This is a genomic window from Bradyrhizobium xenonodulans (assembly GCF_027594865.1).
GTDB classification, from domain to species: Bacteria; Pseudomonadota; Alphaproteobacteria; order Rhizobiales; family Xanthobacteraceae; genus Bradyrhizobium; species Bradyrhizobium xenonodulans.
In genome coordinates, this window is sequence record NZ_CP089391.1 from 7,569,571 (window position 1) to 7,626,197 (window position 56,627).

Genomic DNA, 56,627 nt, shown 5'->3' on the forward strand with positions numbered 1-56,627 from the left:
TGGTGATCGCGGCGATATCGTAGCGCTCGCGCATGGTCTTGCAGAGCAGGTCCATCAGCGCGGTCTTGCCCGATCCGACCGGGCCGCCGACGCCGACACGCAGGGGACCGTGAGATTTCGACATGTAACCCACTCTCTCTTGATCAGTTGAAGGCCGCATCGCTCACGAGCGAAACAGCCGCGTATATTGCGTCTCGTGCCGCAGGCTGGCGAGATCGGCGCGGAAGGTCGCGCTGCCGAGATCGTCCAGCGTCGCGTGCAGCGCACGATTGGCGGTCGTGGCAACGGCAGCTTCCAGTCTCACCAGCACGCGCTGGCTATCGGTCTGGCCGAGCGGAACGAGGCGGCTCGCCGCAGAAATCCAGTTCGAGACCAATGCATGCAGGAAGGCGTGCAGCGTCGGCGCCAGCGGCACGCCGTGCATCGCGGCGACGACACCGACGGCAACCGGATAAACCAGTGGCGTGCGGCATGCCGCGACCATGGCATCCAGCCCGTCGGCATCCCACGCGGCGCGGGCGATCTCGACGAAGGCGCGCCCTTGCGAGGTCGTCTCGAGCTGCCGCTCGCGCGACGGCACGAAGGCGGCGGCGAGTTCCGCGATATCGTTCAAGGTCGCCTCATCGCCGGCCTCAGCCACGCGATAGGCGTGGACCAGGAACGTCGCATCGCAGAAGCCGGAGCCATCGCCAAGCATCGCGTCGAGCCAATCGGCGAGCGTTGCGGTGTCGGTGATGTCGCCGGCCTCGACTGCCCATTCGAGGCCACTGGAATAAGAGAAGCCGCCGACCGGAAAGGCCGGCGACAGCCAGGTCATCAGCCGGTACAGCGCCGCCGCCTCGCGCTCGGCGAGGTCACAGGCCGCGACCGGCTCATTTGTGGTCGTGAGCATGCTTGTGGCCGTGGTGATGGTCGGGGTGGTCGCAATGCTCGTCGTGGTGATGATGATCGTGGCTATGATCATGCGCGGCGTGGTCATGATGATGGTGGTCATGGCCGTGATGATCGTGGTGGTCCTGACCATGATCATGGTGATGATGACCGTGATCGTGACGCGCATGATCATCGTGGTCGTGCGCGTGACCGGCATCGGCGTAGGCCCCGCCTTCGGGATCGAACGGTGCGTCGATCTCGATCACGCGCGCACCGAGCCCCTTCACCATCGCCTCGATGACGTGGTCGCGGCGGATGCGCAAGGACTTGGCCATGATCTGGGTCGGCAGATGGCGGTTGCCGAGGTGCCAGCCGACGCGGATGAGGTGGTGCGGATCGCGGCCGCGGATCTCGAGCAACGGCTCGGGCGCCGCCACCACCTCGACCAGCCGGCCGTCCTCCAGCACCAGCGCGTCACCGCCACGCAGCGCGACGGCGTTCTCCAGGTCGAGCAGGAATTCGAGCCCCCGCGTCCCCGTCATGGCCATGCGGCGGCGGTGCCGATCGTCGAAATCGAGCACGACCGTATCCGCTGCGGCTTCCGTGAAGCGGTGTTGTCCCCTGACCTGCGTCGCCCGGATCATGCGCTTTATCCTGTTACCGTGTCTCGACCTTCTCGGGCGTGATCACCTCGATCTTCGGCGGCGCCGTGAAACACTTCACCGCGACGCGGCCGAACGTCTTCATGTGCTCCATGCCTCGATGCGGCACCAGCGCCTCGGCGTTCTCCCACTGCTCGACGAACACCATCTTGCTGGGATCGGTCACGCTCTCATGCAGATCATAGGCGATATTGCCGGGCTCCTTCCGCGTCTCCTTGATGCAGGCGGTGGCCGCTGCAATGAATTCGGCGCGCGTCTCGGGCTTGATGGTCAAGGTGGCAACGACGTAGATCACGAGAAATCCTCCCGGCTTTTCTTCTGGTTCAAGATACCGGGCGGGACATTAGACCAGGCGGGATCGAACGCAACACCGTAAATCCGCTCCCCCGGAGGCGCACTCGGGATTCTTTTGGGACCTGCGTCGAGGCGCTATTTCAGTACATGAAATATCGCTGCGCCATCGGCAGCACCTCGGCCGGCGCGCAGGTGAGAAGCTCGCCGTCCGCGCGAACCTCATAGGTCTCCGGATCGACCTCGATATTGGGCGTCGCGTCGTTGTGGATCATGCTCTTCTTCGAGATCTTGCTGCGGGTGTTCTGGACCGCATAAAGCTTCTTCTCGATGCCGAGTCTTCGCGCAAGACCTCCGGTGATCGCGGCCTTCGAGGTGAACACGACCGAGGATGCCGTGCGTGCCCTGCCGAACGCGCCGAACATCGGCTGATAGTGCACCGGCTGCGGTGTCGGGATCGAGGCGTTGGGATCGCCCATCGGAGCGGCGACGATCATGCCGCCCTTGACGATGCAGTCCGGCTTGACGCCGAAGAAGGCCGGCGACCACAGCACGAGGTCGGCCATCTTGCCCTTCTCCACCGAGCCGATCAGCTTCGACACGCCGTGCGCGATCGCCGGGTTGATGGTGTATTTGGCGATGTAGCGCTTGACGCGGAAATTGTCGTTGTCCTTGCCCTTGTCCTGCGGCAGCGACCCGCGCTGCTTCTTCATCTTGTCGGCGGTCTGCCAGGTCCGGATGATGACCTCGCCGAGGCGGCCCATGGCCTGCGAGTCCGAGGACATCATCGAGAGCGCGCCGAGGTCGTGCAGGATGTCTTCGGCGGCAATGGTCTCCTTGCGGATGCGGCTCTCGGCAAACGCCAGGTCTTCCGCGATCGAGGGATCGAGGTGGTGGCACACCATCAGCATGTCGAGATGCTCGTCGATGGTGTTGCGCGTGAAGGGGCGCGTCGGGTTGGTCGAGGACGGCAGCACGTTCTTCAGCCCGGCGACCTTGATGATGTCGGGGGCGTGACCACCGCCGGCGCCTTCAGTGTGGAAGGCATGGATGGTGCGGCCCTTGAACGCCTTGATCGTGTCCTCGACAAAGCCGGATTCGTTCAGCGTGTCTGAATGCAGCATGACCTGAACGTCGTAATCGTCGGCGACCGAGAGGCAATTGTCGATCGCGGCTGGCGTCGTGCCCCAGTCCTCGTGCAGCTTCAGCGCGCAGGCGCCGCCCTTGATCATCTCGACCAGGGCGCCGGGCCGCGAGGCGTTGCCCTTGCCAGAAATGCCGAGATTGACCGGGAAGGCATCGAACGACTGAATCATCCGCCCCATGTGCCAGGGGCCAGGCGTGCAGGTGGTGGCGAACGTGCCGTGCGAGGGACCGGTGCCGCCGCCGAGCATCGAGGTGACGCCAGACATCAGCGCGTGCTCGATCTGCTGCGGGCAGATGAAATGGATGTGGCTGTCGAAGCCGCCGGCCGTCAGGATCTTGCCTTCACCCGCGATCACGTCGGTGCCGGGACCGATGATGATGGTGACGCCCGGCTGGATGTCGGGATTGCCGGCCTTGCCGATTGCCGAAATCATGCCGTCCTTGATGGCGACGTCGGCCTTCACGATGCCCCAGTGATCGACGATCAGCGCATTGGTGATGACGGTGTCGGCCGCGCCCTGCTTGTTGGTGACCTGCGACTGGCCCATGCCGTCGCGGATCACCTTGCCGCCGCCGAACTTCACCTCCTCGCCGTAGGTGGTGAAATCCTTCTCGACCTCGATGATGAGATCGGTATCGGCCAGCCGCACCTTGTCGCCGGTGGTCGGGCCGAACATGTCGGCATAGACGGAACGCTTGATCTTCGTGCTCACAGTGAACTCCTTGCAAGCTTGACGGTGTCGTCAAACATCTGGTCGAGCGTTGCGTTGCCGCCACGACAACCTGCGACAACTTTCTCGGCCCATTCGACGTAATCGATGAGGTCTTCGCGCTCTTCACCGCTTGGATCGGAATGAATGCGCGCGCGGGTGTTACTGATCTTGTCGGCAATCTTGATCAGCTTGGCGCCCGGCGATTTGTGCGGAGCGCCCTCGATCTGTTTCTGCCGCCGCTTGGTTTTCGGCCGATTCATGTCGTCGGTGCATTCGGCGACGAGCGAAGCGACACGCTCGGAGAATGTTTGCGCGAGCTCCTCGCGCGTCGTCTCAGTGTCTTCGACCGTATCGTGCAGCCAGCCGGCCGCAACCAGCTCGGCGTCGGCACCATCGGTCACGATCGCAAGCAGGTTCGCGACCTCGGCGAGATGATTGATATAGGGCTCCCTGCCGCGGCCCTTGCGCGCCATTCCGCTATGGCGGCGCGCAGCGAGCTCGGCGGCCTCGGAGACAAGGCGGATCGGTGAGAGCATGGCGGTATCCTCCGTTTCGCTCTCAACCGTGCCGTGCCATGCTCGTTCCTGTGCGGCTCACAGCTTCCCCATCACGTCGCCACGAAAACCGTAGATGGTCTTCTTCCCGGCCATGGCGACGAGCTGGACGTCGCGGGTCTGGCCCGGCTCGAAACGCACGGCAGTGCCGGCGGCGATGTCGAGACGCATGCCGCGGGACTTCCGGCGGTCGAACTTCAGCGCGGGATTGGTCTCGAAGAAATGGTAGTGCGAGCCGACCTGGATCGGGCGGTCGCCGGTGTTGGCCACCGTCAGCGTCACGGTCTTGCGGCCGGCATTGAGCTCGATCTCGCCGTCCTGGATGAAGAGTTCGCCGGGGATCATATTGCGCTCCTACCTGATCGGCTCATGCACGGTGACGAGCTTGGTGCCATCCGGGAACGTCGCCTCGACCTGGATGTCGTGGATCATCTCGGGGATACCAGGCATCACCTGCTCGCGGGTGAGGACCTGCGCGCCGGATTGCATCAGCTCGGCGACCGTGCGGCCGTCGCGCGCGCCTTCGAGAATGAAATCGGAAATGATCGCGATCGCCTCGGGATGGTTGAGCTTGACGCCGCGATCCAGCCGGCGGCGGGCCACGATGGCCGCCATCGAGATCAGAAGCTTGTCCTTTTCGCGGGGAGACAGGTTCATGAAGAATCTCTTCCGTTCAACACATCAATTCAGCCGGTCAATTCAGCCAGAGTCGCGGCAGCGCGGCCCCGGTGCGCGCCAGCACGGCCATCATGTCGGCACGCAAACGTGCCGCATCTTGGGCACAGAACCGCGCCATTGCAAAGCCATTCCAGGCCGAGATTCCGACCTCGCCTGAGAATGAGTCCGACGCCTCGCGGAGGCGCTCGACCAGGGCCTCGTCGCCGGGCACGATCAGCGCCGTGCCGATCGCGGCGCCATCCTTGGCAACGGCAGGTCGCCCAAGCTTGGCGCCGACATGGCCGTCGAGCCTGACGGTCTCGGCGAACACCAGCCGGCCACCGCGACGCAGCCGCCAGCGATCGACGAACTCGCCCTGCTCCATCCGCTCGCCCATGGCGGTGCGGCCGAACACGACGATCTCGCAAAGCAGGAGCGAGGCAGCGCCATCGAGTTCGATGTCGAAACGGCGATGGACCCGGGCGCGATCAAACAGGATCGTCTCCTGGGGCAGCCAGGACAGATGCGCACCCGCGGCAACCCTCAGCGAGATATTGAGCTGCGCTGCCGCGCCCGGCGCGCGATAGACCTTTTCGGCCGCCGCCGTCGTCAGCGTGAGGCGCGCGCCCTCGCCCGCCGCGATGTCGATATCGAAATTGTCCCCACCGGCAACGCCGCCGGCCGTGTTGACGAAGACGCCGGAGAGCCCCTCACCTTCCGGCGAGGGAAAACGTACGCGCAGGGAGCCGGACTCATGCAAGACGCCGCGCCGCGTTACGCCGTCACGCGCATGGACGTCGAAGCGCACCGCGCCACGGGCGCGGTTGGCTTCGAAAACCTCTGATGTAACTGAAACGTCGCTGCGCATCCGCCTCCCCAGCCGGCCGCGGCAGAAATTCGGGACTACAGCGCCATCTGGCGGCTGATTTCGGCCGGGTCGAGATTGGAGCGGTCGCAGGTGAACTTCACCGCGCCGCGATCCATCACCGCAAAACTGTCGCCGAGTTCGCAGGCAAAGTCGAGATATTGTTCGACCAGCACGATGGCGATGTTGCCGAGATTGCGCAGATACGAGATGGCGCGGCCGATGTCCTTGATGATCGAGGGCTGAATGCCCTCGGTCGGCTCGTCGAGCAGGAGGAGCTTCGGCCGCATCACCAGCGCGCGGCCGATCGCGAGCTGCTGCTGCTGGCCGCCGGAGAGGTCGCCGCCGCGCCGGCCGAGCATGGATTGCAGCACCGGGAAGAGCGAGAACACGTCGTCCGGAATATGCTTGTCCTCGCGCTTGAGCGGGCCGAATCCGGTCTTGAGATTCTCCTCCACCGTCAGCAGCGGAAAAATCTCGCGGCCCTGCGGCACGAAGCCGATGCCCTTGCGCGCCCGCTCATAGGGCTTCAGGCCCGTGATGTCGCTGCCGTCGAGCACGATCGCGCCTGAGGAGATCGGATATTGTCCGACCATGGCGCGGAGCAGCGAGGTCTTGCCGACGCCGTTGCGCCCGAGCACGCATGTGACCTTGCCGGGTTCGGCCGCGATCGAGACGCCTCGCAGCGCCTGCGCGGCGCCGTAGAACAGGTTGATGTCCTTGACTTCAAGCATTGCTCAGCGTCCCAGATACACTTCGATGACCCGCTCGTTGGACGAGACCTGGTCGATGGTCCCTTCCGCGAGCACCGTGCCTTCATGCAGGCAGGTGACCTTGACGCCGAGCTCGCGCACGAACGTCATGTCGTGCTCGACCACCATCACGGTATGGGTCTTGTTGATCTCTTTCAGCAGCTCGGCGGTCAGATGCGTCTCGACGTCGGTCATTCCTGCGACGGGCTCGTCGACCAGCAGGAGTTTGGGATCCTGCGCGAGCAGCATGCCGATCTCGAGCCATTGCTTCTGGCCGTGGCTGAGGCTGCCGGCGAGACGGTTGCGCGCGTCGGTGAGGCGGATCGTCTCCAGTACCTTGTCGATGCGCTCGGACTCCGCCCTGCTGCCGCGCCAGAACAGCGTGCCGCGGACCGAGTGATCGACATTGAGCGCGAGCAGGAGATTGTCCTGCACGGTCTGGCTCTCGAACACGGTCGGCTTCTGGAATTTGCGGCCGATGCCGAGCTCGGCGATGCGGGTCTCGTCAAGGCGCGTCAGGTCGGTGACGCCGTCGAACAGCACGGTGCCCTCGTCGGGCTTGGTCTTGCCGGTGATGATGTCCATCATCGTGGTCTTGCCGGCGCCGTTCGGGCCGATGATGGCGCGCATCTCGCCGGGCTCGAGCGTCAGCGACAGATTGTTGATGGCGTGGAAACCATCGAACGAGACGTGCACGCCGTCGAGATAGAGCATGGCGGAGGTCGCGCGGGTATCCATGACGTTCATCGCGCTTACTCCGCCATCTTGGGTTCGCTGACGCCGTCTTCGGCCGCAGCGCTCGCGGTGGCCGCGGCGGTGCGCTTCTCCTTCGACTGGTCCCACCAGGCGTTGAAGGTGCCGACGATGCCCTTGGGCAGCAGCAGCGTCACCAGGATGAACAGCGCGCCCAGCATGAACAGCCAGTACGGCGCCAGCATGCCTGAGGTGAAGAAGGTTTTTGCATAATTGACCACGACGGCGCCGAGCGCTGCGCCCACCAGCGTGCCGCGGCCGCCGACGGCAACCCAGATCACCGCCTCGATCGAATTGCCGGGGGCGAACTCACTGGGATTGATGATGCCGACCTGCGGCACATAGAGCGCGCCGGCGACGCCGGCCATGCAGGCCGACAACGTGAACACGAACAGCTTGTAGGATTCGACGCGGTAACCGAGGAAGCGGCTGCGCGATTCCGCATCGCGGATTGCGATCAGGACCTTGCCGAGCTTGGAGGACACCACAGAGCGGCAGATCAGGAAGCTCGCGATCAGCGCCAGGCAGCTCAGCGCAAACAGCGCGGCGCGCGTGCCCTCGGCCTGCACGTTGAAGCCGAGAATGTCCTTGAAGTCGGTCAGGCCGTTGTTGCCGCCGAAGCCGAAATCGTTGCGGAAGAAGGCGAGCAGCAGCGCATAGGTCATCGCCTGCGTGATGATCGACAGGTACACACCGGTGACGCGGGAGCGGAAGGCGAGCCAGCCGAAGCAGAAAGCGAGCAGGCCCGGCACGACCAGCACCATCAGCGCCGCGAACCAGAACATGTCGAAGCCATACCAGTACCAGGGCAGCTTCGAATAGTTCAGGAAGACCATGAAGTCGGGCAGGATCGGGTTGCCATAGACGCCGCGGGTGCCGATCTGCCGCATCAGATACATGCCCATCGCGTAGCCGCCGAGCGCGAAGAAGGCGCCGTGGCCGAGCGAGAGGATGCCGCAATAGCCCCAGATCAAATCGATCGAGAGCGCGAGGATGGCGTAGCAGACATATTTGCCCCAGAGCGCGACCAGATAGGTCGGCACCTGGAGAAACGAGCCCGCAGGCAGCAGCAGGTTGGAGAGCGGGATGAGGATGCCGCAGGCCGCGACGACGGCAAGGAAGATCGTCGCGCCGCGGTCCAGCGATCGCGTCAGCATGTGGGGGGTCATGCTTCCACCGCACGGCCCTTGAGCGCGAACAGGCCGCGCGGGCGTTTTTGAATGAACAGGATGATGAGAACGAGGATCGCGATCTTGCCGAGCACGGCGCCGGCGACCGGCTCCAGGAACTTGTTGGCGATGCCGAGCGTGAAGGCGCCCACGAGGGTCCCCCATAGATTACCCACACCGCCGAACACCACGACCATGAAACTGTCGATGATGTAGCTCTGGCCGAGATTGGGGCTGACATTGTCGATCTGCGACAGCGCCACGCCGGCGATGCCGGCAATGCCGGAGCCGAGGCCGAAGGTGAGCGCATCGACGCGCGATGTGGCGATGCCCATCGAGGCCGCCATGCGGCGGTTCTGTGTCACCGCACGCATCTCGAGTCCGAGCGCCGTATAGCGCAGCATCGCCAGCAGGATCGCGAACACGGCGAGCGTGAAGCAGAGGATCCACAGCCGGTTATAGGTGATGGTGATCTGGCCGAGCTCGAATGCGCCGCTCATCCAGGAGGGATTGCCGACTTCGCGGTTGGTCGGGCCGAACATGGTGCGCACCGCCTGCTGGAGCACCAAGGACAGGCCCCAGGTCGCGAGCAGCGTCTCCAGCGGACGGCCGTAGAGGAAGCGGATGATGCTGCGCTCGATCAAGACGCCGATGGCGCCGGCGACGAGGAAGGCGAGCGGCACGGCGATCAGCAGCGAATAATCGAACAGGCCGGGATAGCGGGTGCGGATCACCTCCTGCACCACGAAGGTGGTGTAGGCCCCGATCATCACCATCTCGCCATGCGCCATGTTGATGACGCCCATCACGCCGAAGGTGATGGCGAGCCCGATCGCGGCGAGCAGCAGCACCGAGCCGAGCGAGAGGCCGTACCAGGCATTCTGCACCGTGGACCAGATCGCGAGCGAAGACTGGATCGAGCCGATCGCGCTCGCGGCCGCCTTGGTCACCGAGGCCGGCTGGTCGCCCATGCCGGTGAGCAGCGCCATCGCCTCCTGGTCGCCGCGCGCCTTGAGGGTCGCGACCGCCTCGAGCTTCTCGACCTCGCTGGCGTCCGATTTGAACAGCAGGATCGCCGCGCGGGCGTCGCCGAGCGCGGCCTTGACCGACCTGCTGGTTTCCTTGGCAAGCGCGGCATCGACCGCCTCGAGCGCGGTTTCCTCGTGCGACTTGAAGACGGATTGCGCGGCTTGCAAGCGCGTTCCGACATCCGGCGACTGCAGCGTCAGGCTGCCGATCGCAGCATCGACGCTGCGGCGCAGGCGATTGTTGAGACGCACCGCGCTCGCACTGTCGGGAACGCTGGCGACGGGCTCGCCGGTCGCCGCATCGATCGACTTGCCGTCGACGCCGGTGACGTAAACCTTCTTGCTGTCAGGGTCGGCCATGAGGCGGCCGTCCTGGAGCGCGCTGATGATGGGGAAAGCCAGCTTGTTGCCGCTGCTCGCGACAGCGCCGATCGCCTCATCGGTGTCGGAAAAATCGTCATTGGCGAATTTGGCGATCGCATCCTCGAACGGACCGGCGAAGGCCGGCAGTGCGAACGCGATCAGGAACAACGAGAGGACAAAGGTACAGAAACGGGCGGACAAATTGGTTGGCACAGTGAATCACCCCGGCAGAAGTGGGGAGAAGGCGGCGGAATAGCCGCCTCCTCCCATCGTGCAGTCAAGCGTCAGATCCGGATCAGGAGCCGGAGCCGAGGCACTTGTTGGTCTTGGTGTTGAAGTTGCCGCACTTCTTGCCGACCCAGTCGCCGATCAGATCCTTGGAGCCGTCGAGCTCCTTCGACCAGGCGTCGCCCGCGACAAGACCGGGGGTCTTCCACACCACGTCGAACTGGCCGTTGGCTTTGATTTCGCCAATGAACACCGGCTTGGTGATGTGATGGTTCGGAAGCATCTTGGAGGTGCCGCCGGTCAGGTTCTTGGCTTCGATGCCGGGCAGCGCGTCGATCACCTTGTCCGGATCGGTCGACTTCACCTTCTCGACTGCCTTGACCCACATGTCGAAACCGATCACGTGCGCTTCCATCGGATCGTTGGTCACGCGCTTCGGATTCTTGGTGTAGGTCTGCCAGGCCTTGATGAACTTCTCGTTCTCGGGCGACTTGATCGACTGGAAGTAGTTCCAGGCGGCGAGATGGCCGAGCAGCGGCTTGGTGTCGATGCCGGCGAGTTCTTCCTCACCCACCGAGAACGCGACCACCGGGATGTCCTTCGCCTTGATGCCCTGGTTGCCGAGCTCCTTGTAGAAGGGAACGTTGGCGTCGCCGTTGATGGTCGAGACCACCGCGGTCTTCTTGCCGGCCGAGCCGAACTTCTTGATGTCGGCCACGATCGTCTGCCAGTCGGAATGACCGAACGGCGTGTAGTTGATCATGATGTCTTCCTGGGCGACACCCTTCGACTTCAGATAGGCTTCCAGGATCTTGTTGGTGGTGCGCGGATAGACGTAGTCGGTGCCCGCGAGCACCCAGCGCTTCACCTTCTCGTCCTTCATCAGATAGTCGACGGCGGGGATCGCCTGCTGGTTCGGCGCAGCACCGGTGTAGAACACGTTGCGCTCCGACTCCTCGCCCTCGTACTGCACGGGGTAGAACAGGATGTTGTTCAGCTCCTTGAACACCGGCAGCACCGACTTGCGCGACACCGAGGTCCAGCAGCCGAACACGACCGAGACCTTGTCCTTGGTGATCAGCTCGCGGGCCTTTTCGGCGAACAGCGGCCAGTTCGAGGCGGGATCGACGACGACGGCTTCGAGCTTCTTGCCGAGCACGCCGCCCTTCTTGTTCTGCTCGTCGATCAGGAAGAGGATGGTGTCCTTCAGCGTGGTTTCGCTGATGGCCATGGTGCCGGAGAGAGAGTGAAGCACGCCGACCTTGATGGTGTCGTCAGCGGCCTTCGCGCCAGAAATGGAAGCCAGACCGAGCACCAGTCCGGCGGTCGCGGCGAGCACGCCGCGGCGACTAAATGACGCCGCTATATCGTGAACGGATTTGTTAAGCATGAGTGTATCATCTCCCTGACGCAGACGTGAAAAAGACGCTGCGAAACGGCCCCACGGCCGCCTGCGATTAACGGAATCGCAAGAACCATGCCATGGGCTGGGCACATGCCAACCTATTGGTCAGATTAGATAATTTTGCCGCAATCCAACTTTTGGCGCAGTCTGATTGCTCAAAACTTGGGCGAGTAAAATGTATGCTAATGCGGCAGACAGGCCATTTATTGAGCAAAATGACGCCTCTGTCTAAATTTCCGGCATAACTATTTCTGCACCGCAACCGCCGTTTGAGGCTGCCTTGCCTTGAAAGCGCCCCCTGAATGTTCCATATGAACGTCCGAGACCTCTTGCGAATCAAGGGGTCGTAGCGAGCCGCGTGTTCTTAAGCCCTTACGGGCCTCTGGCTTGCCCCATCCCATCAAGCCATCCGACACCCCAAACACGCAGGTGTCTTCACGACACCCTCTTGCGTGCGCCGCGCCGAATGCGCCGGGCGACCGCTTTTGACATGGAAAGAACCCATCTTTTGACTTCGTTTCAGGACTTCGGCCTCGCCGAACCGATCGCACGTGCTCTTCGTGAAGAGAACTACGTCACCCCCACCCCCATTCAGGCCCAGACCATCCCCACGGCACTCACCGGCCGCGACGTCGTCGGCATCGCCCAGACCGGCACGGGCAAGACGGCATCCTTTGCGCTGCCGATCCTGCACCGCCTGCTGGAGAACCGCATCAAGCCTCAGCCCAAGACCTGCCGGGTGCTGGTGCTCTCGCCCACCCGCGAGCTGTCCGGCCAGATCCTCGACAGCTTCAACGCCTATGGCCGCCACATCCGCCTGTCCTCGACGCTCGCCATCGGCGGCGTGCCGATGGGCCGCCAGGTCCGCGCGCTGATGCAAGGCGTCGACGTGCTGGTCGCCACGCCCGGCCGTCTGCTCGATCTCGTGCAGAGCAACGGGCTGAAGCTCTCCAGCGTCGAATTCCTCGTTCTCGACGAGGCCGACCGCATGCTCGACATGGGCTTCATCAACGACATCCGCAAAATCGTCGCGAAACTCCCGATCAAGCGGCAGACGCTGTTCTTCTCGGCCACCATGCCGAAGGACATCGCCGAGCTCGCGGACTCGATGCTGCGTGATCCCGCCCGCGTCGCCGTGACGCCGGTATCCTCGACCGTGGAGCGCATCCAGCAGCGCATTATCCAGGTCGACTTCACGGCCAAGCCGGCGTTCCTTGCCAAGCTGTTGAAACAAGAGCCGGTCAACCGCGCATTGGTTTTCACCCGCACCAAGCACGGCGCCGACAAGGTCGTGAAGACGCTTGAGAAGGCCGGCATTCCCGCCAGCGCCATCCATGGCAACAAGTCGCAGAACCATCGCGAGCGGACGCTCGCCCAATTCCGCACTGGCGAGATCCGCACCTTGGTTGCCACCGACATCGCCGCCCGCGGCATCGACGTCGACGGCATCACCCACGTGATCAATTTCGACCTTCCCAACGTGCCCGAGACCTATGTTCACCGCATCGGCCGCACTGCGCGGGCGGGCGCTGAGGGTACCGCGATCTCGCTGGTCGCCGGCGGCGAGGAACTCAGCTATCTCCGCGACATCGAGCGGCTGATCAAAGTGGCGCTGCCGCGCGAAGACCTCCGCACGGATGCGGGGCGCAGCGATGCGGGCCCGCCCCCGTCGCAGCAACGGCAAGGGCGACCGGGCCGCCCAGGCCAGCGCCCGCAAGGCGCAAGGCATGGTGGTGATGGACGGCGCGCCGACGACAGGCGTGCCGACAACCGGCATAGCGCCAGCAAGCAGGCCGACGGACGGCCCGGCGAAGGCCGGCACGGTGACGGACGGCATGCCGATGCAAGGCATGTTGACGGAAGGCCCGGGAATGGCCCGAACGGCTCGAAGGGGTCTCGCGGCCGCCGCGGTTCCGGTGGTAAGGTGAACTCCTCACCAGCCAATCGGTCGGAACAGCGTCCCGCGCATAGCGCTGGCAAGCCTGATGGAATACAAGGCGTTGCCTTTTTGCGTCGCGAGAGTCGTCCCACCGGCCGACCGAACCGCAATCCTCATTCGCACTAGCCGTTTACGACTGGAGACAATTACATGGCCAAGGAAGAGCTGATCCAGTTCGAAGGACTGGTCACCGAAATCCTCCCCGACGCCCGCTACCGCGTGCAACTCGATGCCGGACACGAGATCGTCGCCTACACCGCCGGCAAGATGAAGAAGAACCGCATCAAGACGCTGGCGGGAGACCGCGTGACGGTGGAGATGTCGCCCTATGACCTCGAGAAGGGCCGGCTGATTTTCCGCCACAAGGACGAACGTCCCAGCGGGATGGGCGGACCTCCGCGCCCCGGACAGCGCGGTGGCCAGTTCCGCCGGCGCTAGGCGCGCGAGCGGCTGCGCACGCGGAATTAAAATTCTGACCTGTATTCTGATCCGCCGTGGACGCCACGGCGGATCAAAAAATCGTGCGCGTCAGGATTGTTTTGGGGCCTTATTTCCAATAAAATCAGCTTATCGATTTTCGGCCGGACGACTTTAGCATCCACCGGTACAGCCGGTTCAGACACGCTGACGACCCTTCCAGAAACTCGATCTAACCGCCTGCGAAAGTGGGCTTCGACACTACTTATCTGAGAAGGAACTACCCCCGTGAGCATGGGAACCGTGAAGTGGTTTAACGCGACCAAGGGCTTCGGCTTCATCCAGCCCGACGATGGCGGCCAGGACGTCTTCGTACACATCAGCGCCGTCGAGCGCGCCGGCCTCGGCACGCTGCGCGAAGGCCAGAAGATCTCCTACGAGATCGTCGCCGACCGCCGTTCCGGCAAGTCGGCAGCGGACAACCTCCGCTCCGCCGGTTGAGCTGTCGGGCCTTCGGCCCAGACAAGACCAAAGGAAAAGGCCGCGCAATGCGCGGCCTTTTTTATGTCCAGGTGTGAGCGCGCTCAGTAGGTCGTGCAGGTCGTATCCAGGCTGTAATAGACGCGGAGAAAAGAACGTCTCTCGCGCGCACACGAGCGGGGCCGGGCAGACGATTCTGCCGAACCCAATCCGCCGATCGGTCCCGTTAGCTGGACGTGCTAGTTGGACTTGCTAGTTCGACTTGGCTGCCGCGCCGCTGCCGCTGGCTGTGCCGCTCAGCGAACCGGCCTGGCTCATCGTGTTGTTGAAATAGGCGTCGCTGTCGCCGAGCGTCACGCGACGCTGGCAAAGCGGCATGCAGCTGTAGGACTCGCGCTCGATCCCACGGTAGACGGTGACGAGCCGATCGCTCGGACCTTCGACCTGGATCTGGCGATCGACCAGGATCTCGCCGCCCCGGTCCAGCGCGATGAAATTGGTGGCACCGTAGCCCTTCCCGGTCACGATGATCATGCCGCCGGGCTGCAGCGTGACGTCGGCAATCAGGGGATTGCCGACCACGATGGTCGCCACCTTGTTGGGCAGCCGGACCAGCTTGGCCTGGTCGACATTGACCGCGATGGTGTCGGCGGTGGGCTCGGCAAGGCCGACAGCCGGCAAGGCCAGCGCCGCAGCCGCAACCAGAAGACAGACGCGCGCATGACGGCGCAGGAACTCTTTACGCATACTCTTACCCCGGGACGTCACAAACCGGCAGAATCGTTCAGGAAGCGGAGCCGGCGCCCGACCCGGTTAACCTGCCTGTAATTCGTGAACGTTCCGCAAATTCGGCAAGTATTGTTTGAACGGACCGGCGTTTTGTCGCCCACCGCGCCGGAGGCAGTCCTAGCGGCGGAACGGATAGGCGAGCTGGCCGACGATCTCGTTCGGCATGGTCGCTTCGTCCTTGCCGTAATCCTGCGGCAGCTCGCCCTTCGGCATGCGGAAGGTCCCGAACAGCACGTCCCAGATCGGGAACGTCCCGGCGAAATTGGTGTCGCCGCCCTCTTCGAGCGCGGTGTGGTGCCAGCGGTGGAACACCGGCGTCGCCAGCACATATCTGAACGGCCCGAAGGTCCAGTTCAGGTTGGCGTGCACGAAGGCCGAATGGAAGGTCGTGAACGGGCCGACCCAGATCATCACGTTCGGCGAAATGCCGGCCATCAGCAGCACGACGTCGACGCCGATGGTGCCGAGCATCAGATTGACCGGATGGAAGCGGGCCGCCGAGATCCAGCTGATCTCCTCGGAGGAGTGATGGATCGCATGGTATTTCCAGAACCCGCCGTCGTGGAAGAGCCGGTGCAGCCAGTACAGCATGAAGTCGGCCAGGACCAGGAACAGCACGCCCTGCACCCAGAGTGGCAGCTGCGACAGCGGCCCGTGGCCGTTGTCGTAAAACGCGATCAGCTCGTCGGCGTCGTGGATGTTGAAGACGACGCCGGCGGTGAAGATCAGGAGGCCGATCCGCATGGTGCGGGCGAACACCGGGACGAAGAACCAGTAGCAGATGTCGGTCACGATCTCGCGCTTGCGCCACCACGACGGACCTGGATTGCAGGCCCAGAAGTGCTCGAGCACGGTGAAGACCACCGCGAGCATGAGAGTGACGGGGATCACCTTTTCGATGGTCTCGCCGAGCATCAGGGCGATTTGCATGGGTAGGCTCGACATCGTCGCCTCGCTTGCGAACTTCTGATCTCTCCTACGCCTACTCCGCGAAATTTAAGGGACGGTGAAGCATGGGGCGAGCCTGCAATGCATTTGGAACTGAAAGAATTGCAACCGCGCCTTAAGGCGAAATTCACTCTGGGCAAAAGCACAGCGCAGGAAGCGGGTTTGCCCGATCGAATTAACTCTACCGAAAGAGCTCGGCTCTCATGGTCATCGCGTCAAGCACAGCGCCGAACGAGGCGATCACACCCAGACGGAGTTTAGTTCATGAAGAACCTGATTGCGCGTTTCGCCAAGGATGAATCCGGCGCCACTGCCATCGAATACGGCCTGATCGCCGCCGGCATCGCGCTCGCCATCATCACCGTCGTCAACAACCTCGGCACTTCGCTGAACACCAAGTTCGGTTCGATCAGCTCCTCGCTGAAGTAAGCGCCCGACGAGCGACGGCAAAAGCCCCGGACCTCCGGGGCCTTTGTTTTTCTGACTACGGCGAGTTCCAGTGGCGTTGCGCGAGTACAGAACCGATGCCGCGGTTGCGGCGAGCGAGGCGGAGGCAGCCGGGACCTCTTCGCCGGCCTATTGGGTTTGCCTTGCGCTGCTGCTCGCGATGGTCGTCCTCGCCGCGCGCATTGCCAGTATCTGGTGAGCGCATCTCGGCGGGCTCCGGCCTCTCAGAGCCGCTACCGCCGTTGTCGGTTTGTTTAGCACTGCCGGCTAGCATGCGGCGACGCTCCGATCCCGTGACGAACCCAAATCAAGACCAAGATCAAGACGCCGCCCATGACCCTCGACCTTGCGCGCCTTCTGCTCTTCCCGGCCTTGATGGCCTTCGCCGCCGCGAGCGATCTCTTCACGATGACCATCTCGAACCGCGTCTCGCTGGCGCTGGTCGCGGGCTTCTTCGTGCTCGCCTTTGCCGGTGGCATGGCACCTTACGAGATGCTGACCCATGTCGGCGCCGGCGCATTGCTCCTGGTCGTTGCCTTCACCTGCTTTGCAATGGGCTGGATGGGCGGCGGCGACGCCAAGGTCGCAGCTTCGGTCGCGCTCTGGTTCGGCTTCGCGCAGTTGATGGATTTCCTGCTCTACGCCTCGCTGTTCGGCGGGGCGCTGACGCTGCTCCTGCTCCAGTTCCGGCAATGGCCGTTGCCTTACGGACTGGCGGGCCAGGCCTGGCTGGCAAGGCTGCACGACAAGGAGAGCGGCATTCCTTACGGTATCGCGCTCACGCTTGGCGCGCTGATGGTCTATCCGGAGACCGAATGGGTGAGGGCGATCGACCTCGCTCACCTCGCACTGCGCTGAGCACGCCGGGTAAACCAGGCGTTAAGGCGATTTAGATACGCCTCATTAACCATGCTTTGACGAATAGCTGGTCAACTGCCGATTAAGGCGGCGGCAGCGTCGCGGCGTTTTGTGGAAAGTGAAGCGTATGAATAGGGCACGCATAGTCGTCCTGACGGTCGCCATCTGCGCCGGCGGCGTCGCCGCGTACCTGGCGAGCGGCTCGGACAATTCTGCGCCGCCACCGGCAGCTCCGGTCGCGCAGCTTCCAACCGTCGACGTCCTGGTGGCCAAGAACGACATCGGCCTCGGCCAGACCGTGAAGCCGGAAGACGTGCAATGGCAGACCTGGCCCGCTGCGACCGCCAGTGCCACCTTCATTCGCCGCAACGAGCGTCCCGAGGGCGCGACCCAGGTCGCCGGCTCGATCGCGCGCGCCCCCTTCATCCAGGGTGAGCCGATCCGCGACCAGAAGCTGGTCAAAGCCGAGGGGTCCGGCTTCATGGCCGCGATCCTGCCGACCGGCATGCGCGCGATCTCGACCGAGATCTCGCCGGAAACCGGTGCCGGCGGCTTCATCCTGCCCAACGACCGCGTCGACGTGCTGCTGACGCGCCGTCTCAAGAACCCGGACCAGGGCGGTCCGGACATCGTCACGTCCGAGATCATCCTGGCCAATATTCGGGTGCTGGCGATCGACCAGGCTCCGAAAGAGAAGGACGGCCAGAACACGGTGGTCGGCAAGACCGTCACCCTCGAGCTCAATCCGACGCAGACCGCGACGCTTTCCGCGGCCCGCCAGAGCGGCACGCTGTCGCTGGCACTGCGCAGCATCGCCGACGTCAAGATGAGCGAGATCACGATCGATGATTCCGCCAAGCGCGACGGTGTTTCGATCATTCGCTACGGCATTCCAAGCCAGACGGCGAAGGCACGATGAGGACCGTCGACATGAAATGCAGGGCAGATTTGGCGACGATGCGAACCTCGATGGTCCGCGCCCTGTCGTTTTCGGCCGCCTTCGCGCTGACACTCAACCCGGTGCTCACCCCCGCGGTCGCCGCCGACTACCGCCCCGTGGCGCAGGCCGCGGCCGACGGCCAGATGAACGCGCGCTTCCTCTCGCTCGGCGTCGGCAAGTCGATCGTGATCGACCTGCCGCGCGACATCAAGGACGTCCTGGTCGCCGATCCCAAGATCGCCAATGCGGTGGTGCGCTCGGCCCAGCGCGCCTACATCATCGGCGCCACGGTCGGCCAGACCAACATCGTGTTCTTCGATTCCGCCGGCCAGCAGATCGCGGCCTATGACATCGCGGTCAAGCGCGACCTCAACGGCCTGCGCGCCGCGCTGAAGCAGATCCTGCCCAATTCCGACATCCAGATCGACGGCCTCGGTGACGGCGTCGTCCTGACCGGCTCGGCGGCGAACCCGTTGGAAGCGCAGCAGGCCAACGATCTCGCCGCGCGCCTCGCCGGAGGCGCCGACAAGGTGGTGAACTCGATCGTGGTCCGCGGCCGCGACCAGGTCATGCTGAAGGTGACGGTCGCCGAAGTCGCACGCACTATCATCAAGCAGCTCGGTATCGATCTCACCGCGAACCTGAACTACGGCACGTCGGTGGTGAGCTTCACCAATTCCAACCCGTTCACGGCTCTTGGCAAGAATCTGGTGGACGGCAACGCGCTGACCACGAAATTCGGCGCGACGCCCTCGGTGCAGGCCACTCTGCGCGCGATGGAGACCGCGGGCGTGATCCGGACGCTGGCCGAGCCGAACCTGACCGCGATCTCCGGCGAATCCGCGACCTTCATCGCCGGCGGCGAATTCCCTGTGCCCGCAGGCTATGCCTGCGATCCCACCACGCATGTCTGTACCACCCAGATCAGCTTCAAGAAGTTCGGCATCTCGCTCAACTTTACCCCCGTGGTGCTGAGCGAGGGCAAGATCAGCCTGCGCGTCATGACCGAGGTCTCGGAACTGTCGAACGAAAACTCGATCACCCTCTCGCAGGCCGTGACCTCGTCCTCGGTGAACTCGCTGACGGTGCCCTCGATCAAGACCCGCCGCGCGGAGACCTCGCTGGAAATTCCCTCCGGCGGCGCGATGGCGATGGCCGGCCTGATCCAGCAGCAGACCAAGCAGGCCGTCAGCGGATTGCCGGGAATGATGCAGCTCCCGATCCTCGGCACGCTGTTCCGCAGCCGCGACTTCGTCAACAACTCGACCGAGCTGGTCGTGATCGTGACACCTTATGTCGTTCGCGCAGCGTCGCCAAAGGACTTGTCGCGGCCGGATGACGGCTTCGCCGCGCCTGCGGATCCGCAGGCCGAGCTGATCGGCAACATCAACCGCATCTACGGCGTGCCCGGCCGGACCGAACCGGCAAAGAACTATCGCGGCACCTACGGCTTCATCACCGACTGAAGCGGAACGGGGACTTCACGATGATCACTAGACCACCCCAGCTTCGCAAACGCGCCGCCCGCCTCGGCGGCGCGCTCGTCGGCATGGCGCTCGCCCTCGGCGGCTGCCAGCACGACGAAGCGGTCACCGCGTCGATTCCCGACGACTACAAGCAGCGCCATCCGATCGCGATCGAGGAACAGAACCGCTCGATCGTCGTCTTCGTCGGCCACGCCCGCGGCGGACTGACCGCCGCCCAGCGCGCCGACGTGATGGGCGTCGCGTCGGCCTGGCTGCACGAGGGTACCGGCGCGATCCGCATCGACGTACCGTCCGGCACGCCCAACGCGCGTCCGGTCGCGGACACGATGCGAGAAATCCAGGCGATGCTGGCAGGCGCAGGCGTTCCGCCGCGCGGCGTCAACGTTCGTCCCTACCAGCCGGAAGACAAGCGTTTCCTGCCGCCGATCCGGCTCACCTATTCCAAGATCGCCGCGGTCGCAGGCCCCTGCGGATTGTGGCCGGAGGACATCGGTCCTTCGCTGAAGAACAAGAGCTGGTTCGAGAACAAGGACTATTACAATTACGGCTGCGCCTATCAGCGCAACATGGCGGCCATGGTCGACAATCCGTCGGATCTCGAGCAGCCGCGGCCTGAAACGCCGTCCTATACGGCGCGCCGCGTCATGGGCTTCGAGAAATATCGCAAGGGAACGACGTCGGCGACCACCTATCCTGAGGCCGAAAAGGCCAAACTCAGCGACACCGGCAAATGATCAGCTACGCCCGCCAGACCCAAGACGAGCAGCCGGACGCGGCGACCCCGCCGGTCGACGAGCATATTGCACCCGCACCGCGCGTGTCGGTCCAGGCCTTCTGCGAGACCGTGGAGACCGCTGCCGCCGTGCAGTCGGCCGGCGAGGATCGCCGTCTCGGCAAGGCCCACCTGAAGATCCAGATGGGCGGCATGGCGGCCGCCATCGAGGCCTACCGCTCGGCCCCGACACCGAACGTGATCGTGCTCGAAAGCGACGGCCGCAACGACCTTCTGACCGGGCTCGACCATCTCGCCACGGTCTGCGACGCCGGCACCCGCGTGGTCGTGATCGGCCGCATCAACGACGTCATGCTATACCGCGAGCTGGTGCGGCGCGGCGTCAGCGACTACGTGCTGTCGCCGGTCGGGCCGATCGACGTCGTGCGCTCGATCTGCAACCTGTTCTCGGCGCCGGAAGCCAAGGCGGTCGGCCGTATCATCGCCGTGGTCGGCGCCAAGGGCGGCGTCGGCGCCTCCACGATCTCCCACAACGTCGCCTGGGCGATCGCGCGCGACCTCGCGATGGACGCGGTCGTCGCCGATCTCGACCTCGCCTTCGGCACTGCCGGGCTCGACTACAACCAGGACCCGCCGCAAGGTATTGCGGATGCCGTGTTCTCCCCGGATCGCGTCGATACCGCCTTCATCGACCGCCTGTTGTCGAAATGCACCGACCATCTCAGCCTGCTGGCGGCGCCGGCGACGCTCGACCGGGTCTATGATTTCGGCACCGACGCCTTCGATGCCGTGTTCGACACGCTGCGCTCCACCATGCCCTGCATCGTGCTCGACATTCCGCATCAATGGTCGGGTTGGACCAAGCGCGCCCTGATCGGGGCGGACGACATCCTGATCGTGGCGGCGCCCGACCTCGCCAATCTGCGCAACACCAAGAACCTGTTCGACCTCTTGAAGGCTTCGCGGCCGAACGACCGGCCCCCGCTGTACTGCCTGAACCAGGTCGGCGTGCCGAAACGGCCCGAAATCGCCGCCGCCGAGTTCGCCAAGGCGATCGAGAGCCAGCCGGTCGTCTCGATCCCGTTCGAGCCGCAGATCTTCGGCTCGGCGGCCAACAACGGCCAGATGATCGCGGAGATCTCCGCCAACCACAAATCGATCGAGATGTTTCTTCAGATCGCCCAGCGCCTGACCGGCCGCAGCGAGACGAAGAAACAAAAGTCGTCCCTGCTTTCACCCCTGATTGAGAAGTTGCGGGGAAAATAAGCCGCCGCATGGAGTCGTTAAGTGTTCGGTAAGCGTAGCGGAACAGACACCGATACTCGGGCTCCCAAGCCCGGCGCCGTGTCGCCAGAGCCTGCCCAGGCTCCGGCGCCCGCGGTGTCGCGCGCGCCGCCCCCGCCGGCCATCGCCTCGCCGCCGCTTGCCCCGGCAAGGCCAGCGCCGACCATGGAATCCCGCCGCTCGGACAATTACTACGAGGTCAAGGCGACGATCTTCGGCGCGCTGATCGAGGCCATCGACCTCGCCCAGCTCGCCAAGCTGGACTCCGAATCCGCGCGCGAGGAAATCCGCGACATCGTCAACGAGATCATCGCGATCAAGAACATCGTGATGTCGATCGCCGAGCAGGAAGAGCTGCTCGACGACATCTGCAACGACGTGCTCGGCTACGGCCCGCTGGAGCCACTGCTGTCGCGCGACGACATCGCCGACATCATGGTCAACGGCGCCAACACCGTCTTCATCGAAGTCAACGGCAAGATCCAGAAGACCGGCATCCGCTTCCGCGACAACCAGCAGCTCCTCAACATCTGCCAGCGCATCGTCAGCCAGGTCGGCCGGCGCGTCGACGAATCCTCGCCGATCTGCGACGCCCGTCTCGCCGACGGCTCCCGCGTCAATGCCATCGTGCCGCCGCTGTCGATCGACGGCCCTACGCTCACAATTCGTAAGTTCAAGAAGGACAAGCTGACGCTGGATCAGCTCGTCAAGTTCGGCGCGATCTCGCCGGAGGGTGCCGAAATCCTCCAGATCATCGGCCGCGTCCGCTGCAACGTTCTGATCTCCGGCGGTACCGGCTCGGGCAAGACCACGCTGCTCAACTGCCTGACCAACTACATCGAGCACGACGAGCGCGTCATCACCTGCGAAGACGCCGCCGAGCTCCAGCTCCAGCAGCCGCACGTGGTCCGGCTGGAAACCCGTCCGCCCAACATCGAGGGCGAGGGCCAGGTCACCATGCGCGAGCTGGTCCGAAACTGCCTGCGTATGCGTCCCGAACGCATCATCGTCGGCGAGGTCCGCGGACCCGAGGCGTTCGACCTGCTCCAGGCCATGAACACCGGCCATGACGGCTCGATGGGCACGCTGCACGCCAACAATCCGCGCGAAGCCCTGTCGCGCTGCGAATCCATGATCACGATGGGCGGCTTTTCCCTCCCGTCGCGAACAATTCGCGAGATGATCTGCGCCTCGATCGACGTCATCGTCCAGGCCGCGCGCCTGCGCGACGGCTCGCGCCGCATCACCCACATCACCGAGGTGATGGGCATGGAAGGCGACACCATCATCACCCAGGACATCTTCCTCTACGACATGGTCGGCGAGGACGCCAACGGCAAGATCATCGGCCGGCACCGCTCGACCGGCATCGGCCGCCCGAAGTTCTGGGAACGCGCGCGCTATTACGGTGACGAGAAGCGCCTTGCCGCTGCGCTCGATGCGGCGGAAGTCGCGCCGAAGACATGAACGGATCGGCGCAGCCATGAACATGCAGGTCCTCGCCCTCGCCTTCCTCGCCACCGCCGCCGTCGGCGGCATCGCCTGGGTGTTCCTTTATCCACTCCTGTCCGGGGAGCGAAAGGCGGAAGGCCGCCGCGCCTCGATCGCACGCGCCGATGCGCCCACGGTCAAGCAGTCCGAGAAGAGCCAGCGTTCGCGCCGCGAACAGGTCGAGACCTCGCTCAAGGATCTCGAGGCGCGGCGCCAGCAGGAGAAGAGCGTACCGCTCAGCGTCCGCCTGTCGCAGGCAGGCCTTGACTGGACACCGCAGAAATTCTGGACCGTGTCCGCCGTCGTGGCGGGTGTGTTCTTCGCAGCCGCCCTGTTCGGCGGCGGCGGCATGCTTGGCGCCGCCGGCCTCGCCTTTGCCGGCGGTTTCGGCCTGCCGCGCTGGGCGCTGAGTTATCTGAAGAAGCGCCGCGAGAACAAGTTCCTGGCTGCACTGCCCGACGCGGTCGACGTGATCGTTCGCGGCATCAAGGCCGGTCTGCCGCTGTTCGAATCGATCAAGGTCGTCGCCGCCGATTCGCCGGAGCCGCTGCGCAGCGAGTTCCTGGCCATCATCGAGACGCAGGCGATCGGCATGCCGCTCGGCGAAGCCTGCTCGCGACTCTATGACCGCATGCCGCTGCCGGAAGCCAATTTCTTCGGCATCGTCATCTCGATCCAGCAGAAATCCGGCGGCAACCTCTCCGAAGCCCTCGGCAATCTCTCCAAGGTGCTGCGCGACCGCAAGAAGATGAAGGAAAAGATCCAGGCGATGTCGATGGAAGCCAAGGCTTCGGCCGGCATCATCGGTTCGCTGCCGCCGATCGTGATGTTCCTCGTCTATCTCACGACGCCGCACTACATCTCTATTCTGTGGACCCATCCGACCGGCCAGCTCATGCTGGTCGGTTGCGTCGTCTGGATGTCGATCGGCATCATGGTGATGAAGAAGATGATCAACTTCGATTTCTGACGGTGCCGTATGGTCGAATTCCTCGTTTCGAAACTGCATGACGCCCGCTTCATGACGATGCTGCTGGCAGCGATCGCCGCCAGCGCCACCGTCTACACGCTGGTGATGCCGCTGTTCGCCGGCGAGGGCCTTTCCAAGCGCATGAAGGCGGTGGCGAGCGAGCGCGAGCGCATCCGGCAGCGCGAGCGCGACCGCCTCAACAAAAGCGAGAAGGTCACGCTGCGCCAGACGCCGAAGCAGGTCGTCTCCCGGGTCGTCGAGGACTTCAACCTCACGAAATGGCTGGCGCAGGAAGCCGCGCGCGACAAGCTCATCATGGCGGGCTATCGCGGCCAGGCGCCCTACATCACCTTCCTGTTTGCCCGCATGGTGGCCCCGATCGTGCTGTTCGTCGGCTCGGTCATCTATGTGTTCCTGATCGCTCACATGGAGCAGTCGATGCCGATCAAGATCGGTATCTGCATCGGCGCTGCCTATCTCGGCCTTCAGGCGCCGATGCTGTTCCTCAAGAATGCGATCTCCAAGCGCCAGCTCTCGATCAAGCGCGCCTTTCCCGATGCGCTCGACCTGCTGCTGATCTGCATCGAATCCGGCATGTCGGTCGAAATGGCGTTCCGAAAGGTCGCCATCGAAATCGTGGGCCAGTCGATCGCGCTGTCGGAGGAGTTCACCCTGACCACGGCCGAGCTGTCCTATTTACAGGACCGCAAGGTCGCCTATGAGAACCTGGCGCGGCGCACCGGGCTCGAGGGCGTCAAGTCGGTGTGTCTCGCGCTTCAGCAGGCGGAGCGCTACGGCACCCCGCTCGGCCATTCCTTGCGCGTGATGGCGCAGGAAAACCGCGACATGCGCATGAACGAGGCCGAGAAGAAGGCCGCAGCGCTGCCGCCGAAGCTGACGGTGCCGATGATCCTGTTCTTCCTGCCCGTGCTGTTCGTCGTCATTCTCGGACCGACCGGCATCAAGATCACCGAGCTGCACTGACGCAAGGCGCGGACCGCGGGCAGTCCGCGGGCCACCGCAAGCTTGCAAGATCGGATTTGATCAGTCGGGCTGGCTGAGCGAGGCGACCGGCGTCCGCCTCGCTGCACCGCGCGGCGTGTCGCTGCGGCTCAGCATGTCCTTGAGATAGGCGACATTGGCGGCGGCCTGGTCGGGCGGCAGGTCTGCCTTCACGATGGTCTCGGCCTCGGCGAAGCGGCCCTGGAGACCGACGACCAGGCCGAGATTCTGCCGCACCCGGGTGCTGGCGCGCGGCGAAGCATAGGCCTGCCGCAGCGCCTCTTCGGCCTTCGGGAGGTCCTTCGACAGCATGTAGGACAGGCCGAGATTGGAGAGCACGCCGGGATCGCCCGGCGCGATCTTCAGTGCGCTCGCATAATAGGAGCGCGCCTCCTGGTGGCGGCCCATCTGGTCGAGCGCGGTGCCCTGCACCGAGAGCAGGCGCCAGTCCGGATTATCGGGCGAGTGAGCCTTCGACAGCACGTCGAAGGCCTGCTGGAAATTACCGTTATCGGCGAGTGCGCGACCATACTGGGCGAGCAGCGCCTTGTTGCCGGGATTGGCGATCGTCGCCTGCTCGAGCACAGCGGCGGCCTGCGCGCGCTGGCCGTTGGCCCGCAAGGCCTGGCCGTAGCCGAGCGCGGCTTCGGCATCCTTGGGATTGGCACGATAGCGCTCGCCATAGACCTCGACGGCGCGCGCAGGATCGGCGGGGGCAGCTTCCGCCCGCGGCCCGACCGAGCCTGTGACGTCGGAGAGTTTCGACATGGCCGTGCAGCCGCCGAGGCCCATGGCCACCACCGCGACCAGCGACGAGGACGCGAGAAGCCGGGCAAGACTGAACCGTTGACGCATGACGCTTTGACTCACGAGCCGATTGATCGAGCCGAACGCGCCAGCAATAGACCGTTAACCCTAATGGCCGGTTAACGCCGCGGCCCTCATCGCGGCGCGTGCGGCAACACCTCGCCCCCGAGGCCCAGATCGAGGCCGAGCGCCTTCACCTGCTCGTTCAGGTCCCGCAGCAATTGCAGTCTCCGCAGCGCCTGCGCGGCAACGTCGACGTCCGCGCGCGGCATCCCGGGCCATTCGCGCCGAAGATCGTCGCGGCTGACCAGGCGCTTTCCGCGCAGCTCATCGAGCTGAACACGATCGATACCGAGCACCTCGGCGGCGTGCTCGATCAACCGGCACAGCAGCCGGTTCACCGCGGTCATCGCCTCGGCCTCGTGCGTGCGCTCGGACCTCGCGAACTTGCCGTCGAGATCGGCCCAGGCGTGGGAGGTGACGAGATAGGCGTGGAGCGTGCCCGGCCAATCCACCGCGCCGCCGGCATAGAAGGCGCTACGTGTCAGCAGCCGGCGAGCCTGTGCCACAACCTGATCACGCTTCAGTGTCGCACATGAGGCGATCTCGATGGCTGACTGGACGGCCGGGTCGCGGGAAAAATCCCGCCCTGCCGGCAGCCTGATGACGCCGTCCGGCAGGTTCGAATCGAGCAGCCTGAAGGCGCCGTCGTTGCGCGGCCGCGAATAGCGCGCGATCGCGAACCGATGCTCCGCCCGGCCAGCCTGAGACGACGGGCCGAAATGGATGATGTTGAAGCCGGCATCGTCGCCGCCCTGCCCCGTCGAGGATGGACAGGAGAGCACGTAGATCGTGCGCCAGAAGGCTTCGCCGCTCTCGCTCCGCGTCGCGCGCGGATCCGGAATCGAATAGCGGGTGAGGCCCTCGACATGCCGGTGTCCGTGCAGGACCAGATTGACGTTGAGCGACGTCGCCGCTTCGAGGAAGGTCGCGGGCGCTGCGAGATACATCAGCGGCTCGTCGGGCACGCCGAGAAACCGCTTTCCTTCGCCGGTCGCCTGCGGCAGCGGGTGATGGTGCAGCGCCAGCACGCGCACCAGGTCTTCCGCCGGCTCGGCATAATCGGCGCGCCCCACGGACCCCATGCTGCCGGCGAGCTCGACGCTGAGCCGGGCGGAATCCGCGACCAGCGCGTTGTAGGTGGTCTCGTCGAAATTGCCGCTCGCCAGCGTCGCAAGACTCGCCCGGTTGGAATCCAGCAGCACCAGATCGAGGCCGGCGTGGCGGTAGTAGACGCTCTTCGAGGTCCGTGGCAGATGCAGATGATCATAGACGTCGTGACGGCCCGCACGCTGGCTCGGCCGCTTGACGTCGTGATTGCCCGCAATCGCCTGGATGTCGGTGAACAGTCCGGTCTGCCGGAAGGACGCGATGACCGCGAGCGCTTCGTCGAGCGCGCGCGGCGTCGGGTCGTCCACGAGATCGCCCGTGATCAGCAGGATGCGATCGGGAATTTCAGCGAACTCCGCCATCGCCTTGCGCATTGCGGCACTGAGCGCCTCGATTGTCGCCAGCAGCCGGCCCGAACCGTCCAGATGCAGGTCGGAAATCTGCGCAATAACGAACGATCTATCCATTTTGCGCCGCTCATTTGCGAATGCTGCGCCGCCCAAGCGATGAGAGAAATGCCTTTGACGAACAAGGCCCGTATCGGCCCCGGGCAAGATGAACCCGGGCAGGCTGTCAACCGCGTTGCCTGCGCTCGATACGAGCAGGGCACGCATGGAACAATCTAAAGTATTCGTCAATAATGCCACAACCGCAGCGCTAGTAAAGCCCTGCGGCCGCGCTCTCGTGGACGACAGTTCTCAGCATGGATACGAGATCTGCCCGGCGATAGTTTCGTTCACCCGATCAATATTCGATGGCAAGCCGCTTGCGGATTTCGTCGACGCGCTTGTCAAGCGCATCGAACCGCGCGTGGACGGAGCGATCGTGGAGATAGAAGACGTAGCCGCCGGCAAGGAACGCGAAGATCCAATGATGATGCTCGACGTAGCCAAAAATCGCCTCGAAGGCCTGGCCGATGAATGTGATCACGCTCCACACGAATTCCATTGCAATGTCCTCCCGGCAGGCTTCGTCTTCGGCTGCCGGTGATCTCCTGCGCAATTTTCCCGATAGATCCGGCGACCGTCACCGGAACCTAGCATGGCCCCCTTGTTGCGAGTAGCGCTCGCTGAACGGTGACGGCAAAGCCGATTGCGGCGGCGGCGAAACTCTGCGAAGTCTCGTCCGTTCGCATGACCCGTTTGATCCGACGATCCGGACCCGCCAATGCCTTCAGTCTTCGAGACATCGTCCACCGCCATCCCGATCACCTTCGTCACCAAGGCGAGTTGGGCTCAGGTCGCCGAGGCGCTGCCGCCGGCGCAGCGCCAGTTTGCCGCAGCGAGCGCTTATTCCGCCAAACCCGGCAGCTATCTGGCGCTGCCCGCACCTGACGGCACGATCGCGCAGGTGCTGTTCGGCCTCGAGGACGAGGATGCGAGATCGCGCGACCCGTTCAGGCCGGGCACCCTGCCCGGCCTGCTGCCGCCGGGCACATATCGCTTTGCCAATGCACCGCACGATGCACGGCTGGCGGCGCTCGCCTTCGCGCTCGGCAGCTACCGCTTCGCCCGCTATCGCAAGGCTGAGCGCCCCGACGTCCGGCTGGTGCCGCCTGATGGCGTCGACGCCGCCGAGATCAATCGCATGGCGGACGCCGCGATGCTGGCGCGCGACCTCATCAACACGCCGTCCAACGACATGGGGCCGGAGGAGCTGGCCGCAGCCGCGCAAGCGCTCGCCGCCGAATTCGGTGCAAGCTTCGCGTGCATCATCGGCGAGGAATTGAAGACGAATTTTCCGCTGATCCACGCCGTCGGCATGGCCTCCAGCCGCGCACCGCGGCTGATCGATATCGGCTGGGGCGATCCTGATCATCCCAAGGTGACGCTGGTCGGCAAGGGCGTCTGCTTCGACACCGGCGGGCTTGATTTGAAGCCGTCAAGCGGCATGCTGATCATGAAGAAGGACATGGGCGGCGCCGCCAACGTGCTGGCGCTGGCGCGCATGGTGATGGATGCGAAGCTGAAGCTGCGGTTGCGCGTGCTGATCCCGGCCGTGGAGAACGCGGTCGCGGGCAACGCCTTCCGCCCGCTCGACATCTTCACCTCGCGCAAGGGCATCACGGTCGAGATCGGCAACACCGATGCGGAAGGCCGGCTGGTGCTCGCCGACGCACTGGCGCTCGCCGACGAGGAGAAGCCGGACCTGCTGATCGATCTGGGCACGCTGACCGGTGCCGCGCGGGTCGCGCTGGGGCCGGATTTACCGCCCTTTTACACCAATGATGAGACGCTGGCCGCCGACGTCGCGCGCTGCGCGGTGAAGGAGAACGATCCGTTGTGGCGCATGCCGCTGTGGCCGCCTTACGATGCGTGGCTGGACTCCAAGACCGCCACCATCACCAACGCGCCGTCGGGCGGCTTCGCCGGCTCGATCACTTGCGCGCTGTTCCTGCAACGCTTCGTCGAGCAGGCCGGGAGCTGGCTGCACGTCGACATCTACGGCTGGACGCCGTCGGCGAAGCCGGCACGGCCCGAGGGCGGCGAATGCCAGTCCGCGCGCGCCATCTACAAGGTGCTGAGCGAGCGCTATGCATGATCCAGGACATGATCCAAGGCTGACACCGGCGCGGGGCGACCTCGCCGCGAAATATCTCGAAGGCAAGGTGCAGGCGAAGCGCTTCGTCACCGGCGAGGAATTCGAGGTGGTCGCACCGATCGCGCCGGTGCGCGAACAGCCGTCATCGGGCGCGATGCTGATGACGGAAGCCCTGCGCGGCGAGCGCGTCACGATCTATGATCGCAACGGCGAGGGCTGGGCCTGGGGCCAGCTTGGCGACGACGGCTATGTCGGCTGGCTGCCGGACGCGGCGCTGACGGGGCCATCGGCTGCCCCCACGCACAAGGTGAGCGCATTGCGGACGCTGGCCTTTCCAGGTCCCTCGATCAAGCTGCCGCCGGCCGACACGCTGGTGCTGGGATCGAAGATCGTAGTGGCGCGCGAGGATGGCAGCTTCGCCGTGACCCGCGAAGGAGCATTCCTGCCGAAGACCCATCTCGTGCCGCTCGACCATCGAGAGCCGGACTTCGTCGCGGTCGCCGAACGCTTCGTCGGCACGCCCTATCTCTGGGGCGGCAAGAGCAGCGTCGGCATCGACTGCTCGGGCCTCGTTCAGGTTTCACTGACCGCCGCAGGCATCGGCTGCCCACGCGACAGCGACATGCAGATGGCGGGGCTTGGCCGCACGCTGGAGCCGCACGAGCGGAGCAGCTTGCTACGCGGCGATCTGATCTTCTGGAAGGGTCATGTCGCGATCGTCCGCGACAGTAGCACTATGGTTCACGCCAACGCGCATCACATGGCTACGGTGATCGAGCCGATCAAGCCTGCGATGGCGCGGATCAAGGCGGCGGGCAGCGAGGTCGCCGCGATCAAGCGGTTCTAGCAGCAACTTGTAGGATGGGTAGAGCGTAGCGAAACCCATCGCTTTGCGGTCGCGTCGTTGGATGATGGGTTTCGCTTTGCTCTACCCATCCTACGAAAACACTACGTCGCCACCGACCCGTTCCCCGCCGTCTCCAGCCGGAACGCCGCCGCGAACAGCGCGCGGGTGTAGTCCGTCTTCGGATTCCTGAACAGCTCGGCGGCCTGGCCTTCTTCGACCACCTTGCCGCCGCGCATCACGATCAGGTGGCTCGCGAGCGAGGCGACGACGCGTAAGTCGTGGGAGATGAACATGTAGGTGAGATCGCGCTTGCGCTGAAGCTCGCGCAACAGATCGACCATCTGCGCCTGGAACAGCATGTCGAGCGCGCTGGTCGGCTCGTCCAGCACGACGAAATCGGGCTCCAGCACGACCGCGCGCGCGATGCTGATGCGCTGGCGCTGGCCGCCGGAGAATTCATGCGGATAGCGGTAGCGGGTATCCGGCTTCAGCCCGACGTCCTCAAGCGCCTTGACGACGCGCGCCTCGCGCTCCTCGCGCGACAGTTTTGGCTGATGCACCGAGAGACCTTCGGCAATGATGTCGGCGACCGACATGCGCGGGCTGAGCGAGCCGAACGGATCCTGGAACACGATCTGCATGTCCCGCCGGAAGGGCCGCATCTCCTTGAAGCGCAGGCCCTGGATATCCTTGCCCAGGAACACGATGCGACCGTTCGAGGAGATCAGCCGCAAGAGCGCCAAACCCAGCGTGGTCTTGCCCGAGCCGGACTCGCCGACGACGCCGAGCGTCTCGCCTTTGCGCACGGCGACGCTGACGCCGTCGACTGCCTTGATGTGGCCGACCGTCTTGCGCATCAGGCCGCGCTTGATCGGGAACCAGACCTTGAGATCGTCGGCCGACATCACCATTGGCGCATCCGGCTGCGGCGGCGCTGGGTCGGGTCTCGGCTCGGCCGCGAGCAGATCGCGCGTATAGGGATGCTGGGGGCTCTTGAAGACCTGCTCGACCGGTCCCTGCTCGACGATCACGCCGCCCTTCATGACACAGACGGCGTCGGCGATGCGGCGCACGATGCCGAGATCGTGGGTGATGAAGAGCAGGCTCATGCCGAGCCGGGCGCGAATCTCGGCAAGCAGCGCCAGGATCTGCGCCTGAACAGTGACGTCGAGCGCCGTAGTCGGCTCGTCCGCGATCAACAGGTCCGGCTCGTTGGCGAGCGCCATCGCGATCATCACGCGCTGGCGCTGGCCGCCGGAGAGCTGGTGCGGGTAGCTCTTCAGCCGCGTTTCGGGCTCGGGGATGCCGACCTGCGTCAGCAACTCCAGCGTCCGCCGGCGCGCCTCCGCGTTACTGGTCGGATTGTGGAGCTGGATGATCTCACCGATCTGCGCCTCGATCGTGTGCAGCGGATTGAGCGAGGTCATCGGCTCCTGGAAGATGATGGAGATGTCGCTGCCGCGAACTTCCCGCATCTCTCGCTCCGACTGGTCGATCAGCTCACGTCCCTTGAAGCGGATGCTGCCTGAGGGATGCGAGGCGTTCGGATAGGGCAACAGCTTCAGGATCGAGAGCGCGCTGACCGACTTGCCGGAGCCGGACTCGCCGACCAGCGCGACGCATTCGCCGCGCTTGATCTGGAACGAGACCTTGTCGACCGCAAGCGTGGTGGCGCCGCCCTGGTGGAAGGCCACCGAGAGATCGCGCACGGCAAGCAGAGGCTGGTTGATCGCGTCCATCACGCCCTCACCTGAACGTCTTGCGCGGATCGAAGGCGTCGCGCACGGCCTCGCCGATGAAGATCAGAAGCGACAGCATGATCGCGACCGAGAAGAAGCCGGAGAAGCCGAGCCAGGGCGCCTGCACGTTGGACTTTCCCTGCGACAAGAGCTCGCCGAGCGAGGGCGAGCCGGGCGGCAGTCCGAAGCCCAGGAAGTCGAGGGCCGTCAGCGTCATGACCGAGCTCGACACGATGAATGGCAGGAACGTCATGGTCGCGACCATCGCGTTCGGCAGCAAATGCCGGAACATGATGACCTTGTTCGACACGCCGAGCGCCCGCGCCGCCTGGATGTACTCGAAATTGCGCCCGCGCAGGAATTCCGCACGCACGAGCCCGACCAGCGACACCCAGGAGAACAGCAGCAGGATGCCGAGAAGCACGAAGAAGCCGGGCACGAGCACCGACGACAGGATCAGCAGCAGATAGAGCGACGGGATCGCAGTCCATATCTCGATGAAGCGCTGGAAGAACAGGTCGGTCCAGCCGCCGAAATAGCCCTGCACCGCGCCGGCTGCGATACCAATGACGGAGGAGACGATGGTCAGGCAGAGGCCGAACAGCACCGAGATGCGGAAGCCGTAGATCAGCCGCGCCACCACGTCGCGGCCCTGATCGTCGGTGCCGAGCCAGTTGTATTCGAGATCGCGGCAGCTCTTGAGGCCCTTCTTCTCGACTACAGGCTTGCATTGCGCTTCGGTCAGCATCCAGGTCGGCGGCGACGGCGCCGGCGTCGGCAGATCGAGATTGTGGGTGTCGTAGGAGTAGCGGATCAGCGGCCAGACGATGCTGCCGCCCTTGTCCTTGATCAGCTTCTGCAAATAGGGGTCGCGATAGTCGGCGGCGGTCTCGAAGTCGCCGCCGAAGGTCGTCTCCGAATAGGTGACGATGGACGGCCAGTAGAGCCGGCCGTCATATTTGATCAGGAACGGCCGGTCGTTGGCGATCAGTTCGGCGAACAGCGACACCAGGAACAGGATCATGAAGATCCAGAACGACCAGTAGCCGCGCCGGTTCGCCTTGAAATTCTGCCAGCGCCGCCTGTTGAGCGGCGACGGCACGAACGGCTTGCGCGTGATCGGCACGGCATCGCCCAGAGGCGACTTCGCCGTGATTTCGATCGGCGTGGTGGGGGCGGCCAGCGTCATCAGACCTCCCGTGCCTCGAAATCGATCCGCGGATCGATCCACATGTAGGTCAAGTCGGAGATGAGGTTGATCACGAGGCCGACGAGCGAAAAGATGTAGAGGGTGCCGAACACCACGGGGTAGTCACGGTTGAGCACGCTCTCGAAACTGAGCAGTCCCAGCCCGTCCAGCGAGAAGATGGTCTCGATCAGGAGCGAGCCCGAGAAGAAGGCGTGAATGAAGGTGCTGGGAAAGCCCGCGATGACGATCAACATCGCGTTGCGGAAGACGTGGCCATAGAGCACCCGATTCTCGCCGCAGCCCTTCGCGCGCGCGGTCATGACGTATTGCTTGCGGATCTCGTCCAGAAACGAGTTCTTGGTCAGGAACGTCATGGTGGTGAACGCGCCGAGCCCCATGGCGATCAAGGGCAGCGTCAAGTGCCAGAAGTAATCGATGATCTTCCAGTACCAGGGATATTGCGACCAGCCGTCCGAGGTCAGCCCGCGCAGCGGAAACCAGTTGAAGAACGAGCCGCCGGCGAACAGGATGATCAGGAGGATCGCGAACAGAAAGCCGGGGATCGCATAGCCGAGCACGAGCACGGTCGACGTCCAGGTATCGAAACGCGTACCGTCCTTGACCGCCTTGCGGATGCCGAGCGGGATCGAGATCAGATAGGTCAGGAGCGTCAGCCAGATGCCGAGCGAGATCGAGACTGGCAGCTTCTCCTTGATCAGCTGGAGCACGCTGACATCGCGAAAATAGCTGTTGCCAAAATCGAAGCGGGCGAAATTCCACACCATCAGCGCGAAGCGTTCCGGTGCTGGCTTGTCGAAGCCGAATTGCTTCTCCAGCTTCTTGATGAAGTCAGGGTCCAGGCCCTGCGCGCCGCGATATTTCGAGTTGATGGCATCGCCACCGGCCCCTAACTGCCCCGGCGCGCGCTGCGCAAAGTCGCCGCCGCCCGAAATGCGCGAGCTGCCGCCGGTATCGGCGCCGGAGAGCTGCGCGATCACGCGCTCGACCGGGCCGCCCGGGGCGAACTGCACGACGATGAAGGAGACGAAGAGGATCCCGAGCAGCGTCGGGATCATCAGGAGGATGCGGCGGGCAATATAGGCGCTCATGATTATTTCGCCTGCTGCAGCTTGGCCGCCTTGCCGGGGTCGGACCACCAGATATCAGGAGCGCCGACGCCGTTGGCATAACGCGGCAGCTTCTGCGGATGACCGAACTGATCCCAATAAGCGAGCCGGTGAGTCTTGTTGTACCATTGCGGCACCCAATAGCGGCCGGCGCGGAACAGGCGATCGAAGGCACGGCAGGCGAAGGTCAATTCCTCCCGGCTGTCGGCCGACATGATCTTCTCGATCAGGGCGTCGATGGCCGGGCTGGAGATGCCCGCGAGGTTGTACGATCCCTTGGTGGCCGCAACCTGCGACGAGAAGAACGCGCGCATGGGGTCGCCCGGCGTCGCCGACATGCTGAAGCGCTGGATCGTCATGTCGAAATCGAAATCTTCGACGCGCGCCCGGTACTGCACGGCATCAACCAGCCGAAAACTCGCCTCGATCCCGAGCGTTCCCAAATTCTTGATGTACGGCGCGTGATGTGGCTGGAGCGACGGCTCCTCCGCCAGGAATTCGATCTTGAATACTTCGCCGCTCGGCAACATCCGCTTGGCGTCCTTGATGGGGAAGCCGGCCTCGTTCAGCAATTGCTGCGCCTTGCGCAACAGGCCGCGGTCTTGCCCGGACCCGTCCGAAACCGGCGGCAGGAAGGGCGCAGCAAACACCTCGTCAGGCACCTGACCGCGAAACGGCTCCAGCAGCTTCAGCTCTTCCGCCGAGGGCGGCCCGTTGCTCGCCATGAGGTCCGAGTTCTGAAACGGCGACACCGTACGGGCGTAGGCGCCGTACATGATGGTCTTGTTGGTCCACTCGAAGTCGAAGGCATTGATCAGGGCCTCGCGCACGCGAGGATCCTTGAATTTGTCGCGCCGCGTGTTGATGAACCAGCCTTGCGCACCGGACGGTGTATCGTCCGGCACGATCTCGAGCTTGACGCGGCCATCCTTCACCGCCTGAAAATCATAACGCGTCGCCCAGATGCGGGAGGTGAATTCCTCGCGATAGAGATAATTCTTGCCGGTGAAGCCTTCGAAAGCGACGTCGCGGTCGCGATAGAATTCATAGCGCACGGCGTCGAAATTGTAACTGCCACGGCAAGATGGCAGATCGGCAGCCCACCAGTCCTTCACCCGCTCGAACTCGATGTAGCGATTGACCTCGAACCTGCCGACCCTGTACGGCCCCGAGCCCAGCGGAATTTCCAGAGACGTTTCGTCGAATGGGCGAGACGCGTAATACGCTTTGGAGAAGATCGGCAGTCCGGCGACATAGAGCGGCACGTCGCGGGCGCGTCCCTTGGCAAAGGTGACGACGAGCGTCGAATCGTCGACGGCTTCCGCGCTCACAAAGTCACGCATCTGCACGATGATCAGCGGGTGGCCCTTGGCCTTCAGCGTCGTCAGCGAGTATGCCGCGTCGTGAGCGGTGAGCTTCGTGCCGTCGTGGAATTTCGCCTCAGGCCGCATCGTGAAGCGATAGACCAGCCGGTCCGGCGAGATCTGCACGGACTTGGCGGCAAGCCCATACATCGCGTCCGGCTCGTCGCTTGCCCGCACCATCAGCGGCACGAACGTCATGTCCATGCCTTGCGCGCCGTCGCCCTTGAGAATGTAGGCGTTGAGCGAGTTGAAAGTCTGGTACGACTGGTTGTAAGCGCGTACCGACGGAATGAGCGAGAAGGTGCCGCCCTTCGGCGCATCAACGTTGACGTAGTCGAAATGATGGAACCCGGCGGGATATTTGAGATCACCGAAGGCCGAGATGCCGTGCGCCTCGGCAGGCATCTCCGATGCCGCAGCACCACGCCGCCAGGCCGCACTGAGCGCGCCGCCGGCACCTAGGGCCAGCACATGCCTGCGTGAAAGCTGCGCCATGCGCAAAGGCTCCCTCAAGAGCGTTTTCCGATGCGGGCGGCCTTCTCAGTGTCGTACCACCACAACGTCGGCAGGCCGGACCGCCCGTATTTCGGCAACGGCTCGGCGTGACCGAAGCGGTCCCAGCGGGCGTAGCGCGAGAAGCCATAGGTGAACTGCGGCACGAGGTAGAAATTCCACAGCAGCACGCGATCGAGCGCGTGGGTCGCCGCGACCAGCTCGCCGCGATCCTTGGCGTAGATCACCTTCTCGATCAGGGCATCGACCGCGGGATTCTTGATGCCAATGGTGTTGCGCGCGCCCGGCACGTCGGCGGCCTGCGAGCCCCAGAATTCGCGCTGCTCGTTGCCGGGCGAGAGCGACTCGCCCCATTGATCGATGATCATGTCGAAGTCGAAGCTGCGCAACCGATTCTGGTATTGCGCGTCGTCGACGACGCGGATCGCAGTGCTGACGCCGATGCGCTCAAGCGACGGCTTGAAGAACAGTGCGATGCGCTCAGACGACGGATCCTGTACCAGGATCTCGACCGAGAGCGGCTTGCCGGAGGCATCGACCAGCTTGTGGTCGCGCACCTCGAAGCCGGCCTCCTTCAAAAGCTTTGCCGCCTCGCGCAGGTTGGCGCGCACCGCTTCCGGACTTCCTCCGACGGGGTTCTGGTAAGCCGTGGTGAAAACCTCCGGCGGCACCTGGTCCTTCACGGTCTGCAGGATCGCGAGCTCCTGCCCCTCGGGCACACCCGAGCAGGCAAGTTCGCTCCCCTCGAAATAGCTGTTGATGCGCTTGTACTGGCCGTAGAAGAGCTGCTTGTTCATCTCCTCGAAGTCGAAGGCGTAGTTGAAGGCGCGGCGCAGGCGCGCGTCCTTGAACTGCGGCCGCCGGATGTTGAAGACGAAGGCCTGCATGCGGCCAGAATCGTTGATCGGAAACTCTTCCTTGATCACCCGCTTGTCGGCGACCGCGGGAAAATCGTAGGCCGTCGCCCACTGTTTGGCCGAGTTTTCCGCAATCCAGTCGGCCTGGTCGGCCTTGAACGACTCCAGCGCGACGAGGTTGTCGCGGAAGAACTCGAAACGCAACTCGTCGAAATTATTGGTGCCGATCTGGCTCGGCACGTTGGCGCCCCAATAGTCCTTGACGCGCTCGAGCCTGATCGAGCGCCCGGCGACGAATTCCTTGATCTTGTAGGGCCCGGAGCCGAGTGGCGGCTCCAGCGTGGTCACGCTGACATCACGCTTGCGGCCCTGCGCGTCGGTGCCTTCCCACCAGTGCTTCGGCAGCACCGTGAGCTCGCCCACGATGGTCGGCAATTCGCGATTCCCCGGCGCGTCGAAGGTAAATTTGACGTCGCGCTCGCCAACCTTCTCCGCCTTGACCACGTGACGGTAGTAGGACGCATACATCGGTGACTGCTTCTTCAGCGTCTCCAGTGAGAAGATCACGTCTTCCGGCGTCACCGGCCTGCCGTCATGCCAGCGGGCTTCCTTGCGCAAGCGATAGGTGACCCAGGAAAAATCATCCGGATGCTGGGCGGATTCGGCGAGCTCGCCATATTCGGTAGCAACCTCGTCCTGGGCGCGGGTCATCAGCGTTTCGTAGATCATCGCAGCAGCCGGAGCGAGCGAGCCCTTGATGCCGGCCACCGTGATGTTGAAATTGTCGAACGTGCCGATCGAGATCAGCCGCGCGACGCCACCTTTGGGGGCATCCGGATTGACGTAATCGAAGCGCTTGAAATCGGCAGGGTATTTGATGTCGCCGAACAGCGAGAGAGCATGGCGCCAGGGTAGCTCACCCGTCGACTGCGCCTCCGCCGCGCCAATGACGGGAATGCCCGCTGCGGAACCGAGGGCGGGGAGCGCTGCGGCCGCAGTGCCGGTGAGCAGGAGATCGCGTCGGGTGATGGCCAAATCAATAGTCCTGTCTTGAAGGAGGCTACTCCTTTAAGTTCCCAATATAGGCGAGGTTTCGACGGAATATGTTGCTTTTTCCTCATCTTGAAAGCCCGACCGCCCTATCCGATGCGGCCAAACGCCCCGATAACGTCACCGCGAGGCCCCGATAAGGAAACGGCCAGGCTTTTCAGCCTGGCCGCACATTCCAAGATCGATACCGAGGCGCCTTATTTCGCCGCGGTCGGCAACGGCTTCGGGCTGTCGGAGAGGCTGTTCAGGTAAGCGATGACGTCGGCGCGCTCCGAGTCCTTCGGAATGCCGGCGAAGCCCATCGCGGTGCCGGGAACGAAGCCCTTCGGATTGGCAATGAACTTGTTGAGGTCGTCGATCGTCCAGGTGCCGCCCTTGGCCTTCATCGCCGCCGAGAAGTTGAAGCCGTTGCGGCCTTCGCCGCGGTGGTCGCCGACGACGCCATAGAGGTTCGGACCGACGCGATTCGGGCCGCCCTTCTCGAAGGTATGGCAGGCGCCGCACTTCTTGGCGGCGGCAGCGCCCTTCTCGACCGAGGCGGTCTGCAGCAGCTTTTCAATCGGCTCGGCGGCAGCCGCAGCAGCGCCGCCCTCCTTGCCGTGGCCGGCGTCTTCCTTCACGGCGATCTCGAAGCCCGGCTTTTCCGGCACCTTGGGCGAGAACAGTGCCTGGGCGGTGAAGCTCGTCACCAGCAGGATGAGACAGGTACCGAGCACGGCACCGAGAATCTTGTTGAGTTCGAAAGAGTCCATTTCCGGCCAGGCCCCACACCGCAAGAAGGATTAGCGGCCAAGCGGCCGCCAGGACGAGCCTCGGGAGAATCAAACGTTCCTTATTGTTTCCCCGAGTTTTGCCATTGAGATATCGGTTTGCCCGGGGTCTGGCAACCCGTATAAGCGAGCGGGCTTCAACCCCGTCCCCACCCATTTCTCGGCGCGGAAAACGCCCCGTTTCCAGGCCCTTGACCCGATGACCGATCCCCGCATCCTGGTGCTGATCCCGGCCCGCATGGCCGCCACCCGCCTGCCCGGCAAGCCGCTTGCGGATATCGCGGGCCTGCCGATGATCGTGCATGTGCTGCGCCGTGCCGAGGCCGCCGGAATTGGCCGGGTTGCGGTGGCAACCGACACCGCCGAGATCGCTTCGGTCGTGACGGCCCATGGCGGCGAGGCCGTGATGACGCGCCCGGAGCATCCCTCCGGCTCGGACCGCATCCACGAGGCCATGCAGAAGCTCGATCCGGAGGGCAAAGCCGAGATCGTGGTCAATTTGCAAGGCGATTTCCCGACCATCACGATCGACAATATCCGCGAGGTGCTGCCGCCGCTGGAAGACCCGGCCGTGGACATCGCAACGCTGGCTTCGCAGATCCACACCGAGGAGGAGGACCTCGCGCCGAGCGTCGTGAAGGCAATCGGAACCTCGCTCGGCGGGAAACGCATGCGCGCACTTTATTTCACCCGCGCGACCGCCCCGACCGGCGACGGACCGCGCTACCACCATATCGGCCTCTACGCCTATCGCCGCGCCGCGCTGGAGCGCTACGTCTCACTGCCGCCCTCGCCACTGGAATTGCAGGAAAAGCTCGAGCAGCTCCGGGCGCTGGAGGCCGGCATGCGCATCGACTTCACCATCGTCGACACGGTGCCCCGCGGGGTCGACACGCCGGCGGATCTCGAGACCGCGCGCGGCATCCTTTCCAAATCCTGAGCTGCTGTTACAAGGCCGAGCATGAGCAAGATGAAGATCGCATTCCAGGGCGAACCCGGAGCCAATTCCCACATCGCCATCGTCGAGGCCTATCCCGACGCCGAACCGATGCCCTGCGCCACCTTCGAGGACGCGCTGTCGGCGATCTCGTCGGGCGAAGCCGATCTCGGCATGATTCCGATCGAGAACTCGGTCGCCGGCCGCGTCGCCGACATCCATCACCTCCTGCCGGCCTCCGGCCTCTTCATCATCGGCGAATGGTTTCTGCCCGTCCGGCATCAGCTGATGGCGGTAAAGGGGACTAAGATTTCCGACATCAAGTCCGTCGAGAGCCATGTGCATGCACTCGGCCAGTGCCGGCGCATCATCCGCAAGCTCGGCATCAAGCCGATCGTGCACGCCGACACCGCCGGCAGCGCCCGCGACATTTCCGAGCGCAACGACAAGACCGTCGCCGCGATCGCCTCGCGCCTCGCCGCAAAAATCTACGGCCTCGACATTCTCGCAGAGGACATCGAGGACGAGGCCCACAACACCACGCGCTTCGTGGTGCTGGCGCGCGAGCCGAAATGGGCCGCGCAAGGCTCCGGCCCGCTGGTCACGACCTTTGTCTTCCGGGTGCGCAATTTGCCCGCCGCGCTCTACAAGGCGCTCGGCGGCTTTGCCACCAACGGCGTCAACATGACCAAGCTCGAGAGCTACATGGTCGACGGCAATTTCTTCGCGACGCAGTTTTATGCCGACGTCGACGGCCACCCCGACGACAAGGGCCTCGCGTTCGCGATCGAGGAGCTGAAATTCTTCTCGCGCGAATTCCGCATCGTCGGCGTCTATCCGGGGCACCCTTTCCGGGCCACGTTCAGCGAAACGCAGCAGGATTGATTGCGTGTCCCGGACGCGCAAAGCGCGAGCCGGGACCTAGGCCGCCTGCTTAGCCAGTCCGAACGCCTCGGCCAACAGCGAATACGACTTCTTCCGCGCGTCGTGATCGTACACGGCTGTGATCACCATCAACTCGTCCGGCTCGCTCGCATCGATCAGCGGCTGCAGCTTCTTCTGCACCGTCGCCGGACTACCGACGAACAGGCGGGAGCGATTGCGGGCGATCGAGGTGCGTTCAGAATCCGTATAGGGATAGGCCAGCGCCTCATCGACGCTCGGCAGCGGCAGATATTGGCCGCGGTCGCGGCGCAGCCTGTTGAGATCGAAGGAGGCCGCGAGCTTCTCGGCCTCCTCGTCGGTATCCGCGGTGATGACGGCGACGGCGAGGATCGCGTGCGGGTCCGCGCTCCACGCCGAGGGCTGGAAGCGGTTGCGATAATGCACCATCGCATCGACCGCATCGTGGGATGCAAAATGATGCGCGAAGGCGAAGCCCATGCCGACCTGCGCAGCGAGCTCCGAGGAATAGTCGCTGGAGCCGAGCAGCCAGATCGGTGGCAGCGGCGTATCGTCGGGCATTGCGACGACGTTGTGATAGGGATGGCCCGAGGGGAATTCGCGGGTTTGCCACAGGATCAGTTCGTGCAGCCGCTCCAGGAAGTCGTCGCCCTCGCGGCGGTCGAGCCGGCTGCGCAGCGCGTAGGCCGTGGCGCCATCGGTGCCGGGCGCGCGGCCGAGACCAAGGTCGATGCGGCCGGGAAACAGCGCCTCCAGCATCTTGAAGCGCTCGGCCACCACCAGCGGGGCGTGGTTGGGCAGCATCACGCCGCCGGAGCCGACGCGGATATGCTTCGTCACCGCCGCGATCTGCCCGATCATCACGTCGGGCGCGGGGCTCGCGACAGAGGCGAGATTGTGGTGCTCGGCGAGCCAGTAGCGGACATAGCCGAGCCCATCGACATGGCGCGCCAGATCGATGCTGTTGCGCAGCGCCGCGGCGGGCTTGGTGCCGGTGGTTACGACGGAGAGGTCGAGGACTGAGAGCGGGATCATGGCGGGCTAAATTAGTGGAGGGCAGCGGCGCGACAATGGGCGGACGGCGCAGGTCTGACGTGTGCCGGCCGCGACCTCGCATGCCGGACCGAGTGGCGTCGTTGGGACGACGGTCACACCGATGATGCGACCTTCACACTGCCCACACAGTCAAATTACCTCAAAAATCTGCCTATCAAAGATATATTATATTGATTTAGTTATTATATTTTCGATACGCTAGCTTCCCACTTTCGCTTCGTATTGCGCATTATTTTCCTTCTCAAGGATCAAAGTGGGCTACTTCCCATCTCCGATGGGCTGTCGAGTGCAACCGCTTTGTCTTATCTTAGCGTCTTCCAATCTAGACCTGACCGCCGGCCGCCAAGACCCCGGCGGGCCCTGGAGCGAGTGGTGCCATGACCGATCTGACGACGCCTGCCAAAGCCGACGGGCAAGACGGGCACCTGAAGCGGCCTGCGATCTCGTTCGAGTTCTTTCCGCCCAAGACGGAAGACATGGAGCGCAGTCTCTGGGAGACCATCAACCGGCTCGCCCCGCTCGACCCGAAATTCGTCTCGGTCACCTATGGCGCAGGCGGCTCGACCCGCGAGCGGACCCACTCGACCATCTCGCGGATCCTGAAGGAGACCGCGCTGCTGCCGGCCGCGCATCTGACCTGCGTCGGCGCCTCGCGCGGCGAGATCGACGAGATCGTCGACCGCTATCACGAGGTCGGCGTCCGCCACATCGTGGGCCTGCGCGGCGACCCGCCCGCCGGCATCGGCACGGCCTATTCGAGCCATCCCGACGGCTACCAGAGTTCTGCCGAGCTCGTTGCCGGCATCAAGAAGCGACACGGCGATATCGAGGTCTCGGTCTCCGCCTATCCCGAGAAGCATCCCGAGGCGCGCGACTTCGACGCCGACATCGACACGCTGAAGGCCAAGGTCGACGCCGGCGCGACGCGCGCGATCACCCAGGTGTTCTTCGATAACGACCTCTACTTCCGCTATCTCGATCGCGTCCGCGCCCGCGGCATCGACATCCCGATCGTGCCGGGCATCATGCCCATGCACAATTTCAAGCAGGCTCGCAATTTCGTCACCCGCGCCGGCACCACCGTGCCGGACTGGTTCGCCGCGAAGTTCGAAGGCCTCGACGACGACGCCGAGACCCGCAAGCTGGTGGCCGCGACCGTCGCGGCCGGCCAGGTGCAGAAGCTCGCCAAGCACGGCGTCGACACTTTCCATTTCTACACCATGAACCGCGCCGATCTCGTGTTCGCGATCAGCCATTTGCTCGGCATTCGCGCCAAGAGCGCGCAGAAGGCGGCTTAAGACAACATGACCGTACCTCCCTCTCCCAAGCGAACTGCCCTGATCAATGCCGCGCGCGAACGCATCCTCGTGCTCGACGGCGCCATGGGCACGATGATCCAGAACCTCCAGTTCGACGAGAAAGCCTTCCGCGGCGAGCGCTTCAAGAACTTTCATCGCGACCTGCGCGGCAACAACGATTTGTTGATCCTGACCCAGCCGCAGGCGATCGAGGACATCCACGCCGCGTACTTGCGTGCCGGGGCCGACATCGTCGCGACCAACACGTTCTCGACCACCTCGATCGCGCAGGCCGATTACGATCTCACCGACATCGTCTACGAGATGGCGCGCGAAGGCGCCCGCCTTGCCGGCAATGCCGCGCGCCGCGTCGAGGCCGAGGACGGCAAGCCGCGTTTCGTTGCGGGCGCCATCGGCCCGACCAACCGCACCGCCTCGATCTCGCCCGACGTGTCCAATCCCGGCTACCGCGCCGTCACCTTCGACGACTTACGCAAATCCTATGGCGAGCAGATCAACGGCATGCTCGACGGCGGCGTCGACCTGCTGCTGGTCGAGACCATCTTCGATACGCTGAACGCCAAGGCGGCGCTCTACGCGATCGCGGAGATCACCGAAGCGCGCGGCATCGACGTGCCCGTGATGGTGTCGGGCACCATCACCGACAAATCCGGCCGCCTGCTCTCGGGCCAGATGCCGGAAGCCTTCTGGAACTCGGTGCGGCACGCCAAGCCTGTCACCATCGGCTTCAACTGCGCGCTCGGCGCCGAAGATTTGCGCGCCCACATCGCCGATATCGGCCGCGTCGCCGACACTCTTGTTTGTGCCTATCCGAACGCCGGCCTTCCCAACGAATTCGGCCAGTACGACGAGACGCCGGAGTACATGGCGCGCCTGGTCGGCGAGTTCGCCCGCGACGGCCTCGTCAACATCGTCGGCGGCTGCTGCGGCACCACGCCAGACCATATCGCAGCGATCGCAGCTAGCGTGGCCCCGCACAAGCCGCGGATCGTGCCGGAGATTGCGCCGCGCCTGCGGCTCTCCGGCCTCGAGCCGTTCGTGCTGACGGATGCCATTCCGTTCGTGAATGTCGGTGAGCGCACCAACGTCACGGGCTCCGCCCGCTTCCGCAAGCTGATCACCGCCGGCGACTACACCGCCGCACTGCAGGTCGCCCGCGACCAGGTCGAGAACGGCGCGCAGATCATCGACGTCAACATGGACGAGGGCCTGCTCGATTCTGAAGCCGCGATGGTGACCTTCCTCAACCTCGTCGCCGCCGAGCCCGATATCGCCCGCGTCCCCGTCATGGTGGACTCGTCGAAGTTCTCGGTGATCGAGGCCGGCCTGAAATGCGTGCAGGGCAAGCCAGTCGTCAATTCGATCTCGATGAAGGAAGGCGAGGAGAAATTCATCCACGAGGCCAAGATCGCGCGGCGTCACGGCGCAGCCGTCGTCGTGATGGCGTTCGACGAAGTCGGCCAGGCCGACACCTTCGCGCGCAAGACCGAGATCTGCAAGCGCGCTTACGACATCCTGGTCAACCGCGTCGGCTTCCCGCCGGAAGACATCATCTTCGATCCCAACATTTTCGCGATCGCGACCGGCATCGAGGAGCACAATAATTACGGCGTCGACTTCATCGAGGCGACGCGCTGGATCCGCCAGAACCTTCCGGGCGCGCATATCTCCGGCGGCGTCTCGAACCTCTCGTTCTCGTTCCGCGGCAACGAACCGGTGCGCGAGGCCATGCACTCGGTGTTCCTGTATCATGCCATCAAGGCCGGCATGGACATGGGCATCGTCAATGCCGGGCAGATGATCGTCTATGATGACATCGACGCCGAGCTGCGCCAGGTGTGCGAGGACGTCGTCCTCAATCGCGACGCGACCGCGTCCGAGCGCCTGCTGGCGCTGGCGGAGAAATTCCGCGGCAACAAGTCCCAGACCAAGGAAGCCGATCTGGCCTGGCGCGAATGGCCGGTGGCGAAGCGGCTGTCGCATTCGCTGGTGCATGGGATCACCGAGTTCATCGAAACTGACACCGAGGAAGCCCGCAAGGCGTCGAAGCGTCCGCTCGACGTGATCGAGGGGCCGCTGATGGCAGGCATGAACGTGGTCGGCGACCTCTTCGGCGACGGCAAGATGTTCCTGCCGCAGGTGGTGAAATCCGCCCGCGTGATGAAGCAGGCGGTGGCCTGGCTGATGCCTTTCATGGAAGAGGAGAAGGCGCGCAACCTCGCCAACGGCATCGGCACCGAAGGCTCCTCGTCCGCCGGCAAGATCGTGCTCGCGACCGTCAAGGGCGACGTCCACGACATCGGCAAGAACATCGTCGGCATCGTGCTCCAGTGCAACAATTTCGAGGTCATCGACCTCGGCGTGATGGTGCCGGCCGCCAAGATCGTCGAGACCGTGAAGGCGGAGAAAGCCGACATCGTTGGTCTCTCCGGCCTGATCACGCCCTCGCTCGACGAGATGGCGTTCTTCGCCGGCGAATTGCAGCGTGAAGGCCTCAAGCTGCCGCTCTTGATCGGCGGTGCCACCACGAGCCGCGTGCATACCGCCGTGAAGATCGACCCGAGCTATCGCGCCGGTCCCGTCGTTCACGTCAACGACGCCAGCCGCGCGGTCGGCGTTGCCTCCTCGCTGCTCTCGCCCGAGAAGCGCGAGGCCTATGCCGCCGAGGTGCGCGCCGAATACGCAAAGATCTCGGACGCGCATCTGCGCGCGCAGGCCGACAAGAAGCGCCTGAAGCTCGCGGCCGCCCGCGCCAATCGCGTGCCGGTCGACTTTGCCGCCAACAAGCCGGTGAAGCCGACCTTCCTCGGCACCAAGAGCTTCGACGAATACGATCTTGCCGAGCTCGTGCCCTATATCGACTGGACGCCGTTCTTCCAGACCTGGGAGCTCGCCGGGCGCTTCCCCGCCATCCTCGACGATGCCAAGGTCGGCGAGGTCGCGCGCTCGCTCTATGACGATGCGCGCAAGATGCTTGACCTGATCGTCAAGGAGAAATGGTTCCGGGCGCGCGCGACGATCGGCTTCTGGCCGGCGAACGCACAGGGCGACGACATCGTGCTCTATGCCGACGATAACAGGACCAAGCAGATCGCGACGCTGCACACGCTGCGCCAGCAGCTCGAGAAGCGCGAGGGCCGCTTCAACGCGGCGCTCGCCGACTTCATCGCGCCCGCGGGCGTGCCCGACTATGTCGGCGGCTTCGTCGTCACCGCGGGGATCGGCGAGGATGCGGTCGCGGACCGCTTCAAGATGGCCAACGACGACTACTCCTCGATCCTGTGCAAGGCGCTGGCCGACCGCCTCGCCGAAGCCTTCGCCGAACGCATGCATGCCCGCGTGCGCCGCGAGTTCTGGGCCTATGCGCCCGACGAGGCGCTCTCCAATGACGACATGATCCTGGAGAAGTACTCTGGGATTCGTCCCGCGCCCGGCTATCCCGCGCAGCCCGACCACACCGAGAAGGCGACGCTGTTCGAGCTGCTCGATGCCGAGAATACGGCCGGCGTGAAACTGACCGAGAGCTTTGCGATGTGGCCGGGCTCCAGCGTGAGCGGGCTCTACTTCGCCAACCCCGAGAGCTATTATTTCGGCGTCGGCAAGATCGAGCGCGACCAGGTCGAGGACTATGCCGCGCGCAAGGGCATGAGCGTCGCAGAGGCCGAGCGCTGGCTGGCGCCGGTGCTGAACTACATCCCCTCGCGAGAGGACAAGGCTTTCGCGGCAACGCCGGCGAATGACGAGGCGTCGAGCGACCTCGCCTCGCATCCGCCGGGCTGCACCTGCGCGGTGCATCTCGTCTGGCAGAAGAAGCGCGCGGGGGCCGGATAGGCCCCCGCCTTCGCCTCTAAACCAAAAAGTGAGAAAACAACCCCATGCACAGTAGCGATGGGGTTGAAAACCCTGAGCAATTTCGGTCTTACCGAAGCGACTTGCTCCGTCGGGCAAAACACGGGTAATATTCCATCATCGCCTGCCGCGTGAGTTCCGCACTCGGTCGGATGCCGCCTGCTTCGATCTCGCGTCCCGAACGCGATGCGGAACGAAGCTCCGCAGCGCCGAACCCGGAAGGCAAACGTCGTCGTGCCGACGAACATCCGCTCGGCGCGCAGGAGGATCACATTCGTCATCGTCTGAAAATCCTGGCCATCTGCCTCGTGATGATTGGCGGGATCTTTGTCTCGCATCATGCTGCCCCGCCCGAGGCGGCGGCGGAGGAGCCTCCGTCCAAATCGAATGATGCCAGCGGAACCATGCAAACCGTCACAAAGCTCCTCGCCGAACCCCGCTCGCCCTCGCGCGATGACCAGCTCTATGCGGCCGCAGTAGCCCTGTTCAAGGCGATCGAGGCAAGCGAGGCGCCGGTGGAGAGTCGCGACACGCTGGCAAGGGCGCTGCACGAGGTCGCGCTCGGCGGGCATGCCAACGCCTGGGTCGACTATGGCCGCTGCCTCTGGAACGGCTGGGGCGTGCCGCGCGATCGCGACGCGGCGATCGCCGCTTACAAACGCGCAGCCGAACTCGGCTCGGATTATGGCGCCTATCTCACCGCCTACAATCTCTATTGGACGTTCAGGAGATATGACGACGCCCATGCTTACGCGCAGAAGGCGCTTGCAGGCGACGACCCCGATGGCGCCGTGCGCTACCTCCTCGGACTGATGGCCTACAACGGTCGCGGACAACCGAAGGACGTGGCCAAGAGTCTCGCATTGCATCTCGAAGCGGCGAAGCGCGGCAACGCCGATGCCTATTTCGAGCTGTTCGTTTATGCGATGCAAGGCATCGGAGACCGCAACAAGGCCGTGTTCTACCTGAAGCAGGCCGGACAACGCGACCAGCCGCGCGCCTTGGCCAATCTCGGCGCGCTCCATGCCACCGGGCAATTGCCGGGCATCGAGAAGGATCTCGGCGAGTCCATCCGCTGGTACAAGCGCGCAGCCGATCTCGGCGTCGGCCGCGCCGCCGCAGCACTCGGCGTGATGGCCATGCGCGGCGAAGGGATGGCGAAGGACCCGGATGCCGCGGAGGCGTATTTCGATCGCGCCGAGTATCTGGGGTTTGAACTGGACGAGTATCTGCGAACGAACGGCGTGACGCGGAGGAAGTAGTCCGCCCCCGTCGCTCCGGGGTGCGCAAGCGCGAGCCTGGAATGACTGGGAAGCTCGCCTGCGGCCATCCTTCGAGACGCCCGCCTTCGGCGGGCCCTCAGGATGAGGGCGGAGTGTGTGGCAGTCATTTCAACGAGCCCCACGCGCGGTCCCCATCCTGCCCTGGAGGGGGAGGATCGGTTCGCATGCAGCGTAGCGGAATGCGGACCGAGGTGGGGTGACGGTCTCTCCGCATCCAACAGCGCCCGTGTTGAGGGATCACCCCACCCCGCTCGCGCTTCGCGCGATCGACCCTCCCCCTCCAGGGGAGGGTAAGTGCGAGCTCACCCCTTCGGCGGCGCCAGCGGCTGCACGATCTCCTTGAACGGCGCCAGGGCCTCGCAGCGCTCGGCGTGCGCGCTCAGTGCCGGATAGCGCGAAACGTCGAACAACTGCGGATGCGCTTCGCGGGTGAAGCGGACGACGCAGGCGACAACGATGTCGGCGTGGCCGATTCGGTCACCCAGCCAGTACGGCGTCGTCACCTTGGCACGCTCGGCCTCCAGCACGCCGAGCACATCGCTGATCTGCGCCTGGCAGCGCTCGACCCACAGCGCGAGCTGTTCCTTCCGCAGCACGCGCTCGTAGAGCAGGCTCACCGCCTTGTCGCCGAGGCCGGAGGCGAGCGCACAGAGGCGAAGATGCTTGCGCCGCTCGGCGCCGCTACGCGGCAGCATCGCCTTCGCCTCGCCAACGAGCTCGTCGAGATAATCCAGGATGATGGTGCTCTCGATCAGCGCCTCGCCGTCGTCGAGCACCAGCGTCGGCACGCGCCGCAGCGGATTGTAAGGCGCGATCCTGTCGGCGTCGCCGAAGGTCGACCACGGCCGGTGCTCGAAAGCGAGTCCATAAAGCCGCAGCGCAATCGCGACGCGGCGGACGAAGGGGGAGTCGTATTGGCCGATCAGGAACATGGGTCTTACTTCCCGGACATTGGCCGGTCAGTGTCCACGGAAAGATCGGCGCAGCGCAAGGAACAACTTGGAAATGGAGCGTTGCGCCGGATGCAACAGCTCACCCGACAGCTCATGTGCAAGGCGGACGCGGCGTACTCAAAGCCCGGCCTGGATCGATCGTTTGACGGCGGCGATGGCGGTCTCGTTGCGCTTGTACATCGTCCATTGCTTGATCCGCTTGGCGCGCACCAGCTTGGCGGCCGTCAGCACCCGCATATGCTCGCTGACCGTCGGCGCGCTGACGCCGAGCTTTTCGGCAATCAGCAGTCCGCAGACGCCATCCTCGACCAGGTCGCCATCGGCCTGCTCGCGAAAATGCTTCCTGGGATCGCGCAGCCAGTCCAGGATCTGCAAGCGGCGCTCATTGGCCAGCGCGCGCAATGCCGGGGCAAACTTCATTTAGCCATTTTGCTAATTACCTAATTGATGTCAACTCCCCGAAGCGTTATCATGGACAGCATCATGACAGCGACAATGGACATCACCCGGGAGCGGATTGCGGCGACCGAGGCCGTCATCCGCCCGCATATCAGGCGCACGCCGCTGCTTCAGGCCGACCTTGCCGATTTCGGCCTGCCGGCCCTGCCCGTCATTTTCAAGCTCGAGATGCTGCAGCATTCCGGATCGTTCAAGGCGCGGGGCGCCTTCGCCAATTTGCTGCTGCGGCAGGTGCCGGCGGCCGGGATCGTCGCCGCATCCGGCGGCAATCACGGCGCGGCGGCGGCCTATGCGGCGCAGCAGCTCGGCATTCCCGCCACGATCTTCGTGCCTGAGATCACCTCGCCCGCCAAGGCCGAGCGGATCAGGGGCTACGGCGCGGAGCTCGTGATCGCCGGAAGCCGCTATGCCGACGCGCTCGCCGCGAGCGAAGCGCATGTCGCGCAGACCGGCGCGCTTGCCGTCCATGCCTACGACCAGGTCGAGACTCTGCTCGGTCAGGGCAGCGTCGGGATGGAGCTGGAGCAGGACGCCCCTGATATCGACACGCTGTTGGTGGCCGTCGGCGGCGGCGGGCTGATCGGCGGCATTGCGGCGTGGTACCAAGGCCGGACGCGCATCGTGGCGGTCGAGCCCGAGCAATCGCCGACCCTGCACACCGCGCTCGCGGCGGGCGCCCCGGTCGATGCGCCGGCCGGGGGCCTTGCCGCCGACAGCCTTGCGCCGCGCCGCGTCGGCGAACTGATGTTTCCGATCGCGCGCGCCCATGTCGAGCGGGTCGTTCTCGTCAGCGACGACGCGATCCGGCAGGCCCAGGCCGCCCTGTGGTCGCGCCTGCGCCTCGTGGCCGAGCCCGGCGGCGCGGCCGCCTTTGCCGCGCTGCTCTCCGGCCGCTATCGTCCCTCGCCCGGTGAGCGCGTCGCAGTTCTGGTCTGCGGCGCCAACACCACGGCGGTGAATTTCGACGGTTGATTGGGAATGACATGATGGGACCGCGTGGACTGATCCTGATATCGATCCTGTTGCCGATGATTGGCGCCGCCCACGCGCAGGACCGCCCGATCGGCTTTTTGACACCGTCGAAGAACATCGCCTGCCAGTTCCATGCCAATAACGGACAGGGCGTGCTCCGCTGCGACATCATGAACATGGAGACCCGCCCGCGCCGCCCCGCCGATTGCGAGTTCGACTGGGGCCACGCCTTCGAGATGAGCGCGAAGGGCAATGCAGGACGCATCTGCGCCGGCGACACGGTGATGGACGCCTCGCTGCCGGTGCTCGCCTATGGCGAAGTGTGGCAGCGTGGGGGATTCACCTGCCGGTCGGAGCAGACGGGACTGACGTGCTTCAACGCGATGCAGCGCGGGTTTTCGCTGGCGCGGGGGAAGCAGGAGGTGTTTTGAGGAGCGGTCCGCATGCAGCGATGCGAAATGCGTGGACGCTATCCCGTATTGCGCCGTGCTCGACACCGCCCCGCATTGATCCAACGATTAGAAGAACGAGGGCGACGTCTGGACTCCGTCATTGCGAGCGCAGCGAAGCAATCCAGCATTTTTCGCGGAGATAGTCTGGATTGCTTCGTCGCAAGGGCTCCTCGCAATGACGGTGAGGATACAGCCGCGTACTACTCGATGATCGGCACGTGCCTCGCCGCATCGCGCGGCGCCGTGCCGTCGAGCCGCGGATCGTCGGCGATCTCGATCTGGTGGCGGAAGGGGCGGAAGCCGGAGCGCTGATAGAACGCGACGGCCGACGGATGATCGAAGGTGCAGGTGTGGACCCAGACGCGGCGGAGGTCGCGCGACCAAGCGAGATCCAGCGCGCGGTTCATCAGGAAGCGGGCGGCGCCGCACCCGATCAATGCTGCGGTGACGCCGAAATAGACCAGCTCGCACTGACCGGGCTCGCGGAAATCGAGCTCGAGCAGGCCTTCGTCGCGGCCGTCCGCGACCAGGGCGTAGACTTCGATTCCAGGCGTGTGGATGACCGCGGCGAGTTCGGCGTCATCCATGCGTGCCCGCGAGAACCACAGCCAGTCTTCGCCGACGCGGCGGAAGAGATCGCGGTACCAGGGAAGCTCGGGGTGGCCGACCTTGCGCAGCGACCACGTGCCGGGGGGATCGTCACGGCGGACGGGAGGTGCGGTCATCTCCAGATGGGTGACGACGGCGGCGATCTTGCCGGCAGGCACATCGGAATAGCCGTCGGGGAGGATCATGGTTCGTTGCTCCACTTTATCACGGGCGGCTCCGGGCCAGCGCTGCAAACTCCGTTGTCGTCCCGGACAAGCGGAGCGCAGATCCGGGACCCATAACCACAGGGAGCGGTTTGGCGAGGATTAGTCGTTCGGGATTGACACTGCCTGCCATCGACAGACCTCGCGGTATGGGTCCCTGCGTTCGCAGGGACGACAACGTGGATGGAGGCGTATCAGCCCTCCCCCTCGTCGCTCGCCAGCACGCCCTTCACCGCCCTCGCCCAGCCCGCGAGCTTCCGCTCCCTTGTCGCCTGGCTCATGTTGGGCTTGAAGCGGTGCTCGAGGCGCCAATTGTCGGCGAACTTGGTCGGCTCGGGATAGACGCCGGCCGCAAGACCGGCGAGGTAGGCAGCGCCCAGCGCCGTCGTCTCCTGGATCACGGGGCGATCGACCGGCGCGTCGAGCAGATCGGCGAGGCGCTGCATGGTCCAGTCGGACGCGGTCATGCCGCCGTCGACACGGAGCACGACGCTGGCGGTTTCCGAGCTCGGCCAGTCCGCGCGCATCGCCGCCCACAGATCAAACGTCTGGTAGCAGACGCTTTCGAGCGCGGCATGCGCCAGCTCGGCGGGGCCGGTGTTGCGGGTGAGGCCGAACAGCGCGCCGCGCACGCGCGGATTCCAGTAGGGCGCGCCCATGCCGACGAAGGCGGGGACGAGATAGACGCTCTGCATCGAGTCCGACTGGTCAGCAAGAGGTCCGGTTTCGGCGGCGTGCTTGATGATGCCGAGGCCGTCGCGCAGCCACTGCACCGCGCTGCCTGCGACGAAGATCGAGCCTTCGAGCGCGTAGGTACGTTTGCCGTCGAGCTGATAGGCGACGGTGGTGAGCAGCTTGTTCTTCGAGACGACAGGCGTGGTGCCGGTGTTGAGCAGCGCAAAACAGCCGGTGCCGTAGGTCGACTTCATCATGCCCGGGCGGAAGCAGGCTTGTCCGATGGTGGCGGCCTGCTGGTCGCCGGCAATGCCGGAAATGGCGATGGCGCCGCCGAACAGGTCCGGCGTGCTCTCGCCGAAGCGGGCCGACGAGTCCTTCACCTCGGGCAGCATCGAGCGCGGCACGCCGATGATCTCGAGGAGTTCGTCGTCCCACTCGCCAGTGTGGATGTTGAACAGCAGCGTGCGCGAGGCGTTGGTGGCGTCGGTGGCGTGGACCTTGCCGCCGGTGAGGCGCCAGAGCAGATAGCAGTCGACGGTGCCGAACATCAATTCGCCGCGCGCGGCGCGCGCCCGCGCCCCGGGGACGTGGTCGAGAATCCAGGCGACCTTGGTGCCGGAGAAATAGGGATCGATGATCAGGCCGGTCTTCTGCGAGATCACCGGCTCGCGGCCGTCGGCTTTCAACTTGGCGCAGATGTCGGCGGTGCGGCGGTCCTGCCAGACGATGGCGCGGTGCACGGCCTGGCCGGTGGCGCGGTCCCACACCACGGTGGTCTCGCGCTGGTTGGTGATGCCGATCGCGGCGATGTCCTTTGCGGTGATGCCGGCCTGCTCGATCGCGTCGCGGCAGACCATCACGGTCGAGGTCCAGATGTCCTCCGGCTCGTGCTCGACCCAGCCCGAGGCCGGAAAATGCTGCGGAAACTCCTGCTGCGCCTTCGCCGCAATGGAGATATCGCCGCGAAACACGATCGCACGCGAGGAGGTGGTGCCCTGGTCGATGGCAAGGACGAAAGACATGGCGGCTTACCCTGGCGTTTCCCTGGAGGGGTCATTGTGTCGCGGCAAGAAAACGGGATTGCCGGCAAGAGGTCAAGCGGCTCTCCTCTTACCCTCCCCTGGAGGGCAGGGGAATCGCATGTGGCTCTAAGGCATTGCGATTTGGAGAGAAATCGATTCTGAAGGTGGCTCCCGGAGTTGGAGAGGGCGACCGATGGATCGATTTTCGGAGTGCTTCGAAGACCTGCCCGACCCGCGTGCGGACAATGCGCTGCACGACCTGACGGAGCTTTTGTTCATCGCGCTGATGGCGACGTTGTGCGGAGCGACGAGTTGCACCGACATGGCGCTGTTTGCGCGGCTAAAGGCTTATCTTTGGCAGGACGTGCTGGTGCTCAAGCATGGCTTGCCGAGCCATGACACGTTCAGCCGAGTGTTCCGCATGCTCGATCCAAAAGCATTCGAGGCGGCATTCCGCCGCTTTATGGAAGCCTTCGCTCAAGGTGCGCAGATTGCACGGCCGCAAGGCGTGATCGCGTTGGACGGCAAGGCGCTGCGGCGTGGCTACGAGAGCGGCAAAAGCCACATGCCGCCGGTGATGGTGACGGCGTGGGCAGCGCAGACGCGCATGGCGCTGGCCAACGTTCTGGCGCCGAACAACAACGAAGCCGCCGGCGCTTTGCAACTGCTCGAACTCTTGCAACTCAAAGGCTGCGTCGTGACGGCCGATGCACTGCATTGTCACCGAGGGATGGCCAAGCAGATCGTGACGCAGGGCGGCGACTACGTGCTGGCGGTGAAGGAGAACCAGCCCGCCCTGCTGGCTGACGCCAAGGCCGCGATTGCCGCAGCGGCGCGCAAGGGGAAGAAGCCGGTTGCTACCGCCGATGCAGACCATGGGCGTAAGGAAAGACGCAGCGCGCTTGTCGTGCCCGTCAAAGACATGGCCGAGAAACATAACTTTCCCGCCCTCAAAGCTGTCGCCCGGATCACAAGCAAGCGCGGCAAGGACAAAGCTGTCGAGCGCTACTTCCTGATGAGCCAAAACTACAGTCGCACACAGGTTTTGCGCATCGTTCGCACCCATTGGACCATCGAAAACGGCCTGCACTGGCCGCTCGACGTCATCCTCGACGAGGATCTGGCCCGCAACCGCAAGGACAACGGTCCTGCCAACCTTGCCGTCCTCAGGCGACTTGCCCTCAACGTCGCCAGAGCTCACCCCGACAGCACCATCTCCTTGCGTCTCAAGCTCAAGCGGGCCGGCTGGAACGATGCCTTCTTCTTCGAACTCCTCGGCCACATGCGATAGCCCTGCCCTGGAGGGGGAGGGTCGACCGTGCGCAGCGCGGGCGGGGTGGGGTGAAGCCACAAAAGCGGTCTCACTTGTGCCGAAGAACGAACGCGGCCGCGCACTCAGGAGGACCGCATTCGCGGATGGTCTGTCACCCCACCCCGGTTCGCATTCCATGCGAACCGACCCTCCCCCTCCAGGGCCCTCCAGGGGAGGGTAAGGGAAGCGCGCTCGCGGCACAATTGAAAGTGGTGTGACGCCTACACCGCAGCCGTGGTCACGCCGCCGTCGATGACGATGGTCTGGCCGGTCATGAAGCTCGAGGCGTCGGAGGCGAGGTAGGCGACGGCGCCGGCGATTTCGTCGGGTTCGCCGATGCGGCCGAGCGGCGTGGTGGCGGTGCGGCGCTTCAGCATGGCTTCGTCCTCCCACAGCGCGCGGGCGAAATCGGTCTTGACGAGGCCGGGCGCGATGCAGTTGACGCGGACGCCTTTCGGGCCCCATTCGCCGGCGAGCGAGCGGCACAACGCGAAGTCGGCGGCTTTCGAGATGCCGTAGGCGCCGATCACGGTGGAGCCGCGCAGGCCCCCGATCGAGGAGATGATGACGACGGAGCCGTTGCCGCGCTCGGCCATTTGCGGGATCGCGAGCGCGGAGAGCCAGATGTTGCTCTTGACGTTCGAGCCCATGATCTTGTCGAAAGCTTCATCCGTGATGTCGAGCAGCGGGCCGTAATAGGGATTGACCGCGGCGTTGCAGACGAGGATGTCGATCTTGCCGTAATGCTTGATGGTGCCCGCGATCAGCGCCTCGACCTCGTTCTTGCGCGCGATGTTGCAGGGAATGACTGTTGCATCGCCGCCGGACGCGTTGATGCCGTCGGCGACTTCCTGGCAGGCTTCGGCTTTCCGCGATGAGACCACGACTTTGGCGCCGAGCTTTGCCAGCAGCTCGGCGGAGGAGCGACCGATGCCGCGGCTGGAGCCGGTGACCACGGCGACCTTGCCGGTGAGATCGAACGGGGTGTTTTTCATTGTTGTTGGGCTCCGCTGGTGCCGCTTGTTCAGTGTCATCGCCCGCGAAGGCGGGCGATCCAGTATTCCAGAGGCGGCACGGCTGGAATCGAGAAGCCGCGGCGTACTGGATCCCCCGCTTTCGCGGGGGATGACAGTCGTCGTTTGGCTTAGATCAACCCGCCCGCATCGGCAACGCGGCGCTGGTGGTAGTCGGTGTCGCCAAAACTGTTCTCGATCATGGTGAGGCGCTTGAAGTAGTGGCCGATCTTCGCCTCCATGGTCATGCCGATGCCGCCGTGGAGCTGGATCGCCTGCTGCCCCACGAATTTCAGCGACTTGCCGATCTGCACCTTGGCCGCGGCGATCGCGTTGCTGCGCTCCTTCGCGTCCTCGAAATCACCCGCCATGGTCGCGAACATCGACAT

At 64.5% G+C, this 56,627-nt stretch carries 55 protein-coding genes (2 of these 55 only partly in view); 23 read left to right on the forward strand and 32 right to left on the reverse strand.

Features of this window, described 5'->3' with window-relative positions; translation table 11 throughout:
• From ureG to urtA, 14 genes are all read right to left on the reverse strand, one after another.
• Positions 1-124 carry the beginning of an urease accessory protein UreG gene (gene ureG, locus I3J27_RS35710; protein WP_270163496.1) on the reverse strand. The gene continues 500 nt to the left of window position 1, outside the view, so the window shows 124 of its 624 coding nt (coding positions 1-124); the start codon lies at positions 122-124; the stop codon falls past the left edge of the window.
• A 39-nt stretch (positions 125-163) separates the two neighbouring features.
• Complete coding sequence (locus I3J27_RS35715) at positions 164-892, reverse strand: urease accessory protein UreF (RefSeq protein WP_306417079.1); 729 nt, start codon at positions 890-892, stop codon at positions 164-166.
• The gene (gene ureE, locus I3J27_RS35720; RefSeq protein WP_270163497.1) at positions 873-1,517 is read right to left on the reverse strand and encodes an urease accessory protein UreE; all 645 of its coding nucleotides are present in this window, start codon (positions 1,515-1,517) and stop codon (positions 873-875) included. Before ureE ends, I3J27_RS35715 begins: the two co-directional genes overlap by 20 nt.
• Positions 1,518-1,530: 13 nt before the next feature.
• On the reverse strand, positions 1,531-1,830 hold the full coding sequence (locus I3J27_RS35725) for a putative quinol monooxygenase (RefSeq protein ID WP_027573733.1): 300 nt from the start codon (positions 1,828-1,830) through the stop codon (positions 1,531-1,533).
• 139 nt (positions 1,831-1,969) lie between these two features.
• Complete coding sequence (gene ureC / locus I3J27_RS35730; protein WP_270163498.1) at positions 1,970-3,685, reverse strand: urease subunit alpha; 1,716 nt, start codon at positions 3,683-3,685, stop codon at positions 1,970-1,972.
• Positions 3,682-4,221 (reverse strand): HD domain-containing protein, encoded by a 540-nt coding sequence (locus I3J27_RS35735; protein WP_270163499.1) that lies wholly within the window; start codon positions 4,219-4,221, stop codon positions 3,682-3,684. Before I3J27_RS35735 ends, ureC begins: the two co-directional genes overlap by 4 nt.
• A gap of 57 nt (positions 4,222-4,278) precedes the next feature.
• Positions 4,279-4,584: an urease subunit beta gene (locus tag I3J27_RS35740; protein WP_270163500.1), complete on the reverse strand. Its 306-nt coding sequence runs from the start codon at positions 4,582-4,584 to the stop codon at positions 4,279-4,281.
• Between the two features lie 9 nt (positions 4,585-4,593).
• The gene (locus I3J27_RS35745; protein ID WP_128964081.1) at positions 4,594-4,896 is read right to left on the reverse strand and encodes an urease subunit gamma; all 303 of its coding nucleotides are present in this window, start codon (positions 4,894-4,896) and stop codon (positions 4,594-4,596) included.
• A 37-nt stretch (positions 4,897-4,933) separates the two neighbouring features.
• Entirely contained in the window at positions 4,934-5,764 is an 831-nt protein-coding gene (locus I3J27_RS35750) for an urease accessory protein UreD (protein WP_270163501.1), read from the reverse strand.
• A 35-nt stretch (positions 5,765-5,799) separates the two neighbouring features.
• Complete coding sequence (urtE, locus tag I3J27_RS35755; RefSeq protein WP_270163502.1) at positions 5,800-6,495, reverse strand: urea ABC transporter ATP-binding subunit UrtE; 696 nt, start codon at positions 6,493-6,495, stop codon at positions 5,800-5,802.
• Positions 6,496-6,498: 3 nt separating this feature from the next.
• Positions 6,499-7,260: an urea ABC transporter ATP-binding protein UrtD gene (gene urtD / locus I3J27_RS35760; RefSeq protein ID WP_157330640.1), complete on the reverse strand. Its 762-nt coding sequence runs from the start codon at positions 7,258-7,260 to the stop codon at positions 6,499-6,501.
• Positions 7,261-7,265: 5 nt separating this feature from the next.
• The gene (urtC, locus tag I3J27_RS35765; RefSeq protein WP_270163503.1) at positions 7,266-8,435 is read right to left on the reverse strand and encodes an urea ABC transporter permease subunit UrtC; all 1,170 of its coding nucleotides are present in this window, start codon (positions 8,433-8,435) and stop codon (positions 7,266-7,268) included.
• Positions 8,432-10,039 (reverse strand): urea ABC transporter permease subunit UrtB, encoded by a 1,608-nt coding sequence (urtB, locus tag I3J27_RS35770; RefSeq protein ID WP_270163504.1) that lies wholly within the window; start codon positions 10,037-10,039, stop codon positions 8,432-8,434. Before urtB ends, urtC begins: the two co-directional genes overlap by 4 nt.
• An 82-nt stretch (positions 10,040-10,121) precedes the next feature.
• Positions 10,122-11,444, reverse strand: coding sequence for an urea ABC transporter substrate-binding protein (gene urtA / locus I3J27_RS35775; protein ID WP_270163505.1), 1,323 nt, complete (start codon positions 11,442-11,444; stop codon positions 10,122-10,124).
• 481 nt (positions 11,445-11,925) lie between these two features.
• On the opposite strand from urtA, the gene I3J27_RS35780 reads away from it, so the two are divergent.
• From I3J27_RS35780 to I3J27_RS35790, 3 genes are all read left to right on the forward strand, one after another.
• Positions 11,926-13,524, forward strand: a complete 1,599-nt coding sequence (locus I3J27_RS35780) for a DEAD/DEAH box helicase (protein ID WP_270163506.1) — start codon at positions 11,926-11,928, stop codon at positions 13,522-13,524.
• A gap of 24 nt (positions 13,525-13,548) precedes the next feature.
• Positions 13,549-13,836 carry a translation initiation factor IF-1 gene (gene infA, locus I3J27_RS35785; protein ID WP_007599789.1) on the forward strand — a complete coding sequence of 96 codons (288 nt, stop codon included), beginning with the start codon at positions 13,549-13,551 and terminating at the stop codon, positions 13,834-13,836.
• Between the two features lie 267 nt (positions 13,837-14,103).
• The gene (locus tag I3J27_RS35790; RefSeq protein ID WP_007599788.1) at positions 14,104-14,316 is read left to right on the forward strand and encodes a cold-shock protein; all 213 of its coding nucleotides are present in this window, start codon (positions 14,104-14,106) and stop codon (positions 14,314-14,316) included.
• A 231-nt stretch (positions 14,317-14,547) separates the two neighbouring features.
• Here I3J27_RS35790 and I3J27_RS35795 read toward each other — a convergent pair whose 3' ends face one another.
• Positions 14,548-15,042: a pilus assembly protein N-terminal domain-containing protein gene (locus I3J27_RS35795; protein ID WP_270163507.1), complete on the reverse strand. Its 495-nt coding sequence runs from the start codon at positions 15,040-15,042 to the stop codon at positions 14,548-14,550.
• Positions 15,043-15,201: 159 nt separating this feature from the next.
• Positions 15,202-16,029: a sterol desaturase family protein gene (locus tag I3J27_RS35800; RefSeq protein ID WP_270163508.1), complete on the reverse strand. Its 828-nt coding sequence runs from the start codon at positions 16,027-16,029 to the stop codon at positions 15,202-15,204.
• 267 nt (positions 16,030-16,296) lie between these two features.
• Here I3J27_RS35800 and I3J27_RS35805 point away from each other — a divergent pair, with 267 nt between their 5' ends.
• From I3J27_RS35805 to I3J27_RS35850, 10 genes are all read left to right on the forward strand, one after another.
• A complete protein-coding gene (locus I3J27_RS35805) occupies positions 16,297-16,461 on the forward strand; it encodes a Flp family type IVb pilin (RefSeq protein ID WP_151647203.1) in 165 nt (54 codons plus the stop codon).
• Between the two features lie 76 nt (positions 16,462-16,537).
• Positions 16,538-16,678: a hypothetical protein gene (locus I3J27_RS35810; RefSeq protein WP_270173040.1), complete on the forward strand. Its 141-nt coding sequence runs from the start codon at positions 16,538-16,540 to the stop codon at positions 16,676-16,678.
• 134 nt (positions 16,679-16,812) lie between these two features.
• Positions 16,813-17,337: an A24 family peptidase gene (locus I3J27_RS35815; RefSeq protein WP_270163509.1), complete on the forward strand. Its 525-nt coding sequence runs from the start codon at positions 16,813-16,815 to the stop codon at positions 17,335-17,337.
• A 127-nt stretch (positions 17,338-17,464) separates the two neighbouring features.
• Positions 17,465-18,256, forward strand: coding sequence for a Flp pilus assembly protein CpaB (gene cpaB, locus I3J27_RS35820; protein WP_270163510.1), 792 nt, complete (start codon positions 17,465-17,467; stop codon positions 18,254-18,256).
• 11 nt (positions 18,257-18,267) lie between these two features.
• On the forward strand, positions 18,268-19,743 hold the full coding sequence (locus I3J27_RS35825) for a type II and III secretion system protein family protein (protein ID WP_270163511.1): 1,476 nt from the start codon (positions 18,268-18,270) through the stop codon (positions 19,741-19,743).
• 20 nt (positions 19,744-19,763) lie between these two features.
• Positions 19,764-20,498 (forward strand): CpaD family pilus assembly protein, encoded by a 735-nt coding sequence (locus I3J27_RS35830; RefSeq protein WP_270163512.1) that lies wholly within the window; start codon positions 19,764-19,766, stop codon positions 20,496-20,498.
• Positions 20,495-21,763: a CpaE/TadZ family protein gene (locus I3J27_RS35835; RefSeq protein WP_270163513.1), complete on the forward strand. Its 1,269-nt coding sequence runs from the start codon at positions 20,495-20,497 to the stop codon at positions 21,761-21,763. Before I3J27_RS35830 ends, I3J27_RS35835 begins: the two co-directional genes overlap by 4 nt.
• A gap of 21 nt (positions 21,764-21,784) precedes the next feature.
• Positions 21,785-23,248: a TadA family conjugal transfer-associated ATPase gene (locus I3J27_RS35840; RefSeq protein WP_270163515.1), complete on the forward strand. Its 1,464-nt coding sequence runs from the start codon at positions 21,785-21,787 to the stop codon at positions 23,246-23,248.
• 16 nt (positions 23,249-23,264) lie between these two features.
• The gene (locus I3J27_RS35845) at positions 23,265-24,242 is read left to right on the forward strand and encodes a type II secretion system F family protein (RefSeq protein ID WP_270163516.1); all 978 of its coding nucleotides are present in this window, start codon (positions 23,265-23,267) and stop codon (positions 24,240-24,242) included.
• A 9-nt stretch (positions 24,243-24,251) separates the two neighbouring features.
• Positions 24,252-25,226: a type II secretion system F family protein gene (locus I3J27_RS35850; RefSeq protein WP_270163517.1), complete on the forward strand. Its 975-nt coding sequence runs from the start codon at positions 24,252-24,254 to the stop codon at positions 25,224-25,226.
• Positions 25,227-25,286: 60 nt separating this feature from the next.
• Here I3J27_RS35850 and I3J27_RS35855 read toward each other — a convergent pair whose 3' ends face one another.
• The 3 genes from I3J27_RS35855 to I3J27_RS35865 form a co-directional block, all read right to left on the reverse strand.
• On the reverse strand, positions 25,287-26,099 hold the full coding sequence (locus tag I3J27_RS35855) for a tetratricopeptide repeat protein (RefSeq protein WP_270163518.1): 813 nt from the start codon (positions 26,097-26,099) through the stop codon (positions 25,287-25,289).
• 86 nt (positions 26,100-26,185) lie between these two features.
• The gene (locus I3J27_RS35860) at positions 26,186-27,835 is read right to left on the reverse strand and encodes a metallophosphoesterase family protein (RefSeq protein WP_270163519.1); all 1,650 of its coding nucleotides are present in this window, start codon (positions 27,833-27,835) and stop codon (positions 26,186-26,188) included.
• A 130-nt stretch (positions 27,836-27,965) separates the two neighbouring features.
• Positions 27,966-28,169: a hypothetical protein gene (locus tag I3J27_RS35865; RefSeq protein ID WP_270163520.1), complete on the reverse strand. Its 204-nt coding sequence runs from the start codon at positions 28,167-28,169 to the stop codon at positions 27,966-27,968.
• 219 nt (positions 28,170-28,388) lie between these two features.
• On the opposite strand from I3J27_RS35865, the gene I3J27_RS35870 reads away from it, so the two are divergent.
• Positions 28,389-29,762, forward strand: a complete 1,374-nt coding sequence (locus I3J27_RS35870) for a leucyl aminopeptidase family protein (protein ID WP_270163521.1) — start codon at positions 28,389-28,391, stop codon at positions 29,760-29,762.
• Positions 29,755-30,609 carry a C40 family peptidase gene (locus I3J27_RS35875; protein WP_270163522.1) on the forward strand — a complete coding sequence of 285 codons (855 nt, stop codon included), beginning with the start codon at positions 29,755-29,757 and terminating at the stop codon, positions 30,607-30,609. The genes I3J27_RS35870 and I3J27_RS35875 overlap by 8 nt, the downstream gene beginning before the upstream one ends.
• Before the next feature lie 101 nt (positions 30,610-30,710).
• On the opposite strand, the gene I3J27_RS35880 is transcribed toward I3J27_RS35875, so the two are convergent.
• The 6 genes from I3J27_RS35880 to I3J27_RS35905 form a co-directional block, all read right to left on the reverse strand.
• Positions 30,711-32,348 (reverse strand): ABC transporter ATP-binding protein, encoded by a 1,638-nt coding sequence (locus I3J27_RS35880; protein ID WP_270163523.1) that lies wholly within the window; start codon positions 32,346-32,348, stop codon positions 30,711-30,713.
• 7 nt (positions 32,349-32,355) lie between these two features.
• Positions 32,356-33,537 (reverse strand): ABC transporter permease, encoded by a 1,182-nt coding sequence (locus tag I3J27_RS35885; protein ID WP_270163524.1) that lies wholly within the window; start codon positions 33,535-33,537, stop codon positions 32,356-32,358.
• A complete protein-coding gene (locus I3J27_RS35890) occupies positions 33,537-34,646 on the reverse strand; it encodes a microcin C ABC transporter permease YejB (RefSeq protein ID WP_270163525.1) in 1,110 nt (369 codons plus the stop codon). The genes I3J27_RS35885 and I3J27_RS35890 overlap by 1 nt, the downstream gene beginning before the upstream one ends.
• A gap of 2 nt (positions 34,647-34,648) precedes the next feature.
• Positions 34,649-36,523 (reverse strand): extracellular solute-binding protein, encoded by a 1,875-nt coding sequence (locus I3J27_RS35895; protein ID WP_270163526.1) that lies wholly within the window; start codon positions 36,521-36,523, stop codon positions 34,649-34,651.
• Between the two features lie 14 nt (positions 36,524-36,537).
• Positions 36,538-38,433: an extracellular solute-binding protein gene (locus I3J27_RS35900; protein ID WP_270163527.1), complete on the reverse strand. Its 1,896-nt coding sequence runs from the start codon at positions 38,431-38,433 to the stop codon at positions 36,538-36,540.
• A gap of 212 nt (positions 38,434-38,645) precedes the next feature.
• A complete protein-coding gene (locus I3J27_RS35905; RefSeq protein WP_270163528.1) occupies positions 38,646-39,200 on the reverse strand; it encodes a c-type cytochrome in 555 nt (184 codons plus the stop codon).
• Between the two features lie 217 nt (positions 39,201-39,417).
• Between I3J27_RS35905 and I3J27_RS35910 the strand changes: the two genes are divergently transcribed.
• Positions 39,418-40,158, forward strand: a complete 741-nt coding sequence (locus I3J27_RS35910; protein ID WP_270163529.1) for a 3-deoxy-manno-octulosonate cytidylyltransferase — start codon at positions 39,418-39,420, stop codon at positions 40,156-40,158.
• A 21-nt stretch (positions 40,159-40,179) separates the two neighbouring features.
• Positions 40,180-41,040, forward strand: coding sequence for a prephenate dehydratase (locus tag I3J27_RS35915; RefSeq protein ID WP_270163530.1), 861 nt, complete (start codon positions 40,180-40,182; stop codon positions 41,038-41,040).
• Positions 41,041-41,076: 36 nt separating this feature from the next.
• Here I3J27_RS35915 and I3J27_RS35920 read toward each other — a convergent pair whose 3' ends face one another.
• A complete protein-coding gene (locus I3J27_RS35920) occupies positions 41,077-42,093 on the reverse strand; it encodes an LLM class flavin-dependent oxidoreductase (protein ID WP_270163531.1) in 1,017 nt (338 codons plus the stop codon).
• Positions 42,094-42,491: 398 nt separating this feature from the next.
• On the opposite strand from I3J27_RS35920, the gene metF reads away from it, so the two are divergent.
• From metF to I3J27_RS35935, 3 genes are all read left to right on the forward strand, one after another.
• On the forward strand, positions 42,492-43,412 hold the full coding sequence (metF, locus tag I3J27_RS35925; protein WP_270163532.1) for a methylenetetrahydrofolate reductase [NAD(P)H]: 921 nt from the start codon (positions 42,492-42,494) through the stop codon (positions 43,410-43,412).
• Positions 43,413-43,418: 6 nt separating this feature from the next.
• On the forward strand, positions 43,419-47,264 hold the full coding sequence (gene metH, locus I3J27_RS35930; RefSeq protein ID WP_270163533.1) for a methionine synthase: 3,846 nt from the start codon (positions 43,419-43,421) through the stop codon (positions 47,262-47,264).
• A gap of 422 nt (positions 47,265-47,686) precedes the next feature.
• Positions 47,687-48,544 carry a tetratricopeptide repeat protein gene (locus I3J27_RS35935; RefSeq protein ID WP_270163534.1) on the forward strand — a complete coding sequence of 286 codons (858 nt, stop codon included), beginning with the start codon at positions 47,687-47,689 and terminating at the stop codon, positions 48,542-48,544.
• Positions 48,545-48,867: 323 nt separating this feature from the next.
• On the opposite strand, the gene I3J27_RS35940 is transcribed toward I3J27_RS35935, so the two are convergent.
• Complete coding sequence (locus tag I3J27_RS35940; protein ID WP_270163535.1) at positions 48,868-49,497, reverse strand: glutathione S-transferase family protein; 630 nt, start codon at positions 49,495-49,497, stop codon at positions 48,868-48,870.
• A gap of 138 nt (positions 49,498-49,635) precedes the next feature.
• A complete protein-coding gene (locus I3J27_RS35945) occupies positions 49,636-49,938 on the reverse strand; it encodes an ArsR/SmtB family transcription factor (RefSeq protein ID WP_270163536.1) in 303 nt (100 codons plus the stop codon).
• Between the two features lie 27 nt (positions 49,939-49,965).
• On the opposite strand from I3J27_RS35945, the gene I3J27_RS35950 reads away from it, so the two are divergent.
• The gene (locus I3J27_RS35950) at positions 49,966-50,949 is read left to right on the forward strand and encodes a threonine/serine dehydratase (RefSeq protein WP_270163537.1); all 984 of its coding nucleotides are present in this window, start codon (positions 49,966-49,968) and stop codon (positions 50,947-50,949) included.
• 11 nt (positions 50,950-50,960) lie between these two features.
• Positions 50,961-51,380, forward strand: a complete 420-nt coding sequence (locus tag I3J27_RS35955) for a DUF6636 domain-containing protein (protein WP_270163538.1) — start codon at positions 50,961-50,963, stop codon at positions 51,378-51,380.
• Positions 51,381-51,601: 221 nt separating this feature from the next.
• On the opposite strand, the gene I3J27_RS35960 is transcribed toward I3J27_RS35955, so the two are convergent.
• Entirely contained in the window at positions 51,602-52,195 is a 594-nt protein-coding gene (locus tag I3J27_RS35960) for a GNAT family N-acetyltransferase (protein ID WP_270163539.1), read from the reverse strand.
• Positions 52,196-52,407: 212 nt separating this feature from the next.
• Complete coding sequence (glpK, locus tag I3J27_RS35965) at positions 52,408-53,913, reverse strand: glycerol kinase GlpK (protein WP_270163540.1); 1,506 nt, start codon at positions 53,911-53,913, stop codon at positions 52,408-52,410.
• Positions 53,914-54,106: 193 nt separating this feature from the next.
• On the opposite strand from glpK, the gene I3J27_RS35970 reads away from it, so the two are divergent.
• Entirely contained in the window at positions 54,107-55,204 is a 1,098-nt protein-coding gene (locus tag I3J27_RS35970; protein ID WP_270161936.1) for an ISAs1 family transposase, read from the forward strand.
• A gap of 242 nt (positions 55,205-55,446) precedes the next feature.
• Here I3J27_RS35970 and I3J27_RS35975 read toward each other — a convergent pair whose 3' ends face one another.
• Together I3J27_RS35975 and pimD are read right to left on the reverse strand one after the other, a co-directional pair.
• Positions 55,447-56,220 carry an SDR family NAD(P)-dependent oxidoreductase gene (locus I3J27_RS35975; RefSeq protein WP_270163541.1) on the reverse strand — a complete coding sequence of 258 codons (774 nt, stop codon included), beginning with the start codon at positions 56,218-56,220 and terminating at the stop codon, positions 55,447-55,449.
• Positions 56,221-56,369: 149 nt separating this feature from the next.
• Positions 56,370-56,627, reverse strand: the 3' end of a protein-coding gene (gene pimD / locus I3J27_RS35980) for a pimeloyl-CoA dehydrogenase small subunit (protein ID WP_270163542.1). Its footprint extends 885 nt past the window's final position; only the last 258 of its 1,143 coding nucleotides appear in the window; the start codon falls outside the window, past its right edge — the gene reads right to left on this strand; it ends in the stop codon at positions 56,370-56,372.

Coding starts and splice junctions, on each gene's coding strand:
- I3J27_RS35715 (WP_306417079.1), bottom strand. CDS start 892: ATGCTCACGACCACAAATGAGCCGGTCGCGGCCTGTGACCTCGCCGAG.
- ureE (WP_270163497.1), bottom strand. CDS start 1,517: ATGATCCGGGCGACGCAGGTCAGGGGACAACACCGCTTCACGGAAGCC.
- I3J27_RS35735 (WP_270163499.1), bottom strand. CDS start 4,221: ATGCTCTCACCGATCCGCCTTGTCTCCGAGGCCGCCGAGCTCGCTGCG.
- I3J27_RS35740 (WP_270163500.1), bottom strand. CDS start 4,584: ATGATCCCCGGCGAACTCTTCATCCAGGACGGCGAGATCGAGCTCAAT.
- I3J27_RS35745 (WP_128964081.1), bottom strand. CDS start 4,896: ATGAACCTGTCTCCCCGCGAAAAGGACAAGCTTCTGATCTCGATGGCG.
- I3J27_RS35750 (WP_270163501.1), bottom strand. CDS start 5,764: ATGCGCAGCGACGTTTCAGTTACATCAGAGGTTTTCGAAGCCAACCGC.
- urtE (WP_270163502.1), bottom strand. CDS start 6,495: ATGCTTGAAGTCAAGGACATCAACCTGTTCTACGGCGCCGCGCAGGCG.
- urtD (WP_157330640.1), bottom strand. CDS start 7,260: ATGAACGTCATGGATACCCGCGCGACCTCCGCCATGCTCTATCTCGAC.
- urtC (WP_270163503.1), bottom strand. CDS start 8,435: ATGACCCCCCACATGCTGACGCGATCGCTGGACCGCGGCGCGACGATC.
- urtA (WP_270163505.1), bottom strand. CDS start 11,444: ATGCTTAACAAATCCGTTCACGATATAGCGGCGTCATTTAGTCGCCGC.
- I3J27_RS35780 (WP_270163506.1), top strand. CDS start 11,926: ATGCGCCGGGCGACCGCTTTTGACATGGAAAGAACCCATCTTTTGACT.
- infA (WP_007599789.1), top strand. CDS start 13,549: ATGGCCAAGGAAGAGCTGATCCAGTTCGAAGGACTGGTCACCGAAATC.
- I3J27_RS35795 (WP_270163507.1), bottom strand. CDS start 15,042: ATGCGTAAAGAGTTCCTGCGCCGTCATGCGCGCGTCTGTCTTCTGGTT.
- I3J27_RS35800 (WP_270163508.1), bottom strand. CDS start 16,029: ATGTCGAGCCTACCCATGCAAATCGCCCTGATGCTCGGCGAGACCATC.
- I3J27_RS35805 (WP_151647203.1), top strand. CDS start 16,297: ATGAAGAACCTGATTGCGCGTTTCGCCAAGGATGAATCCGGCGCCACT.
- I3J27_RS35815 (WP_270163509.1), top strand. CDS start 16,813: ATGACCCTCGACCTTGCGCGCCTTCTGCTCTTCCCGGCCTTGATGGCC.
- cpaB (WP_270163510.1), top strand. CDS start 17,465: ATGAATAGGGCACGCATAGTCGTCCTGACGGTCGCCATCTGCGCCGGC.
- I3J27_RS35825 (WP_270163511.1), top strand. CDS start 18,268: ATGAAATGCAGGGCAGATTTGGCGACGATGCGAACCTCGATGGTCCGC.
- I3J27_RS35830 (WP_270163512.1), top strand. CDS start 19,764: ATGATCACTAGACCACCCCAGCTTCGCAAACGCGCCGCCCGCCTCGGC.
- I3J27_RS35835 (WP_270163513.1), top strand. CDS start 20,495: ATGATCAGCTACGCCCGCCAGACCCAAGACGAGCAGCCGGACGCGGCG.
- I3J27_RS35845 (WP_270163516.1), top strand. CDS start 23,265: ATGAACATGCAGGTCCTCGCCCTCGCCTTCCTCGCCACCGCCGCCGTC.
- I3J27_RS35850 (WP_270163517.1), top strand. CDS start 24,252: ATGGTCGAATTCCTCGTTTCGAAACTGCATGACGCCCGCTTCATGACG.
- I3J27_RS35855 (WP_270163518.1), bottom strand. CDS start 26,099: ATGCGTCAACGGTTCAGTCTTGCCCGGCTTCTCGCGTCCTCGTCGCTG.
- I3J27_RS35860 (WP_270163519.1), bottom strand. CDS start 27,835: ATGCGTGCCCTGCTCGTATCGAGCGCAGGCAACGCGGTTGACAGCCTG.
- I3J27_RS35865 (WP_270163520.1), bottom strand. CDS start 28,169: ATGGAATTCGTGTGGAGCGTGATCACATTCATCGGCCAGGCCTTCGAG.
- I3J27_RS35870 (WP_270163521.1), top strand. CDS start 28,389: ATGCCTTCAGTCTTCGAGACATCGTCCACCGCCATCCCGATCACCTTC.
- I3J27_RS35875 (WP_270163522.1), top strand. CDS start 29,755: ATGCATGATCCAGGACATGATCCAAGGCTGACACCGGCGCGGGGCGAC.
- I3J27_RS35880 (WP_270163523.1), bottom strand. CDS start 32,348: ATGGACGCGATCAACCAGCCTCTGCTTGCCGTGCGCGATCTCTCGGTG.
- I3J27_RS35885 (WP_270163524.1), bottom strand. CDS start 33,537: ATGACGCTGGCCGCCCCCACCACGCCGATCGAAATCACGGCGAAGTCG.
- I3J27_RS35890 (WP_270163525.1), bottom strand. CDS start 34,646: ATGAGCGCCTATATTGCCCGCCGCATCCTCCTGATGATCCCGACGCTG.
- I3J27_RS35895 (WP_270163526.1), bottom strand. CDS start 36,523: ATGGCGCAGCTTTCACGCAGGCATGTGCTGGCCCTAGGTGCCGGCGGC.
- I3J27_RS35905 (WP_270163528.1), bottom strand. CDS start 39,200: ATGGACTCTTTCGAACTCAACAAGATTCTCGGTGCCGTGCTCGGTACC.
- I3J27_RS35910 (WP_270163529.1), top strand. CDS start 39,418: ATGACCGATCCCCGCATCCTGGTGCTGATCCCGGCCCGCATGGCCGCC.
- I3J27_RS35915 (WP_270163530.1), top strand. CDS start 40,180: ATGAGCAAGATGAAGATCGCATTCCAGGGCGAACCCGGAGCCAATTCC.
- I3J27_RS35920 (WP_270163531.1), bottom strand. CDS start 42,093: ATGATCCCGCTCTCAGTCCTCGACCTCTCCGTCGTAACCACCGGCACC.
- metF (WP_270163532.1), top strand. CDS start 42,492: ATGACCGATCTGACGACGCCTGCCAAAGCCGACGGGCAAGACGGGCAC.
- metH (WP_270163533.1), top strand. CDS start 43,419: ATGACCGTACCTCCCTCTCCCAAGCGAACTGCCCTGATCAATGCCGCG.
- I3J27_RS35935 (WP_270163534.1), top strand. CDS start 47,687: ATGCAAACCGTCACAAAGCTCCTCGCCGAACCCCGCTCGCCCTCGCGC.
- I3J27_RS35940 (WP_270163535.1), bottom strand. CDS start 49,497: ATGTTCCTGATCGGCCAATACGACTCCCCCTTCGTCCGCCGCGTCGCG.
- I3J27_RS35945 (WP_270163536.1), bottom strand. CDS start 49,938: ATGAAGTTTGCCCCGGCATTGCGCGCGCTGGCCAATGAGCGCCGCTTG.
- I3J27_RS35950 (WP_270163537.1), top strand. CDS start 49,966: ATGTCAACTCCCCGAAGCGTTATCATGGACAGCATCATGACAGCGACA.
- I3J27_RS35955 (WP_270163538.1), top strand. CDS start 50,961: ATGATGGGACCGCGTGGACTGATCCTGATATCGATCCTGTTGCCGATG.
- I3J27_RS35960 (WP_270163539.1), bottom strand. CDS start 52,195: ATGATCCTCCCCGACGGCTATTCCGATGTGCCTGCCGGCAAGATCGCC.
- glpK (WP_270163540.1), bottom strand. CDS start 53,913: ATGTCTTTCGTCCTTGCCATCGACCAGGGCACCACCTCCTCGCGTGCG.
- I3J27_RS35970 (WP_270161936.1), top strand. CDS start 54,107: ATGGATCGATTTTCGGAGTGCTTCGAAGACCTGCCCGACCCGCGTGCG.
- I3J27_RS35975 (WP_270163541.1), bottom strand. CDS start 56,220: ATGAAAAACACCCCGTTCGATCTCACCGGCAAGGTCGCCGTGGTCACC.